Annotated in this window: 58 protein-coding genes (2 of these 58 cut by a window edge); 49 read left to right on the top strand and 9 right to left on the bottom strand. The window is 42.7% G+C overall.

The window, feature by feature from the left end:
- A protein-coding gene (locus J7E52_RS06610) for a phospholipase D family protein (protein WP_214744289.1) crosses the window boundary here: on the bottom strand, positions 1–349 show its beginning. Its footprint begins 1,085 nt before the window's first position; 349 of the gene's 1,434 nt are visible here — the first part of the coding sequence; the start codon lies at positions 347–349; the stop codon falls past the left edge of the window.
- Between the two features lie 152 nt (positions 350–501).
- On the opposite strand from J7E52_RS06610, the gene J7E52_RS06605 reads away from it, so the two are divergent.
- From J7E52_RS06605 to J7E52_RS06595, 3 genes are all read left to right on the top strand, one after another.
- Positions 502–1,182, top strand: coding sequence for a uracil-DNA glycosylase (locus J7E52_RS06605; RefSeq protein WP_214744287.1), 681 nt, complete (start codon positions 502–504; stop codon positions 1,180–1,182).
- 150 nt (positions 1,183–1,332) lie between these two features.
- The gene (locus tag J7E52_RS06600) at positions 1,333–1,710 is read left to right on the top strand and encodes a YwdI family protein (protein ID WP_214744285.1); all 378 of its coding nucleotides are present in this window, start codon (positions 1,333–1,335) and stop codon (positions 1,708–1,710) included.
- A 23-nt stretch (positions 1,711–1,733) separates the two neighbouring features.
- Positions 1,734–2,102, top strand: coding sequence for a DUF423 domain-containing protein (locus J7E52_RS06595; RefSeq protein ID WP_054398573.1), 369 nt, complete (start codon positions 1,734–1,736; stop codon positions 2,100–2,102).
- A 112-nt stretch (positions 2,103–2,214) separates the two neighbouring features.
- Here J7E52_RS06595 and gerQ read toward each other — a convergent pair whose 3' ends face one another.
- Positions 2,215–2,730, bottom strand: coding sequence for a spore coat protein GerQ (gene gerQ, locus J7E52_RS06590; protein WP_286197508.1), 516 nt, complete (start codon positions 2,728–2,730; stop codon positions 2,215–2,217).
- A gap of 413 nt (positions 2,731–3,143) precedes the next feature.
- Entirely contained in the window at positions 3,144–3,893 is a 750-nt protein-coding gene (hemQ, locus tag J7E52_RS06585) for a hydrogen peroxide-dependent heme synthase (protein WP_214744282.1), read from the bottom strand.
- A gap of 257 nt (positions 3,894–4,150) precedes the next feature.
- Between hemQ and pta the strand changes: the two genes are divergently transcribed.
- From pta to J7E52_RS06570, 3 genes are read left to right on the top strand one after another with little or no spacing between them, the layout of a single operon-like run.
- The gene (gene pta, locus J7E52_RS06580) at positions 4,151–5,137 is read left to right on the top strand and encodes a phosphate acetyltransferase (protein WP_214744280.1); all 987 of its coding nucleotides are present in this window, start codon (positions 4,151–4,153) and stop codon (positions 5,135–5,137) included.
- 37 nt (positions 5,138–5,174) lie between these two features.
- Complete coding sequence (gene lipL / locus J7E52_RS06575; RefSeq protein ID WP_214744278.1) at positions 5,175–6,023, top strand: octanoyl-[GcvH]:protein N-octanoyltransferase; 849 nt, start codon at positions 5,175–5,177, stop codon at positions 6,021–6,023.
- A 1-nt stretch (position 6,024) separates the two neighbouring features.
- Positions 6,025–6,198 (top strand): hypothetical protein, encoded by a 174-nt coding sequence (locus J7E52_RS06570; RefSeq protein ID WP_214744276.1) that lies wholly within the window; start codon positions 6,025–6,027, stop codon positions 6,196–6,198.
- Between the two features lie 63 nt (positions 6,199–6,261).
- Here J7E52_RS06570 and J7E52_RS06565 read toward each other — a convergent pair whose 3' ends face one another.
- On the bottom strand, positions 6,262–7,008 hold the full coding sequence (locus tag J7E52_RS06565) for an RsfA family transcriptional regulator (RefSeq protein ID WP_214744274.1): 747 nt from the start codon (positions 7,006–7,008) through the stop codon (positions 6,262–6,264).
- A gap of 292 nt (positions 7,009–7,300) precedes the next feature.
- Here J7E52_RS06565 and J7E52_RS06560 point away from each other — a divergent pair, with 292 nt between their 5' ends.
- From J7E52_RS06560 to J7E52_RS06550, 3 genes are all read left to right on the top strand, one after another.
- On the top strand, positions 7,301–7,522 hold the full coding sequence (locus J7E52_RS06560) for a YuzB family protein (protein ID WP_048683566.1): 222 nt from the start codon (positions 7,301–7,303) through the stop codon (positions 7,520–7,522).
- Positions 7,523–7,758: 236 nt separating this feature from the next.
- Positions 7,759–9,066 (top strand): HD domain-containing protein, encoded by a 1,308-nt coding sequence (locus tag J7E52_RS06555; RefSeq protein WP_214744272.1) that lies wholly within the window; start codon positions 7,759–7,761, stop codon positions 9,064–9,066.
- Positions 9,067–9,098: 32 nt separating this feature from the next.
- Positions 9,099–9,608: a YwgA family protein gene (locus J7E52_RS06550; RefSeq protein WP_098185024.1), complete on the top strand. Its 510-nt coding sequence runs from the start codon at positions 9,099–9,101 to the stop codon at positions 9,606–9,608.
- Between the two features lie 29 nt (positions 9,609–9,637).
- Here the strand turns inward: J7E52_RS06550 and J7E52_RS06545 are convergent, their stop codons facing one another.
- Positions 9,638–9,823: a 2-hydroxymuconate tautomerase gene (locus J7E52_RS06545; protein WP_034315897.1), complete on the bottom strand. Its 186-nt coding sequence runs from the start codon at positions 9,821–9,823 to the stop codon at positions 9,638–9,640.
- 139 nt (positions 9,824–9,962) lie between these two features.
- Here J7E52_RS06545 and J7E52_RS06540 point away from each other — a divergent pair, with 139 nt between their 5' ends.
- Together J7E52_RS06540 and J7E52_RS06535 are read left to right on the top strand one after the other, a co-directional pair.
- Positions 9,963–10,637: a site-2 protease family protein gene (locus tag J7E52_RS06540; protein WP_286197507.1), complete on the top strand. Its 675-nt coding sequence runs from the start codon at positions 9,963–9,965 to the stop codon at positions 10,635–10,637.
- Between the two features lie 41 nt (positions 10,638–10,678).
- Entirely contained in the window at positions 10,679–11,188 is a 510-nt protein-coding gene (locus tag J7E52_RS06535) for a YwhD family protein (protein ID WP_214744270.1), read from the top strand.
- A gap of 150 nt (positions 11,189–11,338) precedes the next feature.
- On the opposite strand, the gene J7E52_RS06530 is transcribed toward J7E52_RS06535, so the two are convergent.
- Complete coding sequence (locus tag J7E52_RS06530; protein WP_214744268.1) at positions 11,339–13,408, bottom strand: transglycosylase domain-containing protein; 2,070 nt, start codon at positions 13,406–13,408, stop codon at positions 11,339–11,341.
- A gap of 207 nt (positions 13,409–13,615) precedes the next feature.
- Here J7E52_RS06530 and speE point away from each other — a divergent pair, with 207 nt between their 5' ends.
- The 4 genes from speE to argS all read left to right on the top strand — a co-directional run bounded on the left by speE (position 13,616) and on the right by argS (position 17,728).
- The gene (gene speE / locus J7E52_RS06525; RefSeq protein ID WP_101223866.1) at positions 13,616–14,443 is read left to right on the top strand and encodes a spermidine synthase; all 828 of its coding nucleotides are present in this window, start codon (positions 13,616–13,618) and stop codon (positions 14,441–14,443) included.
- Positions 14,444–14,458: 15 nt separating this feature from the next.
- A complete protein-coding gene (gene speB / locus J7E52_RS06520) occupies positions 14,459–15,337 on the top strand; it encodes an agmatinase (RefSeq protein ID WP_101223865.1) in 879 nt (292 codons plus the stop codon).
- A 276-nt stretch (positions 15,338–15,613) separates the two neighbouring features.
- Positions 15,614–16,054 carry a YwiB family protein gene (locus J7E52_RS06515; protein WP_214744266.1) on the top strand — a complete coding sequence of 147 codons (441 nt, stop codon included), beginning with the start codon at positions 15,614–15,616 and terminating at the stop codon, positions 16,052–16,054.
- 3 nt (positions 16,055–16,057) lie between these two features.
- Complete coding sequence (argS, locus tag J7E52_RS06510; protein WP_214744264.1) at positions 16,058–17,728, top strand: arginine--tRNA ligase; 1,671 nt, start codon at positions 16,058–16,060, stop codon at positions 17,726–17,728.
- A gap of 48 nt (positions 17,729–17,776) precedes the next feature.
- On the opposite strand, the gene uvsE is transcribed toward argS, so the two are convergent.
- Entirely contained in the window at positions 17,777–18,730 is a 954-nt protein-coding gene (uvsE, locus tag J7E52_RS06505; protein WP_214744262.1) for a UV DNA damage repair endonuclease UvsE, read from the bottom strand.
- Between the two features lie 28 nt (positions 18,731–18,758).
- Positions 18,759–19,961, bottom strand: coding sequence for a cardiolipin synthase (cls, locus tag J7E52_RS06500; RefSeq protein WP_286197504.1), 1,203 nt, complete (start codon positions 19,959–19,961; stop codon positions 18,759–18,761).
- A gap of 293 nt (positions 19,962–20,254) precedes the next feature.
- On the opposite strand from cls, the gene J7E52_RS06495 reads away from it, so the two are divergent.
- The 10 genes from J7E52_RS06495 (at position 20,255) to J7E52_RS06450 (ending at position 34,151) form a co-directional block, all read left to right on the top strand.
- Entirely contained in the window at positions 20,255–22,384 is a 2,130-nt protein-coding gene (locus J7E52_RS06495) for a (Fe-S)-binding protein (protein WP_214744523.1), read from the top strand.
- Between the two features lie 200 nt (positions 22,385–22,584).
- Positions 22,585–23,775 (top strand): acetyl-CoA C-acetyltransferase, encoded by a 1,191-nt coding sequence (locus J7E52_RS06490; protein ID WP_214744521.1) that lies wholly within the window; start codon positions 22,585–22,587, stop codon positions 23,773–23,775.
- A gap of 31 nt (positions 23,776–23,806) precedes the next feature.
- Positions 23,807–24,664 carry a 3-hydroxybutyryl-CoA dehydrogenase gene (locus tag J7E52_RS06485; protein WP_214744260.1) on the top strand — a complete coding sequence of 286 codons (858 nt, stop codon included), beginning with the start codon at positions 23,807–23,809 and terminating at the stop codon, positions 24,662–24,664.
- A gap of 29 nt (positions 24,665–24,693) precedes the next feature.
- Positions 24,694–25,830: an acyl-CoA dehydrogenase gene (locus tag J7E52_RS06480; protein WP_214744258.1), complete on the top strand. Its 1,137-nt coding sequence runs from the start codon at positions 24,694–24,696 to the stop codon at positions 25,828–25,830.
- Positions 25,831–25,857: 27 nt separating this feature from the next.
- The gene (locus tag J7E52_RS06475) at positions 25,858–26,997 is read left to right on the top strand and encodes an acyl-CoA dehydrogenase (RefSeq protein ID WP_214744255.1); all 1,140 of its coding nucleotides are present in this window, start codon (positions 25,858–25,860) and stop codon (positions 26,995–26,997) included.
- Between the two features lie 115 nt (positions 26,998–27,112).
- Positions 27,113–27,763 (top strand): TetR/AcrR family transcriptional regulator, encoded by a 651-nt coding sequence (locus tag J7E52_RS06470; RefSeq protein ID WP_214744253.1) that lies wholly within the window; start codon positions 27,113–27,115, stop codon positions 27,761–27,763.
- A gap of 11 nt (positions 27,764–27,774) precedes the next feature.
- Entirely contained in the window at positions 27,775–31,041 is a 3,267-nt protein-coding gene (gene icmF / locus J7E52_RS06465; protein ID WP_214744251.1) for a fused isobutyryl-CoA mutase/GTPase IcmF, read from the top strand.
- Positions 31,042–31,170: 129 nt separating this feature from the next.
- Positions 31,171–31,332 carry a hypothetical protein gene (locus J7E52_RS06460; RefSeq protein WP_214744250.1) on the top strand — a complete coding sequence of 54 codons (162 nt, stop codon included), beginning with the start codon at positions 31,171–31,173 and terminating at the stop codon, positions 31,330–31,332.
- A gap of 208 nt (positions 31,333–31,540) precedes the next feature.
- Positions 31,541–32,131, top strand: a complete 591-nt coding sequence (gene rpoE / locus J7E52_RS06455) for a DNA-directed RNA polymerase subunit delta (RefSeq protein ID WP_214744248.1) — start codon at positions 31,541–31,543, stop codon at positions 32,129–32,131.
- 412 nt (positions 32,132–32,543) lie between these two features.
- Positions 32,544–34,151, top strand: a complete 1,608-nt coding sequence (locus J7E52_RS06450) for a CTP synthase (protein WP_214744246.1) — start codon at positions 32,544–32,546, stop codon at positions 34,149–34,151.
- Positions 34,152–34,508: 357 nt separating this feature from the next.
- Here J7E52_RS06450 and J7E52_RS06445 read toward each other — a convergent pair whose 3' ends face one another.
- Positions 34,509–35,036: a DUF2529 domain-containing protein gene (locus J7E52_RS06445; RefSeq protein ID WP_214744243.1), complete on the bottom strand. Its 528-nt coding sequence runs from the start codon at positions 35,034–35,036 to the stop codon at positions 34,509–34,511.
- Positions 35,037–35,334: 298 nt separating this feature from the next.
- Between J7E52_RS06445 and J7E52_RS06440 the strand changes: the two genes are divergently transcribed.
- From J7E52_RS06440 to atpB, 24 genes are all read left to right on the top strand, one after another.
- Positions 35,335–35,706 carry a response regulator gene (locus J7E52_RS06440; protein ID WP_034315860.1) on the top strand — a complete coding sequence of 124 codons (372 nt, stop codon included), beginning with the start codon at positions 35,335–35,337 and terminating at the stop codon, positions 35,704–35,706.
- Between the two features lie 247 nt (positions 35,707–35,953).
- On the top strand, positions 35,954–36,811 hold the full coding sequence (locus tag J7E52_RS06435; RefSeq protein WP_214744241.1) for a class II fructose-bisphosphate aldolase: 858 nt from the start codon (positions 35,954–35,956) through the stop codon (positions 36,809–36,811).
- 194 nt (positions 36,812–37,005) lie between these two features.
- Entirely contained in the window at positions 37,006–37,656 is a 651-nt protein-coding gene (fsa, locus tag J7E52_RS06430; RefSeq protein WP_214744239.1) for a fructose-6-phosphate aldolase, read from the top strand.
- Positions 37,657–37,865: 209 nt separating this feature from the next.
- Positions 37,866–39,149, top strand: a complete 1,284-nt coding sequence (locus tag J7E52_RS06425; RefSeq protein WP_214744237.1) for a UDP-N-acetylglucosamine 1-carboxyvinyltransferase — start codon at positions 37,866–37,868, stop codon at positions 39,147–39,149.
- 99 nt (positions 39,150–39,248) lie between these two features.
- A complete protein-coding gene (gene glpX / locus J7E52_RS06420) occupies positions 39,249–40,211 on the top strand; it encodes a class II fructose-bisphosphatase (RefSeq protein ID WP_214744235.1) in 963 nt (320 codons plus the stop codon).
- 318 nt (positions 40,212–40,529) lie between these two features.
- A complete protein-coding gene (gene rho, locus J7E52_RS06415; protein ID WP_034315849.1) occupies positions 40,530–41,819 on the top strand; it encodes a transcription termination factor Rho in 1,290 nt (429 codons plus the stop codon).
- A gap of 149 nt (positions 41,820–41,968) precedes the next feature.
- Positions 41,969–42,169 (top strand): 50S ribosomal protein L31, encoded by a 201-nt coding sequence (rpmE, locus tag J7E52_RS06410; RefSeq protein WP_034315847.1) that lies wholly within the window; start codon positions 41,969–41,971, stop codon positions 42,167–42,169.
- Between the two features lie 138 nt (positions 42,170–42,307).
- Positions 42,308–42,913, top strand: coding sequence for a thymidine kinase (locus tag J7E52_RS06405; protein WP_214744232.1), 606 nt, complete (start codon positions 42,308–42,310; stop codon positions 42,911–42,913).
- Between the two features lie 209 nt (positions 42,914–43,122).
- Positions 43,123–43,578, top strand: a complete 456-nt coding sequence (locus J7E52_RS06400; protein ID WP_214744230.1) for a hypothetical protein — start codon at positions 43,123–43,125, stop codon at positions 43,576–43,578.
- A 159-nt stretch (positions 43,579–43,737) separates the two neighbouring features.
- A complete protein-coding gene (gene prfA, locus J7E52_RS06395) occupies positions 43,738–44,808 on the top strand; it encodes a peptide chain release factor 1 (protein WP_214744228.1) in 1,071 nt (356 codons plus the stop codon).
- Positions 44,801–45,670, top strand: coding sequence for a peptide chain release factor N(5)-glutamine methyltransferase (gene prmC / locus J7E52_RS06390; RefSeq protein WP_286197502.1), 870 nt, complete (start codon positions 44,801–44,803; stop codon positions 45,668–45,670). Before prfA ends, prmC begins: the two co-directional genes overlap by 8 nt.
- A gap of 151 nt (positions 45,671–45,821) precedes the next feature.
- A complete protein-coding gene (gene spoIIR / locus J7E52_RS06385; RefSeq protein WP_214744226.1) occupies positions 45,822–46,745 on the top strand; it encodes a stage II sporulation protein R in 924 nt (307 codons plus the stop codon).
- Positions 46,746–47,035: 290 nt separating this feature from the next.
- The gene (locus J7E52_RS06380) at positions 47,036–48,085 is read left to right on the top strand and encodes an L-threonylcarbamoyladenylate synthase (protein WP_214744224.1); all 1,050 of its coding nucleotides are present in this window, start codon (positions 47,036–47,038) and stop codon (positions 48,083–48,085) included.
- Between the two features lie 75 nt (positions 48,086–48,160).
- Complete coding sequence (locus tag J7E52_RS06375; RefSeq protein WP_214744222.1) at positions 48,161–48,727, top strand: manganese efflux pump MntP; 567 nt, start codon at positions 48,161–48,163, stop codon at positions 48,725–48,727.
- Between the two features lie 145 nt (positions 48,728–48,872).
- Complete coding sequence (locus J7E52_RS06370) at positions 48,873–49,316, top strand: low molecular weight protein arginine phosphatase (protein ID WP_214744220.1); 444 nt, start codon at positions 48,873–48,875, stop codon at positions 49,314–49,316.
- Between the two features lie 14 nt (positions 49,317–49,330).
- Positions 49,331–49,531, top strand: coding sequence for a hypothetical protein (locus J7E52_RS06365; RefSeq protein WP_214744218.1), 201 nt, complete (start codon positions 49,331–49,333; stop codon positions 49,529–49,531).
- Between the two features lie 162 nt (positions 49,532–49,693).
- Entirely contained in the window at positions 49,694–50,140 is a 447-nt protein-coding gene (gene rpiB / locus J7E52_RS06360; protein WP_101223842.1) for a ribose 5-phosphate isomerase B, read from the top strand.
- 69 nt (positions 50,141–50,209) lie between these two features.
- On the top strand, positions 50,210–50,803 hold the full coding sequence (locus tag J7E52_RS06355; protein ID WP_214744216.1) for a TIGR01440 family protein: 594 nt from the start codon (positions 50,210–50,212) through the stop codon (positions 50,801–50,803).
- A gap of 370 nt (positions 50,804–51,173) precedes the next feature.
- Positions 51,174–52,415 (top strand): serine hydroxymethyltransferase, encoded by a 1,242-nt coding sequence (locus J7E52_RS06350; protein WP_053536892.1) that lies wholly within the window; start codon positions 51,174–51,176, stop codon positions 52,413–52,415.
- 243 nt (positions 52,416–52,658) lie between these two features.
- Positions 52,659–53,288 (top strand): uracil phosphoribosyltransferase, encoded by a 630-nt coding sequence (gene upp, locus J7E52_RS06345; RefSeq protein WP_101223839.1) that lies wholly within the window; start codon positions 52,659–52,661, stop codon positions 53,286–53,288.
- Positions 53,289–53,311: 23 nt separating this feature from the next.
- Positions 53,312–54,454 carry a non-hydrolyzing UDP-N-acetylglucosamine 2-epimerase gene (gene wecB, locus J7E52_RS06340; RefSeq protein ID WP_214744214.1) on the top strand — a complete coding sequence of 381 codons (1,143 nt, stop codon included), beginning with the start codon at positions 53,312–53,314 and terminating at the stop codon, positions 54,452–54,454.
- An 83-nt stretch (positions 54,455–54,537) separates the two neighbouring features.
- Positions 54,538–56,766 (top strand): S8 family serine peptidase, encoded by a 2,229-nt coding sequence (locus tag J7E52_RS06335; RefSeq protein ID WP_286197500.1) that lies wholly within the window; start codon positions 54,538–54,540, stop codon positions 56,764–56,766.
- Positions 56,767–57,225: 459 nt separating this feature from the next.
- A complete protein-coding gene (locus tag J7E52_RS06330; protein WP_048685860.1) occupies positions 57,226–57,594 on the top strand; it encodes an ATP synthase subunit I in 369 nt (122 codons plus the stop codon).
- A gap of 22 nt (positions 57,595–57,616) precedes the next feature.
- Positions 57,617–57,671 carry the beginning of a F0F1 ATP synthase subunit A gene (gene atpB, locus J7E52_RS06325; RefSeq protein ID WP_137017338.1) on the top strand. The gene runs 641 nt beyond the window's last position, so the window shows 55 of its 696 coding nt (coding positions 1–55); its start codon is at positions 57,617–57,619; its stop codon lies beyond the right edge, outside the window.

The following is a 57,671-nucleotide window of genomic DNA, read 5'->3' as shown; positions in this document are numbered from 1 at the left end:
TCTTCTGTTCAATCAGATTATCCTTCAGGGTCTCGGTTAACTTCGGGAAGTTTATCCTTTCATCATAAAAAGCATTAAACAAAAACATATCGATTACGATATAAGAATCAGCCTCTTCTATGGCTTGATTTATGGTTTGGAAAATTCGCTGCTCATGTTGCAGATTCCCTTGTTCATCATGATAGGAAAGGTCATAGATGAAATCGATGTCCTCAACATGATGAACCTTTCCTTCATAAGAAGTACCATCGGGGAGAGGCTTGTAGCTGTTATAGACGATTACGGTTGCAATGACGATCAAAATGCTGACAAGCAGATAAAATCGTTTTCTTTTGTACCATTTTTTCATAGGGAATCCTCCAACATGGTTAAATTGCTTGCTAACTTTCTATTTTCCCACTTTTGGGGTATATAGAAACATAAATCGTAATCTATGGAAAAAGGCAAGGCGATTAAGTTTGATATAATATAGTTTCAAAAAGTGGAAAGGGGCTGTGGCACATGGAAAAGCAGTTATTGACAAATGATTGGTGGCCTCTATTGAAAGAGGAATTCAAAAAAGAATATTACCAGGAGCTAAGGGGATTCATAAAGCAAGAGTACAGCCAGCAAGTCATTCATCCTGATCAGGAAGATATTTTCAATGCGCTTCACTATACTCCTTATGAAGACGTAAAGGTTGTCATCCTTGGACAGGACCCTTACCATGGCCCTGGTCAAGCGCATGGCCTTAGTTTTTCAGTTAAGCCGGAAGTTCGCATCCCACCCTCTTTAAGAAATATCTTTAAAGAGTTACACAACGATCTAGGCTATGAGGTTCCGGGTAATGGTTACCTTGTTGAATGGGCAAAACGGGGAGTGCTTTTATTGAATACCGTCTTGACTGTGCGTGAGGGGGAGGCGCACTCACACCGCGGAAAGGGATGGGAAATCTTTACGAATCAAGTTATTCGCCTATTGAATGACCGTCCGAAACCGGTTGTATTCATCCTGTGGGGGAAACCTGCTCAAACCAAAATCCCTTTGATTGATGAAGCCCGCCATAAAATCATTAAGTCCGTACATCCGAGTCCGCTGTCGGCCTCCCGTGGTTTCTTTGGCACCAAACCTTTTTCCAAAACAAATCAATTGCTGATGGAAATGGGGGAATCCCCAATTGATTGGAAAATCTCGAACCGATAATATGAACAAGAAAACGAAACGGGTGAATTGTATGGCGTGCCGTCATTTCTATATAACGTGGGATCCCGGTTTTCCAAAGGGCTGCCGTGCTTTTCGATTCAAAACATCAAACCAGCCTTCTCTTGATGTCTTTCATTCTTCAGGACAGCCATGCTTGAAATTTCAAGCCAAGCCAATGAAAAGGCAGGAAATATGCAAGGTGTTTTCTTCTCTGATTTTTGCTATGCTAGTTATGATAGTTTTGACCTGTATATAGACGAGGTGGTAAAGTTGGATATTTCATCAAGACAAATGTTAGATAAAATCGAAGAGCTTGTGTTGAAAGCGAAACAGGCAAATTCAGAGGATAAGGTGCAGGGGTATGTAATTGCCATTAAATCCCTTTGTGAAGTGATGGTTGATGAAAAAGCTGCGAACATCAGCATGCCGAAGCCAATCACATTGACCCAGCCCGTTATGTCGGCTACACCGAATGTAGAACCGGTTAAAATGGATGAGGCCAATGGGGAGTCCTTGTTCGATTTTTAAATTAGGGAAGGGGAGCGAAATAATTGAAACTGTTCATCATTTTAGGTGCATTGAATGGGTTTATTGCTGTGGCACTTGGTGCATTCGGTGCACACGGACTGGAAGGGAAGATTCCTGATAAATATTTAGAAACCTGGCAAACCGCTGTTCAATATCAAATGTTCCATGCGGTGGGTTTATTGGTTCTCGGTTTATTGGCTGGGAAAATTTCAAGTCCGCTGATCAACTGGTCCGGCTGGCTTATGCTAATAGGAATTATCCTGTTTTCCGGAAGTCTATTCGTTCTAAGCGTTACGCAAATAAAAGTCCTGGGAGCCATCACACCGCTTGGCGGAGTTTCTTTCTTGGTTGCTTGGGTCTTGATGATCATTGCTGCATATAAATACTTGTAATGAAGGTAGCTGATCTTCCATGGATCAGCCTTTTTACCGAAAAAAGTCATTTCAATATAAGAAGAGCCTCAGAATCAAATAGATCCTGAGGCTCTTCTTTATTGGATTTTAATCACCTTGGGGAATAGGTGGTAAGCCCAGCGCCTCCAAATGGATAGTCATATTCGATTTCCTCATCAAACGTTATATAATCTAAGTATACCATCGGGATTAAGTACCGTTTTCCCGTTTGAGGGTCGCTTATGATTAAATGATCGCGTCCTGCAGCCTCGATGAGTCCTTTGAAGACCATGGCATTCCATTCTTTGTTGTTTTCAAACGTTGTATAAACAGTGGCTAATTTCCCTTTATTCAAACGCAATATGTTCTCGATGTACGACGCTTCGACCGGAAGCATGCCAGGTATCTGTGGTCCGGAAGGGGGTTGACCCATCGTCATCGGCACTTGTTGTGGCGTGCCTGCCATAGTGGGCTGTTGTTGCTGGTATGATGGCTGTTGGTATCCTTGCTGCTGGTAACCTTGTTGCTGGTTAGGATTCTGCTGCCGCACGTCAGGCTCATTATTCTCATAGGGATAATAAGGGCTTCCTCCGTACGGGTAATTACCATAAGGATTATTTTGTGACATTGCATTCCCTCCTAAATTCAAGGTTTAGTTGATACTGTGGAATTTGGACAATCCGAGAGTGTGGACTGGGAGAAACAGTGCGATTTATAGCGACCGGTAGTATTGTATATGTTTTCTGGACAATCCCCGGGTGGCTTAAAAAACCACAATGAATGTTAAGCGGTACATAACGGCTGCCGTTCATGATATAAGCCATTTCCTCTTGTCGGCTAATGAATAGAAGTAACGTTCCTTCACCTCGCTGGAGTCAGGAATTACCTTGATCAATTTTCCTGAAGCTGATTGGGACTGTGAAAAAATAAATTCATCACTAATGAAAATGTATGGGATGTGGATTGGATTTATTCCAAAGCCGGGGAAAAATAAAAAGGAGGGGACGCAAAAAAACTTCCGGAAACCGGAAGCTCATCGTCTTATACGTATAGGAATGAAGGTACGTTTTCTTCCGGCAGGATATTGCCAACAAAGAAAGAACCAAATGCAGCGTATCGTGCACTCACTTCATCAAAACGCATTTCATAGATTAATTTTTTAAATTGAAGGACATCATCTGCGAATAGTGTTACGCCCCATTCATAATCGTCAAAACCGACAGAACCTGAAATGATTTGTTTTACTTTGCCGGCATAACTGCGTCCAATCAAGCCGTGGGAACGCATTAAGCCTTTGCGCTCTTCCATGGAAAGCATATACCAGTTATCATCGCCATCACGACGCTTGTCCATTGGATAGAAGCATACATGTTTCGCTTTTGGAAGTATCGGATAAAGTCTGGAACGAACATGAGGGTTCTGGTATGGGTCCTCACCATCTCCACCAGCTAAGTAATTGCTTAATTCCACGACGGAAACGTATGAATAAGCTGGAATGGTATATTCGGCAAGCTTCGTTTTGTTGAATTCGTTTTCAATTGCATTCAATTCTTCCATGGTTGGGCGGGCAAACATAAGCATGAAGTCCGCTTTCTGACCTACGATGGAATATAGGGCATGGCTACCTTCATTGTCGCTTTGTGTCATATTCCATTTATCCAGTAAACCTTGGAATTCTGAGATGGCCAATTGGCGTTCGTCACTTGATAACGTTTTCCAAGAAGACCAGTCGATTAGACGGAAATCATGTAAACAATACCAGCCGTCCAGTGTTTGTGCTGCTTCACTCATTACGATCACTCCTAAGTCTTATTATAACTTTAATATAACATAGTTTCAGTATAAGGAAATTTATATCAACCCGCAAACACCATCACTGTTTTCCGTCGTTTCTGCAAATTTCAGATTTGCGGATTGGCAGGGGACCAAAGTGGCTGGAATTTACCTGGCTGCTAGAGTATTCTTAAAAGAAGACGGCAATGGATTTTCATCGAATGGTTAAATATAAAAAAATTGGGGGAAACGTATCTAAAAAGGAGGAAGAGCCAATGAGTGATTTATTTGAAATATTGGAATCGAAAATAATGGGGCATAATTTAAAGATCGTTTTTCCAGAAGGGTTGGATGAACGGATTTTGGGAGCGGCAGGCAGGCTTGCCAAAGCTAAACTGGTGACACCGGTATTGATCGGGGATATCGGGTTGATTCAGGAGAAGGCAAAAGATTTAAAAATCTCCCTTGATGCAATCGAAATATATGATCCGAAGAATTATATCATGATGGATGAAATGGTCGAAGCGTTCGTGAAGGTCCGTGACGGTAAAGCGACCGATGTACAAGCACGTGAAATCTTAATGGATGAGAACTATTTTGGAACGATGCTCGTCCATATGAAACTGGCACATGGAATGGTGAGTGGCGCAACGCATTCGACTGCCGATACGGTTCGTCCCGCCCTAAAGATCATTAAAACAAAGCCAGGCGTCCAAAAAACATCGGGAGTATTCATCATGGTCCGGGATGAAGAAAAATATGTGTTCGCCGATTGTGCGATCAATATAAACCCCAATTCCCAGGACCTGGCTGAAATTGCAATAGAAAGTGCGAAGACTGCACTAATGTTCGATATCGAACCGCGTGTGGCGCTGCTGAGCTTTTCGACGAAGGGATCCGCAACATCCCCCGAAACCTTAAAAGTGGTTGATGCTGTCGATTTGGCAAAAGAAATGGACCCTGATATCATCCTGGATGGGGAATTTCAGTTTGACGCGGCTTTCGTTCCTTCGGTTGCAAGAAAAAAAGCACCGGATTCCCTTATTCAGGGGGATGCGAATGTTTTTGTTTTCCCAAGTCTCGAAGCAGGGAACATCAGCTATAAGATGGTACAGCGCTTGGGCGGCTTCGAAGCGGTCGGTCCGATCCTTCAGGGGCTGAATCGTCCGGTGAATGACCTTTCGAGGGGATGCAGTGAAGAGGATGTATATAAACTGGCTGTCATTACAGCGGCACAGGGGTTTGTGGCGCAGTATCAATAGGCAGCTTTTTAGGATTAAATGTTAGAGGGAGATTCGTATGGGTGAAACAGATTCATTATTAATGCAGCAAGAGTGGAGGATTATTGATCAATCTTCCGTTGGACCTCAGTTTCCTGCTCTGGAGTCTTTTGCGATGGATGATACATTTTGCGCTTCCGTAGGGTCAGGTAAATCAGCGGCCGTAGCCAGGGCATGGGTACACCATCGAACCATCGTCATGGGTATACAGGATACGAAGTTGCCTTTTCTTAAAAAGGGTTTGGATCATTTAAAAGAACATGGTTTTCAGGCCATCGTGAGGAATTCCGGAGGTCTGGCAGTCGTGCTGGATGAGGGTGTCCTTAATTTGTCGCTCATTCTTCCTGAAAACGAGCGGAAAATTGAAATCAATCGTGGATATGATGCGATGTGGGAGCTTGTCCAATTGATGTTTGCCGATTTCCCAGTCACGATGGATGCAAGGGAGATCGTCGGTTCCTATTGTCCGGGAAGTTATGATTTAAGTATAAATGGGCAAAAATTTGCCGGTATTTCCCAACGCAGGATCCGCAATGGCGTAGCGGTGCAAATCTATTTATGTGTGAATGGAAGCGGGGCTGAACGTGCCAGTCTCGTGAAGGGCTTTTATGATGCAGCTAAAGGAAATGCAGAAACCAAATTCGTTTATCCCGATATCGTCCCTTCGGTAATGGCGTCCCTATCTGAATTGTTGGGCGTGCAATTGAGTGTTCAGGATGTGATGCTCAGATTCCTGCATGTATTGAAGGAACATAGCGAAAGGATATTCTCTGACACTCTTTCCGTACAGGAATGGCCGATGTATGAGGCATACTTGACAAGAGTGGTGGAGCGTAATGATAAAGTATTCGAGGCATTAAGGGATTGAAATGAAAGAAGCCGTTCCAGTAAGTCAGGAACGGCTTCTTTCATTTAATACGACATTATCATTCACTGAAACTGTAAAAGGACTGTATGATGGGCAGCGGCGTCCTGGGAGATATTATTCCATTTTTCTTGAAACAATGAAAAAAAGAGCCTTGTTGGCTCCCTTTTTCGGATAAACATCGGTGAAACGGCCTTTTATCATGTGGTTGAACTATGTAACTGATCCCCACATTATCTTATTACTCGGCCATTTTTTCCAAATTGCCATTCCGGTCCATCTTGAATTTAGTTGCCGGACGTTCCTCTTCCTCTAACAAGACCAGCTTTCTTGCTCGATTCATGATATTCATCAAAGTTTCATAATCTTCCTGCATCAAGCCGCTGTTTTGTTCCAGATGGCTGATTTTATTCTCCAATTCTTCGTTTCGCTTTTTCAGCCCTTTAATTTCAAGCTTCAATCTTTCATTTTCGGTTTTTAATACTTCGGCTTGAAGCATGCGGCCGTTCATAGATTCCAAATAGGCGATGACGGTATCAAGGCTCATGGCCGTTTCCAAAGATACTGGTGTGTGCTGTGTCTTAGGAGCGAGGGCTTCTGCCACAACGAATTCCTCTGCTGCTTCATAATTGGTAGTATCGACTTCGGATTTCAACTCTAGTTCCTCCTCTTGTACATGGGGAACCATTATGTCGGAAATCGTTGGGGACGGCGGTGTATAAAGAAGCCGTTTTTTCCCTCCTTGATCTTTTCCAAGGATCCTTTGCCGCTGCTTACGCTGTTTCTTGGCAAGGGAAAGCGCTTTATCGTAATTATGGCGGACAACTGCATTCCAGCGGAATCCGCATGCTGCAGAGGTGCGATTCAACTTATCTCCTACCTCTTCAAAAGCATTGAGCTGAGTGCTGCCTTCCCGCACATGGCGCAATACCGTTTCAGCCAAAAGCAAATCATCTTCTTCTGTCCAGGCGTCTTGACGAACCTTCATTTCTACATACTCCCTTTCTGGTAACTTTTAAAATAAATAACTATATAAAATATCGTGTGGCAGTGATTTATGGAGCGTTCTACTAGCATTTTGGACAAAATCTGGATTTTTTATACAAAAAAGGTTAAAAGGATACTAGTTTTTTGATTAATTACATCCTTTTCCAGCGGCAGCCCTTTCCTTTTCACATCATCCAGCCCTCTTGATATTCATAAATAGAAACGGTAAAATACCTTTTAGTCGTATAAATGGATGAAAAATAGTTTGTCATGGAAAGGATGGTGACCGGAGGATGTCCAATGAATTCAGAGTGTGCGATGACTGCTTGGCGGTAAACATTAAAACATTGATCCCGCGTCTTGAAAAGCTTGATCCCGACGCGAAAATTGAAGTGGGCTGTCAATCCTATTGCGGTCCTGGCAGAAAGAAGTCTTTTGCCTTTGTCAATAACCGTCCAGTTGCTGCACCGACAGAAGACGAGTTACTAGATAAAATCAATAAAAAACTAAAGTAGGATCCATGATATATAGTTAGAGTGGATTGTTTGCTTATGATAAATGAAACAAGTAATCATCACCCAGATTCGACACACTGCGGTGATTTTTTATTTCCTTATTTTCGAGACAAAATCGGACTGAAACTTCCGTTTTCTTACAAAATTCCCCCTCTTACTGGCAAGGCAGAAGTTAGGGTTTTTTGTCAAAACACGCTATAATGAGTGCATCGAGATTATGAAAAAGAGGGTAGTTCATGGAATATTCCGGCGAAAAATTACAAGAAGAAAAAGTATTCAAGGACCCGGTGCACCGATATATACATGTTCGTGACCGGGTTATATGGGATTTAATAGGGACGAAGGAATTCCAGCGTCTTCGAAGGATCAAACAGCTGGGAACGACTTATTTAACCTTTCATGGTGCGGAACATAGTCGGCTCAGCCATTCGCTTGGAGTATATGAGATTGTTCGGAGAATCGTGGATGATGTTTTCGAGGGCAGACCGGAATGGAAACCTGAGGAACGGTTATTATCCTTGTGCGCAGCACTTCTGCATGATTTGGGTCATGGTCCTTTCTCTCATTCTTTTGAAAAGGTGTTTGACCTGGATCATGAGCAATTCACGCGGCAGATAATCCTCGGCGATACGGAAGTGAATAAGATCCTCCTTAGAGTTGGACGTGATTTCCCTAAAAAAGTGGCAGAAGTCATAGCGAAAACCTATAAAGGCAAATTAGTAGTCAGCCTGATTTCAAGTCAGATCGATGCTGATAGAATGGACTATTTACAGCGTGATGCTTACTTTACTGGCGTGAGTTATGGTCATTTCGATATGGAAAGGCTTTTGCGTGTAATGAGGCCAAGGGAAGAACATGCCGTCATAAAACAAAGCGGGATGCATGCGGTTGAGGATTATATCATGAGTCGCTACCAAATGTATTGGCAGGTTTATTTCCATCCAGTTACGAGAAGTGCGGAGGTCATACTTACCAAGATTCTACATAGAGCGAAACATTTATATGAATCCGGTTATGCGTTTGCTCAAGAACCGCACCATTTTTATTCATTGTTCAGGGGAGAAGTGACTTTAACGGACTACTTGAAAATGGATGAAGCGGTGATGCTCTATTATTTCGAAGCATGGGAAGAGGAAAACGATGCGATATTAAAAGATTTATGCACTCGCTTCGTTAACCGTAAACTATTTAAATATGTGGAATTCCATCCATCGAACAATCAAATGAACAGATTGATGGAATTAAGGACGCTATTCAAGAAGGCAGGCATCGATCCGGATTATTACCTTGTCGTCGATTCTTCATCAGATCTGCCGTATGATTTTTACCGGCCAGGTGAGGAAGAGGAGAGACTGCCGATTCACTTGCTGAAAAATAATGGTGAAATTCGTGAATTATCGCGTGAATCCGAAATTGTCGATGCAATTTCAGGGAAAAGAAGAACGGATCATAAGTTGTATTATCCAGCGGATTTATTGCGTGATGAATCTACGAAGAAAAATATAAAAAAACAGATTCGTGAGCTTTTGGAGCTATCGGATTAAAGTGGTACATTTTTGGTGAGGAGTGACGAGCCTTGTTTAAGGATCATGCAAACATTATCAATGCAATTTCTACTGCCGGTGAAATCTCGGGTCGGAAAAAACTACAAAAAATCGTTTATATCGCGAAAAAGCTGTCCTTCCCATTTCATGAAAAGTTTCAGTTTCACTTTTATGGACCGTATTCGGAGGAGTTGACCTTACGGATTGAAGAGCTCTGCGAAATGGGTTACTTGAATGAAGTAAGGGAAAAAAAAGCAGGCTATTATCAATATTGTTATTCGATAACGGATGCCGGCCGGGATTTCCTATCCATACAGGAAGTGGAGATGCCGGCACTCGAGGCATGCTTACAGGATATGAACGAACAGAATGCCAGGTTTTTGGAGCTGGTTTCAACGGTATTATATTTCGACACGCTTGAAAAAGAGGAAGTCACCGAGAAAATTTTCACGCTGAAAAGCAAACAAAAATATACGCTTGAAGAAATTGATGAGGCATATGAATATATTGAGCAGTTAAAAACAAAAGCTAAGCCGAATTGATGGCTTAGCTTTTCCCCATTATGTAAATCTTATAAATCGCTTTTACGGACACCGGCTACTGCTAAATGATTTTTTGACATTTCTTCAATGAAAATCGTCACGGCTTCAGCTGGTGCTCCAGTTGTTTCAGTAACGGCTGCAGTCACCTTCTCGACTAAAGCCTTTTTCTGTTCGTCTGTACGGCCTTCAAGCATTTTGACTGTTACATATGGCATCTCTTTTCCCCCCTTCCTCTCTTATCTTGTAGTGTTTCACAATGGAAAAAGAATTGCAAGACACGGAAGTCAGAGTTTTTTCACTTCTTGAACTTTTGATGTATACTAACGGTAATAAACAATGGGGGAGAAGCTATCGATGGAATTCTTTGATCAAATAGAACGGTTTTTGGCTTATAGTTTGGAAGAACTTCCATATGTCATTGTGTCACTGTTAATCGCATTTACGGTTCATGAATTTTCCCATGCTTATGTGGCCTATAAGTTCGGTGACCCGACAGCAAAGAATGAAGGAAGAGTCACGTTGAATCCGATTTCTCATTTGGATCCGATCGGAACATTGCTGATATTAATTGCCGGATTCGGTTGGGCTAGACCTGTACCGGTTAATCGTTTTCATTTTAAGAATCCAAAATTGGCAGGAGTGCTCGTCTCTTTTGCCGGTCCGTTCAGTAATTTGATCGTTGCAATTTTGGCGTATTTCATTTTTTACGGGTTGCTTGCGGCAGGCGTTGGACCTGATTTACCTTTTTTTGTCGAGCCCTTCTTAAGTATGCTCATAAATTTAAATGTCCTTCTATTTGTTTTTAATCTGATACCGTTGCCGCCGCTCGATGGTTATAGGATCGTACAGGATCTTGTTTCAGCAGACTTGCGGGCAAAAATGACCCAGTATGAACAATATGGTTCCCTTATTTTTTTGATTCTGATCATTACACCGCTGAGTCAATATACAATTAGACCGATATTGGATACTGGTATTCGATTTGTAGGAGGCACCTTGAATCAATTTTTTTCACTTTTGTTTTTTTAACCAATAATAAGGAATGACAAACGATAAAGGGGGATACAAACATGGAAGAACAACCAAAGAAAAAGGTAGGCTTCAATATTATAAAAAACGACCCTACAGAAGGTCATGGCGGATATGGAGCAGGGGTTTTAACGCTCGATAATATTTCTCCGGTCATCATCGATGTGGATGCAGGTGAAGCAGAGGTCGATATCGGCGCAATGCATGCACGAAGTGCAGTGGAAAAAGGGATCAAGTTTTTAAAGACTAAAGAGGAAGTCCCGAATGCCAAACCTTACTGGCTTGTTTGGGTGACCATTGAAGCCACTCAAAATGGTCCGCACTATGCAGGTGTGACTGCATGTGAAATGATGGTCGACAGGTCGATTAGACGCGGTTACAAATCGCTTCCGGAGCATGTTAACCGGATGGATAAATCGCTGAAACGACATATCATCGTCGAGGACATGGACGATAAATCAAAACGTGTGCTTGCAGACTTCCTGAAAAACCATGATGCAGGAATGTGGGAGCGTTCTTCAGATCTGCTGAAGGAGTCATTGACGGTTTGAATTTCGTTTAATGGATGAAATGTTAAGTTTAGTGAAAAATGCACTTGTAGGAAAGCGATAAAATCAGTAAACTTAAAGACAGCAGTTTAGTCACTGTGGAACTAGGACAGAAAAACCCCCGAAGCCGCTGCCGGCTTCGGGGGTTTTTCGTTATCCCCAAGGTTTTAAGACTTTTTTGTACCACGGGGCCTTTTTATGTTCTTCTTCTTTTGGGCCATGTTTCGGACTCTCACCCTTAAAGTGCTCGGCACAGTATTCGACAGGTTCGGTCCCTTTAACATAATAAGTCAATCTTGAGACAGGACAGTCCTTTGTGGACAATTTTCCGCTAACGGGATTCACTTTTACCCCGATTACGTTTTCGGTTTCCTTGAACGATTTTGCCGGTTTCCCTTGCAGGCCCTTTTCCATATAGGAAGCCCAGATTTTCTTTGCATAGCCTTTTTCAGCAGGGATCTCGATCTTTTTGCCTTGATCATATCCAGTCCATACTCCTGCTACAAGCTCCGGCGTGTAACCAATCATCCAGCTGTCAGTCGGGGTGGAGCCCGATTTGCCGGCATATGGGCGGGACAGCTGGGAAATGATGGTGCTACCGGTCACTTTCGTATAGCCATTTAAGGTTTCATCGAAAACCCCTGTAAGCATCTGGGTCATGACAAATGCCTTATCCTCATCCAAAATCTGTTCATGTTTCTCATTTTCATCAAAAATCACTTCACCTTTTTGATTTTCAACCTTTTTGATAAACACGGGTTCAACCTTCTTGCCGCCGTTAGCCAGAATGCTGTATGCGTTCACCATTTCAATAGCCCTTACACCTGACGTACCGAGTGCCAGGGAAGGAACCGCATCCATCTTTGCCGTGATGCCGAAACGATGCGCCGTATCGACCAATGTCTGTTCCCCAAGGAACAAGTGCGTTTTCACGGCGAAGATATTATCGGAAAGAGCAATGGCCTGAGCCATCGTGATTTCGCCTTCCGCATATTGATGGTTGTAATTATGCGGTGTGTAAGATGAGTGACCATCATCGAAAGAAAATGTAGTTGTCTCGCTTTTTAAGGTGGTGGACGGTGTGAAACCATTCTCCAGTGCTGAATAGTATAGCAAGGGCTTCATGGTTGAACCAGGCTGGCGAACGGCCTGTGTGGCCCGATTGAATGGTGACTCGGAGTAATCTTTCCCTCCGACCAGCGCACGGACCTCCCCGGTATCCGGATCCATTGCCACTATCGAGGCTTGAATGCCTGAAGACTTGGGTATGGTATTGGAAAGGACTTCTTCGGCAGCGTCCTGCTGGGTTTCGTCCAGTGTGGTATAGACCTTAAGCCCGCCAAGCTCGATCGTCCGGTCATCTAAATGAAGCTGGGATTTTAAAGCCTGCTTGACGGCATCCTGGAAATAGGGGGCGGTCTTATTGGTGACCGTTCCGTGTTCGCCCTTTAATGTAAGGGATGTTCGCAACGCTTCCGCGATATTCTTTCCTGAAACGTAGTTTTTGCTTTTCATGGCTTGCAGGACGACTTTCTGCCTTGATTTCGCTTTTTCAAAGTTATCCAATGGAGAATAGTTTGACGGCCCTTTTGGTATTCCGGCCAGCATGCTCGCTTCAGGAAGGGTCAAATCCTTGGCATCCTTGCCAAAGTAATATTGACTTGCAGCTTGGGCTCCATATGCGCCATGGCCGTAGTAAATCGTATTTAAATAGCCTTCTAGAATTTCCTTTTTGGAGTAGTTCATTTCTAAGCGTATCGTATAAAAGGCCTCATTAAGTTTACGCGACCACGTTTTGTCATGACCAAGAAACAGGTTCCTGGCATACTGCTGGGTAATGGTGCTTGCACCCTGGACTTTGGACATTGCCTTAATATCAGCAAGGATGGCACCGCCGATCCGCTTTATATCAAATCCATTATGAGTGTAAAATTGACGGTCCTCAACGGCGACAGTCGCTTTGATGAGCTCTGGTGAAATCGACTCCAGTCCGGCCCAATAACGTTTCTGGCCATTATCGGTTTCACCGATCACATTTCCATTATCACTATAATAGAGAGTGGACTGGGGCACGACCAAAGGGGGCGGACCTAATATTTTTGCATAAATCAGTAAAGAGAGAAGCAATACAAAGAGTATTGTGAGCCCGATTGTGGCAAGGATAATGAAGGCCCGTACATATTTAGTTGTCCTTTTAAATCGTTCGCTTGGAATCAATTCCATTGCTTTCACCTCTCTTATCAGGTAAGAATCTAGTATCTATTACTATTATGGAAAAAAAAGAAAATTTTAAACATAAGAACTGCATTTAAGAAATTTATCTTGCAATTCTGCTAGATTCGTCTATAATTTTTCTAGCTAATGACTATACCGATTTTGGGGAACCTATAAGGTGACTGACAATATGAAATGGAAAAGGAGCGTTAATAAATGAGCATTTGGTTTACTGAAAAACAAACAGAGAATTTTGGTATTACGATGAAAGTGAATCGTACTTTACATACGGAGCAAACTGAGTTTCAAAAGCTGGATATGATTGAAACGGAAGAGTGGGGCAATATGCTGTTGCTGGATGACATGGTAATGACTTCACAGCGCGATGAATTCGTGTACCATGAAATGGTAGCCCATGTTCCTTTATTTACCCATCCTAATCCAGAAAACGTTTTGGTTGTAGGAGGAGGGGACGGAGGAGTTATCCGTGAAATCCTAAAGCACCCAAGCGTAAAAAAAGCTACATTGGTGGATATCGATGGGAAAGTTATCGAATACTCAAAGAAATTCCTGCCTGAAATTGCAGGAATGCTTGAAGATCCGCGTGTAGACGTACAAGTTGGGGATGGCTTCATGCACATCGCCAAAAGTGAAAATGAATATGACGTGATCATGGTTGACTCGACTGAACCTGTCGGCCCTGCTGTCAATTTATTCACTAAAGGTTTTTATGCCGGGATTTCCAAAGCTTTGAAAGAAGACGGGATTTTTGTGGCACAATCCGACAATCCTTGGTTTAAAGCGGACTTAATTCGTGATGTACAACGTGATGTAAAAGAAATATTCCCAATCACCAGCCTGTATTTAGCGAATATCCCGACGTATCCAAGCGGCCTTTGGGCGTTCACGATCGGATCGAAAAAATATAATCCATTAGAAGTGACTGAAGATCGTTTCCATGAACTGGAAACTAAATATTATACAAAAGAACTTCATAAAGCAGCTTTCGTTCTGCCTAAATTCGTTCAAGATTTAGTGAAGTAAGGGAGGGCATGGACCATGAAATTCGATGAAGCCTATTCAGGCAATGTATTCATTAAAAGCCACCCTGTTTTTGAGGAATCGGAAGCTGTGCTATACGGAATGCCGATGGACTGGACGGTTAGCTTCCGTCCGGGTTCCCGCTTCGGCCCTACCCGAATTCGTGAAGTTTCGATAGGTTTGGAAGAGTACAGCCCATATTTAGATCGTGAATTAGAGGAAGTTAAATTCTTTGATGCCGGGGATATTCCATTACCATTCGGCAATCCGCAGCGCAGTATCGATATGATTGAAAAATATGTCGACAGCTTGTTGGATGCAGGCAAGTTCCCAATAGGTATGGGAGGGGAACATCTTGTCACATGGCCTGTCATCAAAGCCATGTTCAAAAAGTATCCCGATATGGCCATCATCCATATGGATGCCCATACAGATTTACGTGAGGATTATGAAGGAGAGCCGCTTTCCCATGCGTCCATCATCCGTAAATCCGCTGAACTTATCGGACCGAAAAATGTATACTCATTCGGCATTCGTTCCGGTTTGAAGGAAGAATTCCAATGGGCAAAAGAAAATGGCATGCACATCTCTAAATTTGAAGTACTTGAACCTCTGAAAGAAGTACTGCCGCAGTTAGCTGGCCGTCCTGTATATGTGACGATCGACATCGATGTTCTTGATCCCGCGCACGCGCCGGGAACAGGCACCGTGGATTGTGGAGGCATCACTTCCAAAGAGCTTTTAGCTTCGATTCATGAGATAGCACGGTCTGAAATTAATGTAGTCGGCTGCGATTTGGTGGAAGTGGCACCGATTTATGATCCATCCGAGCAAACTGCGAACACGGCGAGCAAGCTGATTCGCGAAATGATTTTAGGTTGGGTTCAAAAAGGTTAATGGGTGGAAGACTTGACTGTTCCTGTTTTTTAGCGGGAATGGTCTTTTTTTATTACATTGCGGAAAAGTATTTTACGTCTGATGGACTCCTTTTGAACAATTCCGCCCCGATGAGTTATTATTGCGTTAAATTCAAATGAATTGCAACAACATGATTTCGACAGTTTATCCTCACTTTTTTGGATTTACACTTTATTTTCCGCTCCAAGTTGAAACTTCCTTGAAGAATATTTATACTTATAAAGTTAAGAACGACATGATGAAGGAAGTGTAGCTTTGACTCTTCATGATATAGATAAGCAAGCGATTAAAGTGACTTTACAGACAAAAATCAAGCACGGCTCAGAAACCGAAACGTATGAGCTGGTCACATTTGGTACAAAAATGTATAAAGGTGCCGATTTATATTTGCAATATAAAGAGGAAAATGAAGCCGGTCAAACACAAACGACCATCAAGCACAAACCGGATGAAACGATCCTGCTTAGAAATGGTGCCATTAAAATGAGGCAGCTTTTCCGCCTGCAGGAAGCGACAAATGGACATTATGAAAGTATATATGGCAGGTTAGGATTACGGACGACCGCGAAGAAGATACATCATCAATGGGATGAGCAGGCCAAACAAGGGAAACTCGTCCTTAACTATACGTTACATATGCAGGGAAGCGAACCCGGTCAATATGAGATGACGATTTCCTACAAGGAGGAAGCATAGCGCATGAATATAGTAAAAGAGGTACAGGAAAAACTGAAAGAAGAGATTAAAGCGGCAGTCATTAAAGCTGGTTTAGCAACGGAAGAGCAGATTCCAAATGTTGTATTGGAACTGCCAAGAGATAAGACACACGGAGATTATTCCACGAATATGGCCATGCAATTAACGAAGATTGCAAAGAAAGCACCAAAGATGATAGCAGAGGCAATCATCGAAAACTTTGACAACTCAAAAGCATCCATCGAAAAAATTGAAATTGCAGGGCCTGGTTTCATTAACTTCTACATGAATAATGGCTATTTGACAGAATTGGTTCCTGTCATTTTGAAAGTGGATGAAGCATATGGGGCAAGTGACTTTGGAAAAGGAGAAAAAATCCAAGTGGAGTTCGTTTCCGCGAACCCGACAGGTGACCTCCATCTTGGTCATGCCCGTGGTGCAGCAGTAGGTGATACGTTATGTAATATCCTTTCTAAAGCAGGCTATGATGTTTCACGTGAATACTATATCAATGATGCAGGAAACCAGATTAATAATCTGGCCATTTCCATAGAAGCCCGCTATTTCCAGGCACTTGGCCTCGAAAAGGATATGCCTGAGGGCGGTTATCATGGCGAAGATATCATTGGCATCGGTAAGACGCTCGCAAGTGAATATGGGGATAAATATGTAAATGCCGATGAAAAGGAACGTTTTGAATTTTTCCGTGAGTACGGCTTGAAATATGAAATGGAAAAACTGAAAACGGACTTGGGAAATTTCCGTGTTGGATTTGATGTATGGTACTCCGAAACATCCTTATATCAAGACGGTAAAATTGATGAAGCACTCAAAGTGTTGAGAGAAAGGGGCCATGTTTACGAGGAAGATGGGGCTACATGGTTCCGCTCAACGGAATTAGGCGATGATAAAGACCGGGTGCTTATTAAGCAGGATGGGTCTTACACATATCTGACACCGGATATTGCCTATCACCGTAATAAATTGGAGCGCGGCTTTGAAAAGCTGATCAATATCTGGGGTGCAGATCACCACGGCTATATACCGCGTATGAAAGCGGCGATCGAAGCATTAGGGTACAACCGCGAGCAGCTTGAAGTCGAAATCATCCAGCTTGTTCACCTGTACAAGGATGGCGAGAAAATGAAGATGAGTAAGCGTACCGGTAAAGCAGTTACGATGCGTGATCTTATTGATGAAGTAGGTCTGGATGCAACACGTTATTTCTTTGCGATGAGAAGTGCGGATACTCATATGGACTTCGATTTGGATCTGGCGGTATCGCAATCCAATGAAAATCCGGTTTATTATGCACAGTATGCCCACGCCCGTATTTCCAGCATTTTACGCCAAGGTGTGGAACAAGGGATCAGCTATGAAGGAGTCACTGATTTCTCTGCCCTTTCCACTGAAAAAGAAGTGGAACTTTTGAAGAAATTAGGAGAGTTCCCGCAGGCAATAGCGGAAGCAGCCGAAAAACGGATGCCTCACCGCATGACGAATTATATATTCGACCTGGCTTCTACATTCCACAGTTTCTACAATGCAGATAAGGTTCTGGATGTGGAAGAGATGGAAAGAAGTAAGGCGCGTCTAGGACTGGTCAAATCCGTCCAAATTACTTTAAAGAATGCATTAGCCATCATCGGGGTTTCGGCACCGGAAAAAATGTAATGGCAAAAGCGGCTGTTTCTAGAGAAACAGCCGCTTTTTTTTGGTTAATTAGCACTCGACGGCACCGCCGCTCACCCTTTTTACACCACGAACCTTAGCTATATCTTCAATCAGCTGCAGCATTGCACGGTCCTTCATCTTGGCCTCGATCATGAAGTCCACGTCCTGTCCAAGATCCTTAAGCACTTTAAAAAGGGGCATGATGAACTCCAAATCGATATAATCGGCATGCGAACGAAATTCACCTGCCGATTTTGGTGATGAAATATGAATCTTTGGTACCGCTCCTGCCTGACTCCAAGTGGTGAACACCTCGGTGAGCAGCTCGTTAAGCGGCACATCTGAAAGGTTTGCGAGATGATGGTGGTAATCGAATACAAGTGGGATGCCTTCCCTCTTACATACGCTCAGGGTTTCAGATGCTGTATAGGTTTTATCATCATTCTCGAAAGTCATTCTTTCCTTGACATGCATAGGCAGCGATTTAAGGTTATCATGAACCCTTACAAGGGCGGACTCTTTATCACCATAGGCCCCGCCGACATGGATATTGATGAAAGAGGTGTCCGCTATGCCCATTGCATCAAGCATTTTATAATGGAACTCCATATCTTTTACGGCATTTTGTGTAATCTCGGTTTTAGGGCTTGTAAACAGCGTAAACTGATTCGGATGAAAGCTGGTCCTCATTTTGTGTGCAGTTGCCCAATCGCCAAGCTGTTTCCACTCTTTTTTAAAAGGAGTAACGAAATCCCATTCAATTTCGGGATGTGTGGCTAAAGGTACAATGGAACTGGACATCCGGTATACTTCTATTTGGTGTGCGGTGTTATATTGAAGGACCCTTAAAGTATTTTCAATGTTCTGCCTTGTCACATCCAGGAGTTTTTCCATTCCTTTTTCTCGGCCAAGTGTACTGTATCGCTTGAAAGTAAGTGTCTTAGCCGGAGAAGCTTCCCATAAACAGGTGGCATTGGATACAAACCCAAATCTTATTTTCATTATATTTTTCTCCTTGAGCAACGGGATGTCAAAGAAAAGGAGAAAGGATGGCAGCCAGCGATTCTTTTGCTGAACGGACTACATTCATGCTGGAAAGCGCGTCCCCGTTTAGCGGCTTGGATTCGGCTAGGTCCACTGCCAATTCCTTTTCTACATCTTCTATAAATGTCCGGTCAAATACGATGCAGTTCATTTCACTATTTAAAAAACAACTGCGTTTATCAAAATTAGCCGTACCGATATCACACATTATATCATCAATCAATATCACTTTAGAATGGTAGAACCCTCTTTGAAATTGCATGATTTCAGCCCCTTCTTTTAATAGTACCCGGAAGTAGGGAAAAGAAGCTTCCTTGACAAGGGCATGGTCTGACATTTCAGGTACGATGACCGTAACGGAAACATTGCGTGCAAGGGCTTCCCTTAATTCTTTAAATAAATTTTCACTGGGAATGAAGTATGGAGTCCCGATAATGATTTTTTTATGGGCCTGCCGAATCATGTGTGTCAAGGACTGTTCAAGATCACTGCCGTTCGTGACGATAACCTGATGTGCCTGCGTCCCTGGAGTCAATGTCGGGAAATAGGCAGGTGTTCCCCTATAATCCTCGTTTGTATCATAGAACCAATCCGAGAGGAAGACTTCCTGAAGGTCCTTTACACCCTCACCGGTCATTTTTAAATGGTAATCTCTCCATGGGTTCAGCTTCTCCCCTTGGTTTATATACTCCTTACCGATATTAAAGCCGCCAAGATAGCCGACTTTTCCGTCTATCACCGTGATCTTACGGTGATTTCTTTTTTGTATCGTATAGAAAAGGAAGGGGAGCTTCGGTTTAAAGCTGAAAGAAAAATGAACGCCGCTTTTAGTTAGCTCCTGAATGGTTTGGCGGGACATTTTTTTACTTCCTACCCAATCGACTAAAAGCCGGACTTCCACGCCCTCTTCCGCTTTTGACTGCAGTAACTTCAAAAAGTCCTTGCTGAAATTATCATTTTTTACAATATAAAAAAGGATATGGATAGAATCCTGAGCTTGCTTGATTTCCTTCATAAAATCATCAAACAGTATATTCCCTGATGTGAAAACAGTCATGTCGCTGTTCCGAGGCGGATATTTAATGTTGGTTGTGTGCTTCAAATAACGCTTATGCCCTACCTTAAGATCAACCCAGCACCAAGAGAAGATCAATAAAAATATAGAGGCAATCGTAGTGATTATCTTCAAAAAAAATCCCCCCTAAATGATTATAGTTAGTTTGGCTCTAATCCCCTGCCAGTAACCATTAAAAAGCGGGGAAAGGGGCTCATTTTTTTAGAATGCAGAAGGGTAATTCGCGGAATTGTCGAAGTTTATAATGAAGGTGCAGAAAAATTTTCAAGTTTTTAGTAAGAAAAAAGTTGACTGAATGCTCATTCATTATATAATGGAATTAATCAATTTCAGAAAAATGCCAAATTTCCCAAAATGATTACAGGGCATTTTACAATTTACTAAAGAGGGGGAAAGACTGCATGGAAATGAATGGCTTACTGTGGATCAACTTAGTTGCATTCCTGCTTGTAACCGCTTACGCCGCCGGTTTATTTGTCTATTTGATAAAGACTCGTATAGCTTATATAAAACTTGGCAAAAAAGTGGAATTCGATAACCGTGTGAAAGATCGTCTTGTTAAAATAGGGGTTTATGTATTTGGACAGAAGAAGCTCTTTAAAGATAAAAAGAGCGGGATCATTCATGCCTTGTTATTTTATGGTTTCATCTTAGTGCAATTTGGCGCACTTGACTTTTTCGTTAAAGGCTTAAGACCGGGGTGGCATTTACCGTTTGGCCCTTTTTATCCGGCCTTTACTTTCTTCCAGGAAATTGTGACGCTTACTGTTCTTGTTGCAATCCTATGGGCGGCATACCGCCGTTATGTCGAAAAGCTCGTTCGCTTGAAGAGGGATTTCAAAGCAGGTCTGGTTGTCATCTTCATTACCGGTATCATGATTACCGTATTGCTGGGGAATGGAATGGGAATGATCTGGCATGGACACGATGCAACTTGGTCAGAGCCAGTCGCATCAAGCATCGCTTTCCTATTCGGCTGGATGGGGACAACCGCGGCAACCGTCGTTTTTTATGTAGCTTGGTGGCTGCATTTACTGATCATATTATCTTTCCTTGTTTATATCCCGCAATCTAAGCATGCTCACTTGATTGCCGGTCCGATAAATGTATTCTTGAATCGCCTGGACAATCCCGGGAAATTGAAACCGGTAGATTTGGAAGAAGAGATTCTCGACAAAGAAGGCAATCAATATTACGGTGCCAAATATATCGAAGACTTGACGCAATATCAAATGGTGGACCTCTATGCCTGTGTGGAGTGCGGACGCTGTACGAATATGTGCCCGGCTACAGGTACCGGGAAAATGCTGTCACCGATGGATATCATAATCAAGATGCGTGACCATTTAACAAATACAGGCGCTGCCGTTACAACGAAACAGCCATGGGTGCCATCTTTTGTTTTTGGGAATACGAAAGGAAATAAGATCGCTTTGGCTGGTGCCGCGCAGGGGGCGCAGGAATCAGCTGCTGCAACAGAAGCTTACAGTCCGAGCCTGATTGGCGAAGTCATTACGGAAGAAGAACTTTGGGCTTGTACCACATGCCGGAACTGTGAAGATCAATGCCCGGTAATGAATGAACATGTCGACAAAATCATCGATATGCGCCGTTATCTAGTGTTGACGGAGGGCAGACTTGATCCTGATGCGCAACGTGCCATGACGAATATTGAACGTCAAGGAAACCCGTGGGGACTGAACCGTAAAGAGAGAGAAGATTGGCGAAGCCTTCGGGAAGATGTCAGCGTCCCAACCGTGAAGGAATTAAAAAAGGCAGACGAAGAATTCGAGTATTTATTCTGGGTAGGTTCAATGGGGTCGTACGATAACCGTAGCCAGAAGATTGCCCTTTCCTTTGCTAAATTATTGAATCAAGCAGGCGTCAAATTTGCAATTCTCGGAAATAAGGAGAAAAACTCAGGGGATACTCCCCGTCGATTGGGTAATGAGTTTGTTTTCCAGGAGCTTGCAATGAAAAATATAGAAGAATTCCAGAAGAATGAAATAAAGAAAATCGTTACGATCGATCCGCATGCATACAATATCTTTAAGAATGAGTATCCGGATTTTGGCTTGGAAGCGGAAGTGTATCACCATACTGAATTGCTAGCCAAACTTGTCAGCGAAGGCAGGTTGGTCCCTCAGTATCCGGTGAATGAGACGATTACATTCCACGATTCCTGTTACTTGGGAAGGTACAATGAAGTTTACAGCCCGCCGCGTGAAATCTTACAATCCATTGAAGGTGTGAAACTTATTGAAATGGAGCGTAACCGTGAAAAGGGTATGTGCTGTGGAGCTGGAGGCGGTTTGATGTGGATGGAAGAGGAAACAGGTAACCGCATTAATGTGGCCCGTACCGAACAAGCGCTGGCCGTCAGTCCAACAGTGATCAGTTCCGGATGTCCTTATTGCCTGACCATGCTATCCGATGGGACGAAAGCAAAGGAAGTTGAGGAAAATGTTAAAACGTATGATGTAGCGGAACTACTCGAAAAAGCGGTAATAGGTGAAAATAAACCGATAGCCTCTTAATTTAAAATGGAATTGCCTGCTTCTTTTATAGGGGATGAAATAAATGGAGCAGGCAATTTTTTTAAATGTTTATAAACTAAATATTTTCATTTTTGAGAAAAATGTGTAATATAATATAATATTAAGCGCTTACAACACTATTTTTTTAACTCCAAATTGAGCGAGCGTTCAATCAATGTTACTTATAGGGGGAAATAATGATGGCGAAAACAGTGATTATTAGCGGTGTGAGAACACCTTTTGGTAAATTTGGCGGCGGTCTTAGCAGTTTGACGGCATCACAACTTGGTGGAATAGCAATCAAAGAGGCACTTGTTCGGGCAGGGGTTGAAGGCAGCCAAGTAGATGAGGTCATCATGGGGAATGTGCTTCAAGCGGGCCAAGGCCAAATACCGTCCCGCCAGGCAGCCCGTCATGCCGGATTGCCATGGGAAGTGAAAACGGAAACCATTAATAAAGTATGCGCATCAGGACTTCGCAGTGTGACATTGGCTGATCAGATCATTCGCTTAGGTGAAGAAGAAATCATTGTTGCCGGCGGAATGGAATCGATGAGCAATGCGCCATATATCCTTCCGAAAGCAAGGTGGGGCCTAAGGATGGGTGATGGAGAACTGAAGGATACGATGATTTCGGATGGACTTAGCTGCAGTTTTACGGGCGTTCATATGGGGACTTACGGAAACAGTACTGCCGAGGATCTTGAAATCACCCGTGAGGAACAAGATAGCTGGGCTTACGAGAGTCATCAAAAAGCGATAAAAGCAATCGATGGCGGTATCCTTGCAGAAGAAATCATTTCCGTACAGGTGCCGGTGCGAAAAGGCGAACCAATTACCATCGAACATGATGAAGCCCCAAGAAAAGATACATCTGCCGGGAAGTTAGCTAAATTAGGTCCAGCTTTCAATAATGAGGGGACCATTACGGCAGGTAATGCACCAGGTGTCAATGATGGGGCAGGTGCACTCGTATTGATGAGTGAGGAACGTGCGGAAAAGGAAGGGAAAACGCCTTTTGCCTATATTTTAGCTCATGCAGAAGTGGCAGTGGAAGCAAAGGACTTCCCTAAAACGCCAGGTTTGGTCATAAATGAACTCCTGAAGAAGACAGGTAAATCGATAGAGGAAATTGATTTGTTTGAAGTGAACGAAGCATTTGCAGCGGTTGCACTGGCCAGTGGGAAAATTGCCAACATCGAGCCGGGAAAAGTGAATGTAAACGGAGGGGCTGTAGCATTAGGTCACCCAATCGGGGCGAGTGGTGCCCGCATCATCATTACGTTAATGCATGAACTGAAACGCCGCGGAGGGGGATTGGGCATCGCAGCAATCTGCAGTGGCGGCGGTCAGGGAGATGCCATCTTAATTGAAGTGCCTAAGCAAGGATAATAGTTTCATAGATAAATGAGGAGGAGTTTTCATGAGCATTCAAAAAGTGATGGTCATTGGTGCGGGACAGATGGGATCTGGGATTGCTCAGGTTTGTGCAATGAGCGGTTATGAAGTTCTTTTACACGATTTAAAAGATGAATTTGTAGAAAAGGGGTTAGGGACAATTACCAAGAACCTTTCCCGGCAGGTTGAAAAAGGGAAAATGGAAGCCGAGGAGAAAGATGCAATCCTTTCCCGTTTGACTTCATCGACGGATTTGAAAAATGCGGCTGCGGTGGATTTAGTGATTGAAGCTGCTGTGGAAAACATGGAGATAAAAACAAAAATATTCGCCGAGTTGGATGAAATTACGCCACAACACGTCATTCTTGCATCCAATACTTCTTCGCTTCCGATTACCGAGATAGCCGCAGCCACGAAAAGGCCGGAAAAGGTAATTGGCATGCACTTTATGAACCCAGTTCCAGTCATGAAGCTGGTTGAGATCATCCGTGGCCTTGCTACATCGGATGAGGTTTATAAAGAAGTTGGTGAGATGGCTGAATCCTTGAACAAGGTACCGGTGGAAGTCAATGATTTTCCAGGTTTCGTGGCGAATCGGATTTTGATGCCGATGATCAATGAGGCCATTTATACACTTTATGAGGGCGTCGCCACTAAAGAGGCGATTGATGACGTAATGAAGCTGGGAATGAACCATCCGATGGGCCCGCTTACGCTAGCTGACTTCATTGGGCTAGACACATGCTTGTACATTATGGAAACCCTTCACCAAGGGCTCGGAGACGATAAGTACAGGCCTTGTCCGCTGTTAAGGAAATATGTAAAAGCTGGGTGGCTAGGCAAGAAATCAGGACGGGGTTTTTACGAATATAACTTATCATAGAAAGATGTGCAGCTAGGGAGGGATGAAGGATGGATTTCAAGTTTACCGAAGAACAGGAAATGATGCGGAAAATGGTAAGCGCTTTTGCGGAGAATGAGATCACTCCTCATATCGAGGCAATGGAAACAGGCGTGTTTCCAAAAACGATTCTGCAAAAGATGGGTGAGCTTGGTTTGATGGGAATTCCGATTTCTGAAGAATACGGTGGCGCGGGTATGGACTTCATGTCTTATATCATCGCCATCAATGAGATTTCCAAAGTAAGTCCAACTCTCGGTGTCATACTGTCCGTTCATACTTCTGTTGGAACAAATCCAATCGTTTATTTTGGAACGGAAGAGCAGAAGCGAAAGTATGTGCCTAAGTTAGCCGCTGGTAAATATTTAGGTGCCTTTTGCTTGACTGAGCAAAGCTCAGGTTCCGATGCTGCGAGTTTGAAATCGAAGGCAGTGGCAGTAAAGGAAGGCGGAGAATATCGAATAAATGGGTCCAAGGTTTTTATCACTAATGGTGGGGAAGCGGATGTGTTTATTGTATTTGCTTCAACCGACCCTCAGAAGGGAAGCAAGGGAATCTCTGCTTTTGTCGTAGAAAAAGGAACCCCAGGCTTAATCATCGGTAAAGATGAACGTAAAATGGGTCTTCATGGTTCGAGCACCGTGCAGGTAACGTTCGAGGATATGAAAGTCCCTGCAGCCAATCTCCTTGGCAAGGAAGGTGAAGGCTTTAAGATCGCAATGGCCAACTTGGATGCCGGAAGGATCGGGATTGCCGCTCAAGCATTGGGAATTGCCGAGGGTGCCATGGAACATGCTGTCCAATATGCAAAAGGCAGGGTGCAATTCGGCAAACCTATTGCGGCACAGCAAGGAATTGGTTTCAAGCTGTCCGAAATGGCAACGAACATAGAAGCTTCAAGATTACTCGTTTATCGGGCGGCTTATTTACGCTCGCAGGGATTGAATTGCGGTAAAGAGGCGGCAATGGCTAAGTTATTTGCTTCGAGGACGGCTGTCGAGGTGGCGATCGAAGCGGTCCAAGTGTTCGGAGGCTATGGATATACGACGGAATATCCGGTCGAACGATATTTCAGGGATGCAAAGGTAACTGAAATTTATGAGGGAACCAGCGAAATACAGAGAATGGTCATCAGTAAGAATCTATAATTATTAAAAATTTGGAGGACTATTATCATGCAATTCAAACTAACGGAAGAACATGAAATGATCAGGAAAATGGTGCGGGATTTTGCCCAGAATGAAGTGGCTCCTACTGCTGCCGAGAGGGATGAAGAAGAACGATTTGACCGTGAGATCTTCGACAAAATGGCTGAGCTTGGATTGACCGGGATTCCATGGCCTGAGGAATACGGCGGAATTGGAAGTGATTACTTAGCGTATTGCATAGCGATCGAGGAACTTTCCCGTGTTTGCGCATCTACCGGGGTTACTTTATCAGCCCATACTTCGCTCGCAGGATGGCCTATATATAAATTTGGGTCTGAGGAACAAAAACAAAAATACCTTCGCCCGATGGCACAGGGTGAAAAAATAGGTGCATACGGCCTGACGGAACCTAGCTCAGGCTCGGACGCAGGCGGTATGAGAACGACTGCAAAGCTTGTAGGTGATGAATATATTATCAGCGGTTCAAAAATCTTCATTACGAACGGCGGGATTGCTGATACATATGTCGTCTTCGCATTGACGGATCCTGAATCGAAACAAAAAGGAACGAGTGCTTTTATCATTGAAAAGGACTTCCCGGGCTTCAGTGTTGGTAAAAAGGAGAAGAAGCTGGGAATCCGTTCATCACCGACCACGGAAATCATCTTTGATGAGTGTCGGGTGCCTAAAGAAAATCTCCTTGGAAAAGAAGGAGAAGGCTTTAAAATTGCGATGATGACGCTTGATGGCGGCCGTAATGGAATTGCAGCCCAGGCTGTAGGCATAGCCCAAGGTGCATTGGATGCCGCAGTTGATTATGCAAAAGGGCGCGTCCAATTCGGCAAGCCAATTTCTGCACAGCAAGGAATCGGTTTTAAATTGGCGGATATGGCAACGGGTGTTGAGGCTTCAAGGCTATTAACCTATCAGGCTGCCTGGCTGGAATCAGTGGGCCTTCCTTATGGAAAAGAGTCGGCCATGTCCAAACTTTTTGCTGGAGATACAGCAATGAAAGTGACGACGGAAGCCGTGCAGGTTTTCGGAGGCTATGGATATACAAAAGATTATCCAGTAGAGCGTTATATGCGCGATGCGAAAATAACCCAGATTTACGAAGGCACACAGGAAATTCAAAAGCTTGTCATCTCACGGATGATTACTAAATAGGATTGAAACTGAGGTTTTCCGATGAGGCGCTGCCCTTACCGGAATTCCCTTTTCAATTTATTCAGAAGAATGTTTTTGGCAATTGAATGATGGGCTTTTTAAAAGGAGTTTTAAAATGGAAAAAAGAGAAGTTCTTGCATCTGTAAAGGATGAGCGGCTGGTTGAAAAAAGGCGTACACAAATGATTAAAGGAGCGGTGAACCTTTTTAAGGAAAAGGGATTTCACCGTACGACCACCAGGGAAATTGCTAAAGCGGCCGGCTTTAGTATCGGCACGTTATACGAGTATATCCGAACCAAGGAAGATATATTATATCTCGTTTGTGACTTTATCTATGATGAAGTCCAGGAAAAGCTTCAGAAAGAAATAGAACAGAGTGATGGGACACTTGAAAGTTTGAAGCTGACGATCGCCTATTTTTATAAAGTGATGGATGATATGCAGGACGAAGTGCTGGTCATGTATCAGGAAGTGAAAGCCCTGACGAAAGATGCTTTACCATATGTTCTCAACAAAGAGATTCGAATGGTGGGCATGTTCGAAAAGGTGATAACGAAATGTGTCGAGAATGGGGAGCTATCGTTGACGGAAAAACAAATAAGCCTTGTTTCACATAACATTTTCGTTCAGGGACAGATGTGGAGTTTTAGAAGGTGGGCATTGCATAAACAGTATACGCTTCAAGAGTATGTTGAACTGCAGACACAATTATTGATTCAAAATGCATCGCTTACAACAAGCAATGATATAAATAAGTTTCAATAAGGAGGAGCCAAATGAGTACAGTTGAGGTGTATAAACCGAAGAATCATATTAGATTCGTTACAGCTTCGAGTTTATTTGATGGACATGATGCATCTATCAATATTATGAGGAGAATCCTTCAATCCAGCGGGGCAGAGGTCATTCACCTAGGTCATAATCGTTCGGTAGAAGAGATCGTGAATGCGGCCATCCAGGAAGATGTTCAAGGCATAGCCATGTCATCTTACCAAGGCGGACATGTGGAATATTTTAAATATATGTATGACCTGCTGAAGGAAAAGGGAGCCGGGCACATTCGGATTTTTGCCGGAGGTGGCGGGGTCATCATCCCAAGGGAAATTAAAGAACTCCATGATTATGGGATTGCCCGGATCTTTTCTCCTGATGAAGGGCGGGAATATGGGCTTCAAGGAATGATAAACGTATTGATGGAAGAGTGTGATTTCTCGACGGTCAAACCATCTTTACAGGAACGTTTTGATGAATTGATTGCAGGTGGGACAAATGCCATTGCCCAATTCATTACCTTTGCCGAAAACAGACTCGATGCTTCACAGGAATCAGCGGCTGCGGTGGAGAGTCTTTTTGAGCAGATCAAGACTTCCGAAAAGAAGGTTCCTGTTTTAGGGATTACAGGGACTGGCGGTGCTGGAAAAAGTTCATTGACTGATGAATTGATACGAAGGTTCATTAACGAAATTCCAGACGAGAGAGTCGCCATTCTATCTGTAGACCCGACCAAACAGAAAACGGGCGGTGCCCTGCTTGGTGACAGGATCAGAATGAACTCGATCTTTTCAGAGCGTGTTTATATGCGGAGCCTAGCCACACGCCATTCAAAAAGTGAGTTGTCTTTGGCGATAAAAGATGCCATTTCAGTCGTGAAGGCAGCTGGCTTCGATTTAATCATTGTCGAAACGAGCGGAATTGGTCAAGGTGATGCAGAAATTGCCGAGATATGCGATGTATCCATGTATGTAATGACGAGTGAATTCGGTGCTCCTTCGCAACTTGAAAAAATAGATATGATTGATTATGCGGACTTGATAGTCATTAACAAATACGAGCGCAAAGGCTCGGAGGATGCAAAAAACCAAGTTCAAAAGCAATACCAAAGAAGCCGTACTCTTTTTGATCAAGATCCATCTGAAATGCCAGTATACGGTACAATCGCTTCCCAATTCAATGACCCAGGCACCAATGCTTTATTCGCTGCACTGATCGAAAAGCTTAATGAAAAATCAGGGACGGGTTGGAGTACGGCCTTTTCGAAAGAAGCGGATGTTTACAAGCAAAATGTCATCATCCCTACTGACCGTCGGTATTATTTACGTGAAATCAGTGATACGGTCAGATCGTACCATAAGCGTGCGGCTGAACAAGTACGTATTGCCCGCAGGCTTTTCCAGCTTGAAGGAGCAATTGATGCAATTAAGGAAAATGATAACAACGAAGATATGGTGGCTTCTTTAGAAAAACTGAAAAAGGAAACCGCTTCGAATTTATCACCTGAATCTAAAAAAATCCTTTCTGGATGGATGGAATTAAAAGAAAAGTATGCAGGGGAGCAGTTTGTAACGAAGGTCAGGGATAAAGAAATCGTCACAAAGCTGAAAACTAAAAGTTTATCAGGTTTAATGATTCCGAGAGTATCACTGCCTAAATATGTGGATTATGGAGAGATCTTAGGATGGGTATTCCGTGAGAACGTTCCGGGCTTCTTTCCATACACAGCGGGAGTCTTTCCATTCAAGCGTGAAGGTGAAGACCCGAAGCGGCAATTTGCCGGTGAAGGGTCGCCCGACCGAACCAATAGGCGTTTTCATTATTTGTCAAAGGATGATAATGCTAAACGGCTAAGTACGGCTTTTGATTCGGTAACTTTATATGGCGAGGATCCCGATCATCGGCCTGATATCTATGGAAAGGTAGGGGAAAGCGGAGTCAGCATCTGTACGTTGGATGACATGAAAAAGCTGTATGCAGGCTTTGACCTTTGCCACCCCTCTACCTCTGTATCCATGACCATCAATGGACCGGCACCAATCATTTTGGCCATGTATATGAATACGGCGGTCGATCAGCAGATTCAACGGAAGGAAGAAGAGTTAGGCCGTCCCCTTACGGAGGCAGAAGCTGAAGAAGTGCAGGCTTATACCCTTCAAACGGTACGCGGAACTGTTCAAGCGGATATTCTGAAAGAGGACCAGGGTCAGAATACATGCATCTTCTCTACGGAATTTGCTTTAAGATTAATGGGGGACATTCAAGCATATTTCATCGATCGGAAAGTCAGGAACTACTACTCTGTATCCATTTCTGGCTATCATATTGCGGAAGCGGGTGCCAATCCCATTTCACAGCTGGCTTTTACATTGGCGAATGGCTTTACTTACATCGAATATTATTTAAGTCGCGGAATGAATATTGATGACTTTGCCCCGAATTTGTCGTTCTTCTTCTCGAATGGGCTCGACCCGGAATATACGGTTATCGGGAGGGTGGCAAGAAGGATTTGGGCAACGGTCATGAGGGATAAATATGGTGCGAACGACCGTAGCCAGAAGCTCAAATACCATATCCAGACTTCTGGGCGCTCCCTTCATGCGCAAGAAATTGATTTCAATGATATAAGAACGACACTTCAGGCTTTAATGGCGCTACAGGACAATTGTAACTCCTTGCATACTAATGCGTACGATGAAGCCATCACGACGCCTACTGAAGAATCCGTGCGCCGGGCAATGGCCATACAAATGATCATTACAAAGGAGCATGGGCTCTCAAAAAATGAAAACCCGATGCAAGGTGCCTTCATCGTAGAGGAATTGACGGATCTGGTTGAAGAGGCTGTACTGCAAGAGTTCGATCGCATCAATGATCGAGGCGGCGTTCTGGGTGCGATGGAGACACAGTATCAGCGCGGCAAAATCCAGGATGAATCGATGCATTACGAAATGAAAAAGCATACGGGAGAATTGCCGATCATTGGTGTCAATACGTATTTGAACCCAAATCCACCTTCCGAAGAAGCAGTGAACAGCATGGAAATTGCCCGTGCAACAAAGGAAGAAAAGGAAGGACAAATCAAGAATCTCCGTGCATTCCAGGAAAGAAATAAGGAGTTCACGGATGAGGCGCTAACTAAACTGAAAAAGGCAGCCATGAATGGGGAAAATATCTTTGCTGAACTCATGAAATGTGTCAGAGTGGCCAGTCTGGGTCAGATAACGAGGGCGCTGTATGATGTAGGCGGTCAATATCGAAGAAATATGTAAACTAAGAAGGGGGCTCCGAACGTTAAGGGGCCTCTTTTTTAAATAATTTCCAACAAAATGAAGATTTTACCTTATAATTATTTGGAAAAGGGGCAAAAATGAAGAATCAGCCCTATTGGAGTTGAGAAAATGAACCTGAAAATGATTGGATTGATCATAGGTTACATTCTTGCCATCATTATTTTATTTGAGCTGTATGAGCATCAATTGGGCGCCATCTCTTTTTTTATCCTGACTGTTGTCTTTTTTACGGCAGCCTATCGACAGAAATCGAAAAAGGAAAGTGAATGATTTTTAGCTTTTGGTTTCCTGAATGATAGACAATAAGGTAAATCTGTGAAAGTATCAGATAGAACTAGCATAAACCCATTTAGATTGTTTATAATGGATTATATGTCTAGCAGGAATTGTCGTTATTTTATCGAACTACTGTTTTAGATTATTTTTTTGTGAAAAAACACGGAATTCAGTGTTTGAATAGAGAAGGGAAGTGCGGAATTTGAGTTTAAAACAATACTCAAAAGAGCAATTATTGGAAATGTCCTTAATAGAGATGGCATATGATTTGTTAGTGGAAAGAAATGAACCGATTCCATTTAAAGACTTAATAAGTGAATTAGCTTCGCTGCACCATTTATCCAAAGCGGAAGTGGAAAAGAAAATTGCACAATTTTATACGGATTTAAATGTGGATGGCCGCTTTACTTCACTTGGGGACAACCGCTGGGGATTGAAAACATGGTACCCTGTTGACCAAATCGAAGAAGAAGTCGTACATGTTGTAAAACCTAAAAAGAAAAAGAAAGCCAAAAAGGCTGCCGCCGTTATCGACGATTTCGATGAACTTGAAGATGAAGATCTTGACTTTGAAGAAGACATCGATGAACTGGACGAGGATGAAGATGATGACGATGATGATATTCTAGGTACTCCAGTCATCGACGAAGTGCTTTTGGATGATGACGTGGATGATGACGACGATCTGGAAGAAGAAATAATCGAAGATGATGCATTTGTCCTGGAAGATGACGAGGACGAAGATGAAGATGAAGATGACTTGGATGACGTGGAAGAAGACGATGAGAAATAAATAATCGCCCTTGACTTTTTGAGGCGAAATTTGTAGAATCATTTTTGGGCTCCTTAAAAAAGGACACAATGATTAAATTATATCGCTCCCTTACTTTTATTGTAAGCGGAGCGTTTTTGTTTTTAATGATGGAATGAATAAATGACATCATTTTTTTATTTTTAAAAATGATTTCTCGTAGAATTGTAAAAACTATAGAGAATGTATTTATGTTTACTGTCATTTAAGGAAATTTATTCTTGTTCATGTATCCTGCATGACTCTCACTAAAGACCTTTAAGTGATTAATGGTTTGTACTGGTTTACGGTTTTTAGCTTTTAACCGCTCATGTGGCGGAAGATTTGATTTTAGTTCCGATTTAATGATGTAAAGAACAGAATTGGAAGAAAATATTCTATAGGAGGATATAAGATGACAAAATATATTTTTGTGACAGGTGGAGTAGTTTCTTCCTTGGGAAAAGGGATAACGGCCGCTTCTTTAGGTAGATTATTAAAAAATAGGGGATTGAATGTTACGATCCAGAAGTTTGACCCTTATATCAACTTGGATCCAGGTACTATGAGTCCATACCAACACGGTGAAGTGTTTGTAACGGATGACGGTGCTGAAACGGATTTGGATTTGGGGCACTATGAGCGTTTCATTGATATCAACCTTGGCAAACACAGCAATGTGACAACAGGCAGAATTTATTCAACCGTCCTGAGAAAAGAACGCCGTGGCGATTATCTAGGTGGAACAGTTCAAGTCATTCCACATATTACGAATGAAATTAAAGAACGGGTTTTCCGTTCAGGCAATGAAACGAATGCCGATATAGTCATCACTGAAATCGGCGGTACTGTAGGGGATATAGAGTCTCTTCCATTCCTTGAGGCGATTCGCCAAATCAAGAGTGATATCGGCATCAATAATGTTATGTATATCCACTGTACACTGGTTCCTTACATCAAAGCTGCTGGTGAAATGAAAACAAAACCGACACAGCATAGTGTAAAAGAATTACGCAGTCTAGGCATTCAGCCGAATATCATCGTTGCACGTACGGAAAGTCCAATTTCACAAGATATGAAGGATAAAATCGCCTTATTCTGCGATATCGATAAAAATTCCGTCATCGAATGTCTTGATGCGGATACTCTTTACTCCATCCCTCTTGCGCTTCAAGCACAAAATATGGACCAAATCGTTTGTGATCACTTGCAATTGGACTGTGGCGAAGCGGATATGGAAGATTGGAAGGAACTAGTCAAGAAGGTTACTTCTTTATCAAAGAAAACGAAAATCGCTTTAGTCGGAAAATATGTTGAATTGCAAGATGCTTATCTTTCTGTAGTGGAAGCACTTAAGCATGCAGGTTACGCATTTGATGCAGATGTTGAAATCGACTGGGTGAATTCCGAAGATGTAACTAAAGAAAATGTTGCTGAACTTCTTCAAGATGCAGATGGAATCCTTGTCCCTGGAGGTTTTGGAGATCGTGGAATCGAAGGGAAAATTGCAGCGACCGAATTTGCCCGTACGACAAAAAAACCATTCTTCGGAATTTGCTTAGGCATGCAGTTGGCGTCCATTGAGTATGCACGCAACGTTCTGGGATTGCCAGAAGCACACTCAGCTGAAATTAAGGAGGATACTCCAGATCCAATCATCGATCTTCTTCCTGAGCAGAAGGATGTGGAAGATTTAGGCGGTACACTGCGTCTTGGTCTGTATCCATGTAAGCTTATCGAAGGAACTAAAGCATACGAAGCGTATAATGACGAGGTTGTTTATGAACGTCACCGTCACCGTTATGAATTCAATAACCACTACCGTCAGGCTATGGAAGAGGCAGGATTCGTCTTCTCCGGTACAAGTCCAGATGGCCGTCTAGTTGAAATCGTTGAATTGAAGGATCATCCTTGGTTTGTGGCTTCTCAATTCCATCCGGAATTCACGTCACGTCCTAACCGTCCGCAGCCGTTGTTCCGTGACTTTGTCGGTATGTCTTTAAAGCGCAGCGAAAAACTTTAATAAACAAAAAAATCAGCACGTGTGGCTGATACAGTTTGTAGACAAAAAGGTTTTGGAATGGTTTCATTCCGAAACCTTTTTGATTTTTTAGTTTAAACCAAAAAAGCCTGTAGGCAATATGCGTTCTAAATGTTAAAACAAAGATGATTGGAGCGGGTGTGCGAGACTCCTGCCGGAAAAACGCGTTCAAGGGAAATCCCCACAGGCGCAAAGGCGCCGAGGGCGGATCGCCCGTGGAAAGCGCGTGCCTTAGTTCCAATCGACAAACTCTCAAAAAAACTGTAGGCAAACTCGATTTTCGTCGAGTTTGCCTACAGTCTGAAACAGCCCATGTGGCTGTTTTTTTTAGATGGATAATCATTCTTCTTCATACTCTTTTATGATTTCTTCAAGAGTGAATTTAATCCCATAATAAGCGAAAAGAGCGGTAATGAGGGTAGGGTACCCATATCGGTTTCCGGTTTCATCGGGAATCAATCCACGTTGGATGCGTAAATCAATATGAACGTCAGCCAACTCCGAAAGAGAATCTTCTTCAGAAGGGACGGATGTGGAAACCGCAACAAATGGGATATCTTTTTCCTTGAGTTGTTTTGCCAGCAACAATGCTTCTGTATCATCCGAATGGCGGCTGAATATGAGAAATCGATCTTCCCTGGAAATAGTTTCTCCTAATTCATATCTTTTTGCCTTAGGGAAGGGTTCTGCCCCATCCAAAGCCTCTGCAGTGACGCCCTGCATTTCACCAAAACCGTGAATGAACACAGAACCGTCCCCAACCGCAGCCTGAGCCAGCAAGCGTCCGGCATCCTCCATTTCAAAGGCTTCATTTTCAATCATTTTCTTAAATAAACCGCTTATCTGTGTCGAGAAAATTTTTAACATGGTCAGGGACTCCTTTAAAAAATAATATATTTATTATAATGGACTTTCCTTTGCAATGACAGGTTTCAGGGCTTTTGACCGGAAGGGCTGAATTTACTAAATCGGTCGAAAAAACAAAAAAATTAAAATTCCCTTTAGCCATACAGCAGGAATTTTGTTACAATTATCGAATATGAACAATAAATGCGTTGGACATAAAAGTCATTTGACGCAATCTATGTAACTACCCTTTTTCGGGTAATATGGCCGAATAGGCTAAATAGTTAATGGATGAATCGGGAAGGGGAGAGGTGATAAAATGCCAGGGAAAATATTGATTGTTGATGATCAATTCGGGATTCGTATTTTATTGAACGAGGTTTTACATAAAGAAGGGTATGAAACATTTCAAGCCGCTAATGGCATTCAAGCCTTGGAAGTGCTAAATAATCATTCGCCTGATCTTGTATTGCTGGATATGAAGATTCCGGGAATGGACGGCATTGAGATCTTGAAAAGGATGAAAGTCGTCGATCCGGACATCCGGGTCATAATCATGACGGCATATGGTGAACTTGATATGATTCAAGAAGCAAAGGATTTAGGTGCAATGACACACTTTGCAAAACCGTTTGATATTGATGATATTAGAAAAGCCGTTCGTGAATACTTACCAATTCAATCAAGTTAACGGTCTTGAAAATTTAATGTTATTGATGGAGTAATTGCTGCGGCTATCTTTTTTTAGATGGGCCGTGTTTTTTTGGAATAAAATTTGAGGCTCGGTATAGTGTATTTGTTGCTGTTTTTTTGATGTATTGATATGCTAAAAGAGGAGAGATATTCTGATTTATAAGCGTATGCTACTTTCGTTTTAGGGAATATCTAGAAAGAATTAACTTTAAAAATAATAACATCCACTAGTAGGAGGAAATCAAATGCCTTTAGTTTCTATGAAAGATATGCTCAATAAAGCCCTTGATGAAAAATATGCAGTAGGTCAATTCAATATCAACAACCTTGAATGGACTCAAGCTATTCTAGCTGCTGCAGAACAAGAAAAATCTCCGGTCATCCTTGGTGTTTCCGAAGGAGCTGCCCGTCATATGGGTGGTTTTAAAACGACTGTGATGATGGTTCAAGGATTGTTGGAAGACATGAAAATCACTGTTCCTGTGGCCATTCACCTTGACCATGGTTCAAGTTTTGATAAATGTAAAGAGGCTATCGAAGCTGGATTCACTTCAGTAATGATCGATGCTTCACATCACCCGATCGAAGAAAATATCGAAACAACCAAGAAGGTTGTCGAATTCGCTCACGCACGAAATGTTTCGGTTGAAGCGGAAGTGGGCACGGTTGGCGGACAAGAAGATGATGTAATTGCTGATGGAGTCGTATATGCAGATCCTCAAGAATGTGAACAGTTAGTTAAAGAAACGAATGTCGACTGTTTTGCACCAGCATTGGGATCCGTTCACGGACCGTACAAAGGTGAACCTGACCTAGGCTATAAAGAAATGGAAGAAGTACGGGACTTAACGAACAAACCTCTTGTTCTTCATGGCGGTACAGGCATTCCTACGAAAGATATCCAAAAAGCGATTTCTCTTGGAACATCAAAAATCAATGTGAATACGGAAAATCAAATTGTGTTCACAAAAGCTGTTCGTGAAGTTCTGAATAACGATGCTGAAGTATACGATCCTCGTAAATTCATGGTTCCTGGCCGTGAAGCTATTAAAGAAACTGTTATCGGTAAAATACGTGAATTTGGTTCAAACGGCAAAGCATAATTTTTCAACTGCAACATAAGGGTTCCATCCCTTTGCATGTAAGATGCCATAGGTAATGTTTCCATTGGGGGGGGGGGCACCCCCCTAATGGTTTCTTTTAGATGCAGGGCTGAATCCGAGCTCCATTTTTTGAAGAATTAGAATTCAGATGCATATAGAGAAAGAAAAAATCGATTACATACGGAGGCTATTTTATGAAATTCTTTATAGATACAGCAAACATGGAAGAAATCAAACAAGCGCACGAACTGGGCGTTTTAGCTGGAGTTACGACTAACCCGTCCCTTGTTGCAAGAGAAAAGGGAGTTTCTTTCCATGACCGGCTAAAAGAAATCACAAGCCTTGTTAAGGAATCCGTTTCTGCAGAAGTCATTGCGCTTGATTTTGAAGGAATGATGGCTGAAGCCAAAGAACTTGTTGCGATTGCACCTAATATCACGATTAAAGTACCAATGACTCCAGACGGTTTGAAGGCTGTTACAGCACTTACAAAACAAGGTGTCAAAACAAATGTCACCCTTATTTTCAGTGCAAACCAAGCATTATTGGCAGCTAGGGCAGGAGCAACTTATGTATCACCATTTTTAGGACGCTTGGATGACATCGGCCAAAATGGTTTGGATTTAATTTCGGATATTGCTGACATATTCGCGATCCATGATATCAATGCCGAGATCATTGCAGCTTCCATCCGCCATCCGATGCATATTACTGAGGCGGCTCTTAAAGGGGCACATATTGCAACGATCCCTTATAAAGTTTTAATGCAATTATTCCACCACCCATTAACGGATAAAGGAATTGAAGCTTTCTTGAACGATTGGAATTCACGTACTGAAGCATAATGCCTTGCCGCTAAGTCGCTATAGATTGCACTGTTTTAAATAAAATTAACATAAATTAGAAATTTTTATCTTTTTTTACATGATTTTTCTACTTTTGTGTAAACTAAAGAACTAGATAGTAAATGTTGTCGGATTATGCAATTTTCTTGTGGTAAAATATTACTTTTTGGAAGTAGCTTCTAAGTGCTTAGCGTGGAAGGGAGTTTATTATGGAAAAACTTAAAATTGCCGGTGGCTATCCTCTAAAGGGAAGCATTCGTGTCAGTGGAGCAAAAAATAGTGCGGTCGCCCTTATTCCTGCAACGATTTTAGCGGACTCTCCCGTAACGATTGAAGGCCTGCCTGATATCTCGGATGTACAGATGCTGAAAGCGTTAATGGAGGAAATTGGCGGTGAGGTATCCTTTGATGAAGGCGAAATGACAGTCAACCCCAGCAGGATGATTTCAATGCCTCTTCCCAATGGTAGGGTCAAGAAGTTACGTGCCTCTTATTATTTAATGGGGGCAATGCTTGGTAAATTCAAAAAGGCAGTGATCGGCTTGCCTGGAGGCTGCCATTTAGGACCTCGCCCGATAGATCAGCATATTAAGGGGTTCGAAGCACTGGGCGCACAAGTGACGAATGAACAAGGAGCCATTTACCTTAGGGCGGACGAGCTAAGGGGAGCACGCATATATTTGGATGTCGTTAGTGTAGGGGCAACGATCAATATCATGCTTGCCGCCGTTTTGGCCAAAGGCCGCACTGTAATTGAAAATGCTGCGAAAGAACCGGAAATCATCGATGTCGCCACATTGTTGACCAATATGGGAGCGAAAATAAAGGGTGCAGGAACGGATATCATTCGTATTGATGGTGTGGAAAGTTTGCATGGGTGCAAGCATACGATCATACCGGATCGGATTGAAGCCGGCACTTTCATGATTTTAGCCGCTGCTGTCGGAGAAGGAATCTTGATTGATAATGTCATTCCCCAGCATTTGGAGTCATTGACCGCCAAATTGAGGGAAATGGGGATTAATATTGAAGCGGGTGATGACCAGATATTTGTCTCACCGGGAGAACAATATAAATCCGTTGATATCAAGACATTGGTTTACCCTGGGTTCCCAACGGATCTTCAGCAACCTTTCACTTCCCTCTTAACAAAAGCAACCGGTTCTAGCATGGTGACCGATACGATATACGGGGCACGATTTAAGCATATTGATGAACTGCGACGCATGAATGCGAAGATAAAAGTCGAGGGCAGAGCGGGCATCGTCGATGGTCCTGTCCAACTTCATGGGGCAAAAGTGAAAGCAAGTGATTTACGTGCCGGAGCGGCCCTTGTAATTGCCGGTTTAATGGCTGAAGGGATTACAGAAGTGACTGGGCTTGAACATATCGATCGCGGATATAGCCATCTTGTTGAAAAACTTTCAGGTTTGGGAGCAACGATTTGGCGTGAAGAAATGACCCAAGAAGAAGTGGAGCAGCTCAAAAGCTGATCCCTTTTCTTGTTACCTCATTGTGTTACTATATATGATATAATGTGTTATACTAATATATAAATAAATCATGCTAGTGTACATGAGGGGGAACCGGAAATGGAAAGAAGTTTATCGATGGAGCTTGTCCGCGTAACAGAGGCGGCGGCACTAAATTCAGCTCGTTGGATGGGAAGAGGAAAGAAAGACGAAGCAGATGATGCAGCAACGACTGCAATGCGGGATGTTTTCAATACTATTCCCATGCAAGGAACGGTTGTAATCGGTGAAGGGGAAATGGATGAAGCGCCAATGCTTTATATTGGCGAAAAACTTGGTACTGGTCTTGGACCACTAGTGGATGTTGCGGTTGATCCATTAGAAGGAACGAACATCGTTGCATCCGGCGGCTGGAATGCATTGGCTGTATTGGCGATAGCCGATAAAGGGAATTTGCTTCATGCCCCGGATATGTATATGGATAAAATAGCTGTCGGACCAGAGGCTGTTGGTCAGATTGATATCAATGCTTCCGTATTGGACAACCTGAAAGCGGTAGCCAAGGCAAAGAATAAAGATATCCAAGACGTGGTTGCAACAGTATTGAACCGCGATCGTCATTCGAAGATCATTCATGAACTTCGTGAGGCAGGGGCACGTATCAAGTTGATCAACGATGGAGATGTAGCGGGAGCCATAAATACGGCCTTCGATCTTACTGGTGTTGACATCTTATTCGGATCTGGCGGAGCTCCAGAAGGAGTTATTGCAGCCGTTGCCTTGAAATGCCTTGGAGGGGAAATTCAAGGTAAGCTCGTTCCTCAAAGTGATGAAGAAGTGGAACGCTGTGGAAAAATGGGCCTTGATTTAGGAAGAGTCCTCAGAATGGAAGACCTTGTTCGCGGAGATGATGCAATTTTTGCTGCAACAGGTGTAACTGATGGAGAACTTTTACGAGGTGTACAATTTAAAGGGCATTACGGCGAAACACAATCCGTAGTCATGCGTGCTAAATCTGGTACCGTTCGTTTCATTGATGGTCGTCACAGTCTTAAGATTAAACCGAATGGTTTGATTGACTGATAGCGTTTTTTAGAAAAATCACTTTTAAAAAGCGAGCGGTTTCATCGCTCGCTTTCTCTTTTAAAAAATTTAAGTTGAATAATTAAAATAAAAAAAGTAAAATAAAGCTTGGTCTACTATTAATAATTTAAAATCTGCCCTTTCACTCCAAACTTCAAGAAGCCTTCAATTAATTTTCTTCTTTACATGTAAAAATGTATCATCCTTTCTAAGAAAACTCTGGTCGGGTACATGGATTGCGGTTTTTCTTCCATCTAACAAACCATTTCTTTTTCAGTATGGGTGAAAACGTTTAATTAATAAAAGTGTGGTGTCATAATGAATTTAACTATTTCTAATTTAGAAAACATGAAACTAAAGGATCTCTATGAGCATGCGCGTGAATATAAAGTTTCCTATTACAGCAAACTTTCAAAAAAGGAACTTATTTTCGCTATCCTGAAAGCACAAGCTGAGCAGGATGGCCTTCTATTCATGGAGGGCGTTTTAGAGATCATCCCTTCAGAGGGCTTCGGTTTCCTGCGTCCAATTAATTATTCTCCAAGCTCGGAGGATATTTATATTTCTGCTTCACAGATCCGCAGATTCGATTTGCGAAATGGAGATAAGGTGTCCGGTAAGGTAAGGCCTCCAAAGGAAAACGAGCGCTATTATGGATTGCTTCATGTTGAAGCAGTCAATGGCGATAACCCGGAATCAGCTAAAGAGCGTGTCCACTTTCCAGGTTTGACACCGCTGTATCCAAACAGGCAAATTAAACTGGAAACGACACCGAAGAACTTATCAACCAGGATTATGGATGTCCTGGCACCGGTCGGTTTTGGACAGCGTGGGCTGATTGTCGCACCCCCAAAAGCCGGTAAAACGATGCTCATCAAGGAAATTGCCAATGCGATAACCACAAACCATCCCGAATCGGAATTGATTGTGCTGTTGATCGATGAACGCCCGGAAGAAGTGACTGACATTGAACGTTCCGTTGCTGGAGACGTGGTAAGTTCAACGTTCGATGAGGTGCCGGAAAACCATATCAAGGTGGCTGAGCTAGTATTAGAACGAGCCATGCGCCTTGTGGAGCATAAACGTGATGTCATCATTTTAATGGACAGCATCACTCGACTTGCCCGTGCTTACAACCTTGTCATTCCGCCGAGCGGACGTACACTATCAGGGGGGATTGACCCTGCTGCATTCCACCGTCCAAAACGCTTTTTCGGTGCGGCGAGGAATATCGAGGAAGGCGGCAGCCTGACGATCCTTGCTACAGCATTGGTGGATACGGGTTCAAGAATGGACGATGTCATTTATGAAGAATTTAAAGGTACGGGCAATATGGAGCTGCATTTAGATCGTGCCCTTGCCGAAAGACGCATCTTCCCGGCAATCGATATTCGCCGCTCAGGCACACGTAAAGAAGAATTGCTAATTCCGAAAGATCGCCTGGATAAACTATGGGCCATTAGGAAAACGATGTCAGACTCGCCTGATTTCTCGGAGAAATTCCTTCGCCGTCTAAAACAGACAAAGGGTAATGAAGAATTTTTCAGTAAGCTGGATGAAGAGATGTCAGAAATGAAAAAGGGGCCAGCGAGCGTAAAACGTTCTTAAACCCTGTAAGAAACAAACAGTTGCACAACTAGTCTTAAGTTGTTATAATGAGTTCATGTGTTTTTACAATAAATGTGAGGGTGTTTTTCCCTCAACTTGAAGTATATAACTCTGTTTCGAATGATTCAGGGCATAAGGAGCTGAAAAGAATGAAAACTGGAATTCATCCAAATTATAAGCTTTCAAAAGTAATTTGCTCTTGCGGAAACACTTTTGAAACTGGTTCAGTTAAAGAAGAGATCAAAGTTGAGACTTGTTCAGAGTGCCACCCATTCTACACTGGTCGTCAAAAATTCGCTGAAGCTGGCGGACGTGTTGATCGTTTCAACAAAAAATACGGTATTAAATAAGCCGGACTTTTTAAAAAACAGGCAAGTATTTTTCTTGCCTGTTTTTTCTTTTCCATAAACAAGTAAGAATTTATATAAAGCCGGGTCGACTTCAATTATGGCCAAGGGATCGACAGGTGGAAGGGAGTAGCTGTTTCCATGTATGTAATGAAACAAACAGGCTGGATCGAGCTTATTTGCGGAAGCATGTTTTCAGGTAAATCTGAGGAATTGATTAAACGAGTCAGCCGTGCTCAATTTGCTAAAGAGCAAATAGCTGTATTTAAACCAGCTATTGATAATCGCTATGCGGAAGAGGCTGTCGTATCACACAATGGATCTTCTGTGATGGCAAAACCGATTGCCCATTCAACGGATATCTTTAAGTATTTGGACAAGCCCCTGGATATCATTGCAATAGATGAAGTGCAATTTTTTGATCATGAAATTATCGGGGTTGCCCAGCATCTTGCGGACAGCGGTTATCGAGTGATTATGGCTGGACTCGATCAAGATTTCCGAGGTGAACCATTCGGTCCTATGCCTGTTCTATTATCGCTGGCAGAATCGGTGACTAAGCTGCAGGCTGTGTGTGAAGTGTGCGGATCACCAGCGAGCAGGACACAGCGCTTGATAGATGGGGAGCCGGCCTCCTATGATGAGCCGATCATCCTTGTGGGTGCATCGGAATCATACGAGCCCCGCTGCCGCCATCATCACGAAGTTCCGGGTAAGCAGTCTGTAGGGATTAAAGAACATATTTAATTAGGGTGCCCTATGATCCATGAGATCGTAGGGTGCTTTTTTTATGAAGAAATGGTTGGGAATAATAATAAGGGGTGGAAAAACTTCTGGAGTTATTCAGGTGTGTTATGACCAATACATGGTAGGAAATAAAAGATAAATATTGCCCCGTTTTGGGAAGGCTAACGAGGAAATGTTCTTCTTAACCAATCAAAATGGAGGGTGAAAATATGAAATCAAAACTGTTTATTATGACGGCTTTTCTGCTTGCTGCACTAACGGCATGCGGTCAAAATGACAATGCAATAAATAATGATTCGGAATATGGTGATCAATCCCGGAATGGCAGGGATTTTGTTGGCAATGGTTTAAATCAGGTATCCAATAATGATTGGGACAATGAAGCGGAACGGCCATCGGATCAAGTCCTCAACACACCGCATCATACATCCAATAATTCTCCATCCATGGGGCAGCAAATTGATGAAATCCGCGGAGTCATTGAATCGGAAACCAATTATGAGGCGGGCTCCGTTTGGTTTAATGGAAATACCATACATGTTACGGTCCATGATAAAGGCAAAATCAAGACGGAAAAGGAAAGAAATAAGGAAATGCAGCGAATACAAGGCATGATAAACAGGGTTGTGCCTCAATATAATGTAGATGTAAAATTAAACAAATAACGACATTTTTGAATCTCTTTGACGTTGATTATTCACCTATACTATAATTAACCTAGAAGTGAACTGAGCTGGGGCACTGAGCTACTTATTTATAGTTAGAAAAGATGGATTACTTCCAATTCGTTTCAGATGTTTTGGAAAATTTATGAGGTGAATAATTTGTTTGATCGATTGCAAGCAGTAGAAGATAGATATGAAAGATTGAATGAACTATTAAGTGACCCGGAGATCATTAACGACTCTAAGAAGCTAAGGGAATATTCTAAGGAGCAATCCAGCATACAAGAGACCGCATCGACTTACAAAGAATATAAAGCGGTTCGTGAGCAACTCCAGGAAGCGAAGGCGATGCTGGAGGATAAACTCGATGCTGAGATGCGTGAAATGGTAAAAGAAGAGATCAATGAACTTGATGATACCATACAAGGCCTCGAGGATAAACTGAAAATATTGCTTATTCCGAAAGACCCTAACGATGATAAAAACGTAATCATGGAGATCCGCGGAGCGGCAGGCGGAGATGAGGCGGCCTTATTTGCTGGTAGTCTATACCGAATGTATAGCCGTTTTGCCGAGGTGCAGGGTTGGCGGACTGAAGTCATTGAAGCAAGTCCTACAGGGCTTGGTGGCTACAAGGAAATCATATTCATGATTAATGGCAATGGCGCTTATTCAAAATTGAAGTTCGAAAATGGAGCACATCGAGTACAGCGAGTACCTGAAACTGAATCAGGCGGACGGATTCATACATCCACAGCCACGGTTGCCGTTTTACCCGAGGCTGAGGAAGTGGAAGTTGAAATCCATGATAAGGATATTCGTGTCGATACCTTTGCATCAAGCGGTCCTGGAGGGCAAAGTGTCAATACGACAATGTCAGCGGTGCGCTTGACTCATATTCCGACTAATACGGTTGTATCCTGTCAAGATGAAAAATCACAAATCAAGAATAAAGAAAAAGCAATGAAGGTTTTGCGTGCAAGGGTGTACGATAAAATCCAACGCGAAGTACAGGCTGAATATGATCAAAATAGGAAGCTTGCTGTTGGAACGGGTGATCGATCTGAAAGGATTCGCACTTATAACTTCCCGCAAAACCGCGTTACCGACCACCGTATTGGTTTAACGATTCAAAAGTTGGATCAAATCATGGAAGGTAAACTGGATGAAGTAGTTGATGCATTAATCATGGAAGACCAATCTTCAAGGCTGGAAAATGCAGATGAGTAATTCTGCGGTGAAAGTGTTTGAAGCCCTTAAATGGGCTTCTTCTTTTTTAAAGGAAAATGATCGTGATGCCAATGCTGGGGAAATCCTGTTACAGCACTTTTTAAAACAAACACGCTCCCAAATGCTGGCCAACCTTCATGAGGAGCTTAGTGAAGCGGATTTTGGGCAATTCAAGGCGGCTATTGAGCTGCATGCTGAGGGAACGCCCATCCAATATATAATCGGCAGTGAAGAATTTTATGGACGTACCTTCTTTGTGAATGAAGAAGTGCTCATACCGAGACCCGAAACAGAAGAATTGATTTATTATACATTACGTAAACTCCCGTCCATTTTTATGGAGGGACAAAAGCTCCGTTTAGCTGATATCGGGACTGGCAGCGGTGCAATCGCCATAACGATGAAACTCGAAAAATCAAACCTGTTGGTGACGGCCACGGACATAGCGGAACCATCGCTTGAGGTCGCGAGGAAAAATGCAGAATCACTTGGTGCCGAAGTGCAGTTCATGCAAGGTGATTTGCTTTTGCCTTTCATTAACATAAACCAGAAGGTGGACATCCTTTTATCGAATCCGCCATATATACCAGATGATGACCATAAATCCATGTCAGTAGTCGTGACAGGATATGAACCACATCGTGCATTATTTGCCGGTATCGATGGGCTGGATTTTTACCGCCGCTTTATGGAGCAGTTACCTTTGATCATGAAGGTGCCTGGCCTGATCGGTTTTGAAGTTGGCACTGGACAGGGTAAGGCGGTTGCCGATTTATTGAAGCGAACCTTTCCTGCTGCAGAAGTATCCATTGTAAATGACATTAATGAAAAAGATCGAATGGTCTTTGCTGCATTAAAGTGATCCGTCTCCCTTATGTGAGACGGATTTTTTAATGGACACCACCCTCATTATCCTTTCGAATCTATATTTCCAACTATCAACTTTTTTTATTTTTACTAGTTTAAGATAGCTGGAAAATGGTGAGACTAATTCATGTGAGGGGGCGAAGGCGATGAAAACTAAACATTTAGCCATTATTTATCTATTAATCTTAACTATAGGAACGATCGTAAGTATATATATGCCTAAAGCGGAGATGGTCGGTGCAGAAGATACGAAGGTAATCCCGGATGAGGCGATTCGTCTGCGGATACTTGCTAATAGTGATGCAGAAGAGGATCAAGCGGTTAAACGGCTGATTAGGGATGAGGTAAATGAAGATATCACAAAGTGGGTCGAGGAGCTTACTTCTTTGGATGAAGCGAGGGATGTGATTATCTCGCATCTACCGGATATCCAAGCGACGGCTGAGGCAGTTATAAAGGAACAGGGTTTAGAGCAGTCGGTAAAAGTCGATTTTGGACAAGCGGAATTTCCGACAAAACTCTACGGGCAGTATTTATATCCGGCAGGGGATTATGAAGCAGTGATTATCACACTTGGTGATGGGGAAGGCGCTAATTGGTGGTGTGTTCTATTTCCGCCATTATGTTTCTTGGATTTTTCAAATGGGACGGCTGTAAGTCAAAGTCCGATTGTCGAGGATGAAGGTGAAGGGTCACTGACTTCGGAAGGGAAGGCGTATGCTGCAACGAGTGAAGAGAGTGAACCTGCTGCTGCAGAGGGAGAAGTTGAAGAAGAAGTGCTGGTTGAAAAAGAAAAAGGGCCCGAAGTTGAAGAAGAGGTAATGGAGGAGAGCGTTAAAGGGGAAGAAACGGTAAAGGAAGAGGTTGTAGAGCCAGAGGTAAAAGAAGAAGTGACGGAAGTGAAAGATAAGGAACAAGTGACGGAGGAAGTCCTTGATGGGAATGTTGAAGAAAACAAGGTTGAACTTGCGGCATCCAATGAACAAGGTCAACAATTATATGAAGGGGAAAAGGAGCCTGAGGTGGAAGTGAAGTCATTGTTTGCAGAAATCTTCAATGATTTATTTTAAGAAGGGGGTGGCGGCCCTCTTTTTTTAAATTCAGATAATTTTAAAAACATATCCACAGGGTTATTAACAAAAAATCAAAAAAGTCTGTCATTAATTCTTAATATCCACAAACTTATCCACGGATTCGATATAGTTATCCCCAATTTGTGGATAACACTTGAATTATGTGTATACTTCTTTTATACTTTCAAAGTATCTTTTAAGTGAAATTAGTACGTTAAATTGAAAAAATCGTTCATATTAAAGCGATTATATAAAATAAGAAATGTTAAAAGGCGATGATGTTCAAGATGAAAACGAAAATTTGGTCAGTGGATAAAAATGTGGATAATTTACAAAGTTATCCCCAGATTACACAATCAGCTGAATTATTAAAGGCTAACCAAGTGGTTGCTTTTCCTACAGAGACCGTTTATGGACTAGGTGCAAATGCCAAAAATGATGAGGCGGTCAAAAAAGTGTTCGAAGCAAAGGGGCGTCCGAGTGATAATCCTTTAATCGTTCATATAGCCTCCGAAGAGCAGTTGTCAGGTATTGTAGAAGAGATTCCGGAACAGGCCCGGAAGCTAATGGCAGAATTTTGGCCGGGTCCTTTGACTTTGATCATGAAACGAAAACCGGGCCAGCTATCAAATCTTGTGACAGCTGGATTGGACACGGTGGCTGTCAGGATGCCGGATCACCAGGTTGCCCTCGGTATTATTCGTGCGAGTGATTTGCCCATTGCGGCTCCAAGTGCAAATACTTCTGGGAAACCAAGTCCCACTTCAGCTAAACATGTTGAAGATGACTTGATGGGCCGGATTGCAGGCATAGTCGATGGCGGGACTACGGGTGTGGGCTTAGAATCCACAGTACTTGATTGCACTGTTGAAGTCCCTGTTATTTTAAGGCCCGGCGGAGTGACCCTGGAACAGCTGGAAGCTGTGATAGGGGAAGTCCGGCAAGATGTCGCTTTGAAGAATCAGGAAGCGGCGCCAAAAGCCCCGGGCATGAAATATACCCACTATGCTCCGAAGGCCCCTTTATATTTAGTCGAGGGTAATCAAGCTTTCCTTCAGAAGCTTGTGGATGAAAAAAGAAGTGACGGGTTAAAGGTGGGCATCATAACGGCTTATGAACATCAACAGGATTATAAGGCGGATTATGTGGTAGTCCCAGGTTCATTAGCTGATTTACATACTGTTGCGACAGGGTTATATGATGCTTTAAGACATTTTGATGAGCTGGAGGTCGATGTCATTTTTAGTGAAATGTTTCCTGACCGTGGAATAGGAGCTGCGGTCATGAACCGGCTTGAGAAGGCTGCAGGTCATCAGATCATCAAGGAACATGTGTAATAAGGACTGATTTATTCTTCTATTTCTTTTCGGACATGCATAACATGTAGTAGGCACGTCCGAGGGAGGATTGGAATGAATACATTTGCTGGAGAAATCATCACCTTATTGCTAATGGCATTCGCGTTGGGAATGGATGCCTTTTCAGTCGGCCTTGGAATGGGAATGTTTAAGCTAAGGTTGAGGCAAATACTTTTTATAGGGCTGACAGTAGGCTTTTTTCATATTTGGATGCCCTTGCTTGGAATGGGCGCAGGCCGTTTCATTTCGGAAAAATTCGGGACCTTTGCTACATACGCCGGCGGTCTATTGTTGATTATTCTTGGTATACAGATGTTTATCCCTGGTAAAAAGGATGGAGCTGGTGCCAGGGAAAATAAGTTGCTGGCTCCTGTCGGGAAAGGTCTATTCATTTTTGCTTTAGGGGTAAGCCTGGATAGCTTCTCGGTAGGATTAACCCTGGGGATTTACGGTGCAAAAACGGTTTTAACCATTCTTTGTTTTGGGTTTGCTGCCACCCTATTAACGTGGGCAGGGCTTTTGCTGGGTAGAAAAATGCAGGGTTTGCTTGGCGTGTATAGTGAGATTCTTGGCGGAAGCATCCTATGTGCGTTTGGATTGAAATTATTGTTCTCTTTTTGAGCTGCTTGACTTCATATCTTTCCTTCCTCAACTGTTCCGATTACCGGGGCGGTTTTTATTTTTTCCTATGACATGATGAGAGTGATTTTTTTGACTATAATAAACGGGCGATAGCTTATAATGAATAAAAAAGGAGGTGTTATAAATGATCCGAGTATTATTTGTATGTACAGGCAACACATGCAGAAGCCCGATGGCAGAAGCGATATTGAAAAATAAGAATATTGCGGGCGTTGAAGTGAAGTCCGCTGGCGTGTATGCTACATCAGGCCAGGATGCTTCGACGCATGCTAAAAATGTATTGGTTGAAAATAGCATAGTGCATAATCATCATTCAACGCCTTTATCCGAGAAGGAAATGGAGTGGGCGACTCATATTTTCACCATGACGGAAGGGCATAAATCGGTCATTACCCGTGAATACCCCCAGATGATCGATAAGACTTTTACTTTAAAAGAATTCATATTAGACGATAAATATGATAGAGACATCATAGATCCGTTTGGCGGTTCTGAAGGCATTTATCGGGAAACGTTCAGGGAGCTGCAGGAATTAATTGAAGAATTAGTCTTGAGGCTTAAAGAGTAAACAGGGTACATAATGTGGTCGCTGCAGTAAAAGATAGTACTAAGCTTGTTGACCGTCAAATGGAAAGTATAGGATCAAGGCAGTCCCAAAAAGTGGCTGCTATTGCAGAAGAAACATCTGCTGGAGCGGAAGAAGTGACGGCTGACAAGCGAACAAGAGGCAGTCATGGAAAAAATGTCGAAAAATCGGTAATGGGATTTAAAGTGCAGGCGTAAAAGTTGAACAGGACCATTACCCGCTTTCACACTTGACATTTTACAGCAGGAAACCCAAAGTGGTTTCCTGCTTCTTTGCGGGGGAAAAGAATGGACATCCTTTATCTTTTCATAATTTTGTGACACAATAAAATCAAATGAAAAAGCTAGAGGAGGATTATGATGAAAGTTGCGATTGCTTCGGATCATGGTGGTATACATATCCGTGAAGAAATAAAGAATTTAATGAATGAGTTACAGATTCCGTTTGAGGACTTTGGCTGTGAATGCACTACTTCGGTGGATTATCCCGATTATGCTTTGCCGGTTGCTGAAAAAGTGGCGCGGGGTGAGTTTGATCGGGGCATTTTAATCTGTGGAACTGGAATCGGAATGAGCATTGCTGCTAATAAGGTCAAAGGAATACGATGTGCTTTGGTTCATGATGTTTATAGTGCGAAGTTGACCCGCCAACATAATGATACGAATATGTTAGCGATGGGGGAACGTGTCATTGGCCCGGGTCTTGCCAGGGAAATTGCACAAACATGGCTGACTTCGGAATTTGAAGGCGGGCGTCATCAAAACAGGATCGGTAAGATCGCGGAGTATGAAGGTAAACAAAGCTAATTCTTATGGTTTTTGGAGAGACCCCTTTTCTTTTGATAGCAAGTTTTCTTATTGAAAGGATGCGTTTTCATGACAAGTGATGCTACATTTTCAAATGAGCTTGAGATATGGGAAAACCAGTTTCGGGAGCTTTTACATGAGTTTCAAGAACAGGCAGCTTTAAAAGAGAAACAGCTATTGGTAATCGGCTGCAGTACAAGTGAAGTGATCGGGAAAAGGATAGGGACTGAAGGGACGCTCGATGTTGCGGGGATGATTTTTTCCGTAGTGAGGGATTTTCAAGAAAAAACGGGTGTTCAGGTTGCATATCAATGTTGTGAGCATCTAAACAGGGCCTTGGTTTTGCAAAGGGAAACCACGGTCCGATATGATTATGAAGAAGTTTCGGTGGTACCTGTAAGAACAGCTGGCGGATCGATGGCGACATACGCCTATCAGCAATGGAAAGATGCTGTCGTCGTTGAACATATTAAAGCGGATGCGGGGATAGACATTGGGGACACCTTCATTGGTATGCATCTGAAGCATGTGGCGGTTCCAATTCGCTCTGCCATTAAAGAAATAGGACATGCACATGTGACCATGGCAAAAACCCGCCCGAAACTGATTGGCGGGGAGCGGGCCGTTTATCAGGACATCTCTGAAAACATGAGTTGCACTTAAGATAAGTTAGACAGCATTTCTCGGAAGGGGAATGCTGTTTTTTAATTGAATGTGAGTAAAATCGTAAAGCTGAAGATAAGGTCCACAAGAAAAATCTTTACTTTGGAGGGCTGATAGAATGGTGATTTCGCTCATGAAATATAGGGTGAAAGGGCCATTTACCATGATTTTGATGTTAAATACGAACGATTTTAAATGAAAAAACATTTAATGTTCGATAAAATTAGACTATCACTTCTAATTTAGACATGTTAAAATGGAGTAGAATTTTCTAATAATTATTGGTAAGGCTTTTTCATGCTTTTTTGAAGGCATGTTGCACATAAATACTAAAAAGCGAATCACGCACAATTTGAGGAGGAATTACGGAATGAATCGTTTAGCAAAGCAAGATGAGCAAGTGTTTAACGCAATTCAACTGGAATTAGGGCGTCAAAGAAGTAAAATTGAGCTTATTGCTTCTGAAAACTTCGTGAGTGAAGCTGTCATGGAAGCGCAAGGGTCGGTCTTAACTAATAAGTATGCAGAAGGATACCCTGGAAAACGTTACTATGGCGGATGTGAGTATGTAGACATCGTTGAAGATCTAGCACGTGAGCGTGCGAAAGAAATTTTCGGCGGGGAGTATGTGAACGTACAGCCTCACTCTGGAGCACAAGCCAATATGGCCGTTTACTTTACAGTGCTTCAAACAGGCGACACCGTGCTTGGAATGAACCTTTCGCATGGAGGTCACTTAACACATGGAAGTCCAGTTAACTTCAGTGGTGTTAACTACAATTTTGTCGAATATGGTGTAGACGAAAAAGATCACCGTATCGATTACAATGATGTTTTGGAAAAAGCGCGTCAGCACAAACCGAAATTGATCGTAGCGGGTGCAAGTGCATATCCACGGGAAATTGATTTCAAGCGATTCCGTGAAATTGCAGATGAAGTCGGAGCTTATTTAATGGTAGATATGGCGCATATCGCAGGTTTAGTTGCGGCCGGATTACATCAAAGTCCAATTCCTTATGCTGACTTTGTAACGACAACTACTCATAAAACACTTCGCGGACCACGCGGGGGGATGATCATCTGTAAAGAAGAGTTCGGTAAGAAGATCGATAAATCCATCTTCCCTGGTATTCAAGGCGGTCCATTGATGCATGTTATATCCGCAAAGGCTGTTGCATTCGGCGAAGCGCTTCAAGATGATTTTAAAGTGTATGCACAACAAATCATCGACAATGCTAAACGTTTGGGCGAAGGTTTGAAGAAAGAAGGGTTCACACTTGTTTCTGATGGAACGGACAATCACTTGATTCTTCTTGATGTGCGCTCTACAGGATTAACGGGAAAAATCGCTGAGCATGTTTTGGATGAAATCGGCATTACAGTGAACAAGAATGCGATTCCTTATGATCCGGAAAAACCATTCGTTACAAGTGGTATTCGTATTGGGACTGCGGCAGTGACATCACGTGGCTTCGGATTGGAAGACATGGATGAAATAGCTGCAATCATCGGACTTGTTTTGAAAAATAATGAGGACGCAGCTAAACTTGAAGAAGCAAAACAGCGTGTTGAATCATTAGCGAACAAATTTGAATTATATCCTTCATTGTAATATCTAATCTAAGCCGCTCCCTTTTAAAGGGAGCGGTTTTTTTGTTTACCTTATGGAAGGTCAGTATGTGAGAAGAATCCGAATAGTGAAAATAGGTCTGACATCTAAACCTTTATTGAAGATTGAAACATTTTTCTGTAAAATAGGTTGAAGTGAATTTAAAAAGACACGAAAATTTTTCTATTCGATTAGGGAAATCATAAAAAAGCGCAAAACTAAGCAATGGAATTGGAGAGATGCTAAATGGGAAAAGTTTATGTTTTCGATCACCCGTTAATTCAACACAAATTAGCCTATATACGTGATATAAATACAGGAACAAAAGAATTCCGTGAACTAGTGGATGAAGTTGCATCATTGATGGCATTTGAAATCACGAGGGATATGCCGCTGGAAGAGGTGGAAATCCAAACACCTGTAAGCACGGCGAAAGTGAAAATGCTTTCTGGTAAAAAAGTGGGAATCGTCCCGATTTTACGTGCAGGCATAGGAATGGTGGACGGAATCATTAAGCTGATTCCTGCAGCAAAGGTCGGACATGTTGGTCTTTACCGTGATCCTGAAACATTGAAACCTGTTGAATATTATGCGAAAATGCCAAGTGATTTGGCAGAAAGGGAATGTATTGTCGTTGACCCGATGTTAGCCACTGGCGGATCAGCCATCGAAGCGATCCATTCCATTAAAAAGCGCGGTGCAGTCAATATTAAATTCATGTGTTTGATTGCAGCTCCAGAGGGTGTGGACGCATTAAAAGAGGCCCATCCTGATGTTGATATTTATATTGCCGGCCTTGACGAAAAACTGAATGAACATGGTTATATCGTTCCAGGTCTTGGAGACGCAGGAGATCGTTTATTCGGCACAAAATAAGGAAAGAAACTGAGGTGTCACGAATGAACATACCGATAAAAGTCATGACCATTTTCGGGACGAGACCAGAAGCTGTCAAAATGGCTCCCTTAGTGCTCGAATTTCAAAAACACCCAGAACATTTCAAGCCGATTGTTGCTGTTACGGCTCAGCATCGCCAAATGTTAGATCAAGTTCTCGAACTATTTTCCATTCAGCCGGATTATGACTTGGACATAATGAAGGAAAGGCAAACGCTTGCTGACATTACAACAAGAGCATTAAATGGTCTTGATTCCGTAATGAAGGAAGCTAAGCCTGATATTGTTCTTGTACATGGAGATACAACAACAACGTTCGTTGCAAGTCTGGCAGCTTTTTATAATCAGATTGTCATTGGGCATGTAGAAGCGGGGCTGCGCACATGGAATAAGTATTCCCCCTATCCGGAAGAGATGAATCGACAACTTACCGGTACGATGGCGGATTTGCATTTTGCCCCGACTTCGAAAGCGGAGGAGAATCTGCTGAACGAAAACAAGAAGGGCAATATCTTCGTGACGGGAAATACGGCAACCGATGCTTTAAAAACGACTGTACGGTCCACGTATTCCCATCCGGTTTTAGATGGACTTGGAGAAGACAGGCTCATTTTGCTTACCGCCCATCGCAGGGAAAATCTAGGGGAACCCATGAGGAACATCTTCAGGGCCGTGAAGAGAATCATCGCGGAGCATGATGATGTTCAAGTGGTATATCCTGTCCACTTAAATCCGCTTGTTCAGGAGTTGGCAAATGATATTCTCGGGGACGATCCGCGGGTTCATTTGATCGAGCCGCTGGATGTTTTGGATTTCCATAACTTCGCTTCAAGGGCCTATCTGATTTTGACTGATTCTGGAGGAATCCAGGAAGAGGCACCGTCACTTGGTGTACCTGTCCTAGTTTTAAGGGATACGACCGAACGTCCTGAGGGGATTGCGGCTGGAACCTTAAGATTGGCGGGTACTGATGAACAAACCATATATAATTTGGCACATGAGTTGCTCACCGATCAAGAGGTGCACGAAAAAATGTCCAAAGCCTCGAATCCATATGGGGACGGAAACGCTTCGGTCCGAATAGCTGAAGCCATCCGTTATTATTTTAAGCAAGTAAGTTTGCCACCAACTAGATTTGACTCATAAAAAAAGGAAAAGCCATGTGCTTTTCCTTTTTTATTTGCATACTCCAAGGTTGTTGAGAAAAGATAACTGCTAAGGGGATGATTATGTTGGGAAAAAAAATGTTCATAGTGTTTGTTTTCCTATTTGTATTTATTTATCAAAATGATAAGGGGTTGGCATCCGTCCTTCTGCCGCCTTTACCAAAACTATCTGAATCTAAGGAAGTAACGGTTGTTGTCACGATGGATAAGGCGTTTCAACGAAAAAAGATCGAAAAACTTCTTGAAAAGTATCCATCCCTTCAATTACGGAATGTTTATTCGGTTGCCCTGAATGGATTTTCCCTTCATGGGAAAATGAATGAGATAGAAGAACTTAAAAAGGAGGACGAAATTCAGGCTGTAACGGAAGTATCCGTTTATCAAGCCGTGCTGGATAAAAGTGTCCCATACATAGGAGGAGGCAGGGTCAGGGGTTTCTTTGATAAGGAGAATCACCGGATCACCGGGAAAGGCGTAAAAGTAGGGATAATCGATACTGGCATTGATTATACACATCCAGATTTGCAACGAGCTTATAAAGGTGGCAAGGATTTGGTTGATGGTGATGAAGACCCGATGGAAACAAAAAATCAAGGCGACCTGAATACATTACACGGTACTCATGTGGCAGGCATCATTGCAGCAAATGGAAAAATGAAAGGTGTCGCACCAGAAGCGGAGATATATGCTTATCGAGCTTTGGGACCAGGTGGTGCAGGAGATACGGATCAAGTCTTGACGGCTATTGAGTCAGCCATGAAGGATAAGGTGGATGTATTGAACCTCTCTCTTGGCAATAACGTCAATGGCCCTGATTTACCTATTTCCCTTGCATTGAATAAGGCTGTGGAAAGCGGCATCGTTGCCGTGACATCAAACGGGAATTCCGGTCCGGCTGTATGGACCGTCGGCTCACCCGGAACAGCGGAAAAAGCGATTTCCGTTGGGGCATCGACTCCTCCATTAAGGGTTCCGTATATGATTTACGGACTTGGATCGAAAAAGCATCAATCGCATTTAACCTTGTTTCAAGGCTCTAAAAAATGGAATTTGACGTTTTCCGAGGATGTCATATTTGGGGGACTGGGTAATGAAAAAGACCTGAAACATGTTCGGGATAAGATTGTTTTAATGGAACGTGGGACACTTACCTTTCAGCAGAAAGTATCCAATGCAGAAAAGGCAGGTGCAAAGGGGGTAATTGTTTATAATAATACGAGCGGGACCTTTACTGGAAGCTTGGAAAAGGAAATGAACATCCCCGCCGCTTCTATTAATAGAAGAGATGGATTGCGGCTTAAGCAAATCATGGAGCAAGGGCAGAGCAAAACCGTTCAATTTGTTTATAAGAACGAGCAGGATAGGCTCGCGGATTTTAGCTCCAGGGGCCCGGTAACCGTATCATGGGGAATAAAGCCTGACGTATTGGCACCGGGAGTGGAAATTGAAAGCACCGTCCCTAAAGGATATATGTCCCTGGATGGAACAAGTATGTCCGCACCGCATGTTGCAGGAGCGGTCGCTTTAATCCTGCAAAAACACCCGGATTGGACTCCTGATCAAGTGAAATCTGCATTGATGAGCACTTCCAAGCCATTGAGGAAATCTGCGAATCAATTTTATCACACATATGAACAGGGGGCAGGACGCATTCAGGTCGACGAAGCACTAAAAGCGGACACGCTCTTGAATCCCAGCTCATTGTCCTTTGGAATGTATACAAAGAAAGAAGGAATTGAAGAGCATCATGAAACGATAGTCATAGAAAATACCGGAACGAAAATGAGGAAATACTCTTTTATGGTCCCATTAAAAGAGACGGGACTCACATGGGAATTGCCGAAATCCCTTACTTTGAATCCGAAGGAAAAGAAACAGATTAAAGTGGGGCTGCAGGTCAACCCAGCCGAACTTAAAAAGGGAGTCTTTGATGGATACCTCATTATAATGGAAGGAACCAAAAGAATATCCCTTCCTTATTTATATGTAAAAGAAGAGCCTGATTATCCAAGGGTAATGGGATTTGATTTTGGCCAAGGGGACCAGGCAGGCACATATCGATACGAAATGTACCTTCCGCGGGGGGCCGAAGAATTCGGTATTGCCCTTTATGAGGAAGATACCTTGAAATTCGCTGGATATTTGGATTGGTCGAGATCGGCACCTTCCGGTTTGATCAAAAAAGATGTATTGAAAAAGGACTTGCCGCCTAAAGGAGTTTATAAAGCGATAATCTTTGCGAGAAGGGGCGGAAGGGAAGATCGGATAGAAAAGACGTTACTTATTGAGTGAACAGAGGACAATAAGTAAAATAAAACGGATGTCAATAGTAGAAAAAAGATAATTTGTGAACAATTCGTTAATAATCACAAACCTGTGACAAATTTCACTAACCACTCATTGACAATGATTCTAGCCTATTGTATGCTAACAAAGGATGTAAAATGAGAGGGTTTTCAGTAGCCCGGCATGCAGATTTTTACAGCATGAAATGTTTTCTATCCTCCACCAAATTCAACCGCGAGGATGCAACTTGCGTCAAATGATTTGCCGTCTAAAATGGCTATGACTTTGATGTCAGCGATTCTTTCTCAAATAGTCGGATCAGTTTTGTTCGGTATCTTCATTTACTTGTCAGAACCTAAGATTCGAACCGCTGCTATTAGTAATTGGCCTTCTTTGTGGACTTGCTAGGTTTACAAGCAATGCTTCATTCAGTACGAAAATATTTCTCAGGAGATTAAATGAAAAATGCCAGAAATGAAAATCATGTTCAACAGGCAGAGTAAATATATAATTTTTCTTCTGGCGGTTTATGTTGTTGGATGGGGACTTACGAGTTATCAAGCCGTTTTTGCTGGGCTTATACTGGGTACGAGTTTGAGTTTATACAATTTATGGCTGATCAATCAGAAAATGAAAAAGTTCAGTCAGGCGCTCGATGAAGGAAAGAAAACTAAATCTCTTGGGACGATGACTCGAATGGCATCCGCAGGTCTAGCGGTACTCATTGCATTGGAATTTCCGGAGCATTTTCATCTGATAAGTGTTGTATGGGGATTAATGACAGCTTATATTGTCATTTTTATAGATTTTTTCATCCAATTAATACGTCGATAGCGGGGAAGAGAGGTGAATATAGTTGAATCATGAAGCACCCTTACAAGAATTTATGGGTCTTACCTTTAACTTGAGTA

This window comes from Bacillus sp. ISL-34, from assembly GCF_018613325.1.
GTDB lineage: Bacteria > Bacillota > Bacilli > Bacillales > DSM-1321 > Peribacillus.
This window is presented reverse-complemented; position numbering and strand designations above follow the sequence as displayed.

Bases quoted from the DNA above. Each gene is read 5' to 3' on its own strand.
- J7E52_RS06605 (WP_214744287.1), top strand. From the start codon at position 502: ATGGAAAAGCAGTTATTGACAAATGATTGGTGGCCTCTATTGAAAGAG.
- J7E52_RS06600 (WP_214744285.1), top strand. From the start codon at position 1,333: ATGCTTGAAATTTCAAGCCAAGCCAATGAAAAGGCAGGAAATATGCAA.
- gerQ (WP_286197508.1), bottom strand. From the start codon at position 2,730: ATGTCACAAAATAATCCTTATGGTAATTACCCGTACGGAGGAAGCCCT.
- hemQ (WP_214744282.1), bottom strand. From the start codon at position 3,893: ATGAGTGAAGCAGCACAAACACTGGACGGCTGGTATTGTTTACATGAT.
- pta (WP_214744280.1), top strand. From the start codon at position 4,151: ATGAGTGATTTATTTGAAATATTGGAATCGAAAATAATGGGGCATAAT.
- lipL (WP_214744278.1), top strand. From the start codon at position 5,175: ATGGGTGAAACAGATTCATTATTAATGCAGCAAGAGTGGAGGATTATT.
- J7E52_RS06570 (WP_214744276.1), top strand. From the start codon at position 6,025: ATGAAAGAAGCCGTTCCAGTAAGTCAGGAACGGCTTCTTTCATTTAAT.
- J7E52_RS06565 (WP_214744274.1), bottom strand. From the start codon at position 7,008: ATGAAGGTTCGTCAAGACGCCTGGACAGAAGAAGATGATTTGCTTTTG.
- J7E52_RS06560 (WP_048683566.1), top strand. From the start codon at position 7,301: ATGTCCAATGAATTCAGAGTGTGCGATGACTGCTTGGCGGTAAACATT.
- J7E52_RS06555 (WP_214744272.1), top strand. From the start codon at position 7,759: ATGGAATATTCCGGCGAAAAATTACAAGAAGAAAAAGTATTCAAGGAC.
- J7E52_RS06545 (WP_034315897.1), bottom strand. From the start codon at position 9,823: ATGCCATATGTAACAGTCAAAATGCTTGAAGGCCGTACAGACGAACAG.
- J7E52_RS06540 (WP_286197507.1), top strand. From the start codon at position 9,963: ATGGAATTCTTTGATCAAATAGAACGGTTTTTGGCTTATAGTTTGGAA.
- J7E52_RS06535 (WP_214744270.1), top strand. From the start codon at position 10,679: ATGGAAGAACAACCAAAGAAAAAGGTAGGCTTCAATATTATAAAAAAC.
- J7E52_RS06530 (WP_214744268.1), bottom strand. From the start codon at position 13,408: ATGGAATTGATTCCAAGCGAACGATTTAAAAGGACAACTAAATATGTA.
- speE (WP_101223866.1), top strand. From the start codon at position 13,616: ATGAGCATTTGGTTTACTGAAAAACAAACAGAGAATTTTGGTATTACG.
- speB (WP_101223865.1), top strand. From the start codon at position 14,459: ATGAAATTCGATGAAGCCTATTCAGGCAATGTATTCATTAAAAGCCAC.
- argS (WP_214744264.1), top strand. From the start codon at position 16,058: ATGAATATAGTAAAAGAGGTACAGGAAAAACTGAAAGAAGAGATTAAA.
- uvsE (WP_214744262.1), bottom strand. From the start codon at position 18,730: ATGAAAATAAGATTTGGGTTTGTATCCAATGCCACCTGTTTATGGGAA.
- J7E52_RS06495 (WP_214744523.1), top strand. From the start codon at position 20,255: ATGAATGGCTTACTGTGGATCAACTTAGTTGCATTCCTGCTTGTAACC.
- J7E52_RS06490 (WP_214744521.1), top strand. From the start codon at position 22,585: ATGGCGAAAACAGTGATTATTAGCGGTGTGAGAACACCTTTTGGTAAA.
- J7E52_RS06485 (WP_214744260.1), top strand. From the start codon at position 23,807: ATGAGCATTCAAAAAGTGATGGTCATTGGTGCGGGACAGATGGGATCT.
- J7E52_RS06480 (WP_214744258.1), top strand. From the start codon at position 24,694: ATGGATTTCAAGTTTACCGAAGAACAGGAAATGATGCGGAAAATGGTA.
- J7E52_RS06475 (WP_214744255.1), top strand. From the start codon at position 25,858: ATGCAATTCAAACTAACGGAAGAACATGAAATGATCAGGAAAATGGTG.
- J7E52_RS06470 (WP_214744253.1), top strand. From the start codon at position 27,113: ATGGAAAAAAGAGAAGTTCTTGCATCTGTAAAGGATGAGCGGCTGGTT.
- icmF (WP_214744251.1), top strand. From the start codon at position 27,775: ATGAGTACAGTTGAGGTGTATAAACCGAAGAATCATATTAGATTCGTT.
- J7E52_RS06460 (WP_214744250.1), top strand. From the start codon at position 31,171: ATGAACCTGAAAATGATTGGATTGATCATAGGTTACATTCTTGCCATC.
- J7E52_RS06450 (WP_214744246.1), top strand. From the start codon at position 32,544: ATGACAAAATATATTTTTGTGACAGGTGGAGTAGTTTCTTCCTTGGGA.
- J7E52_RS06445 (WP_214744243.1), bottom strand. From the start codon at position 35,036: ATGTTAAAAATTTTCTCGACACAGATAAGCGGTTTATTTAAGAAAATG.
- J7E52_RS06440 (WP_034315860.1), top strand. From the start codon at position 35,335: ATGCCAGGGAAAATATTGATTGTTGATGATCAATTCGGGATTCGTATT.
- J7E52_RS06435 (WP_214744241.1), top strand. From the start codon at position 35,954: ATGCCTTTAGTTTCTATGAAAGATATGCTCAATAAAGCCCTTGATGAA.
- fsa (WP_214744239.1), top strand. From the start codon at position 37,006: ATGAAATTCTTTATAGATACAGCAAACATGGAAGAAATCAAACAAGCG.
- J7E52_RS06425 (WP_214744237.1), top strand. From the start codon at position 37,866: ATGGAAAAACTTAAAATTGCCGGTGGCTATCCTCTAAAGGGAAGCATT.
- glpX (WP_214744235.1), top strand. From the start codon at position 39,249: ATGGAAAGAAGTTTATCGATGGAGCTTGTCCGCGTAACAGAGGCGGCG.
- rho (WP_034315849.1), top strand. From the start codon at position 40,530: ATGAATTTAACTATTTCTAATTTAGAAAACATGAAACTAAAGGATCTC.
- rpmE (WP_034315847.1), top strand. From the start codon at position 41,969: ATGAAAACTGGAATTCATCCAAATTATAAGCTTTCAAAAGTAATTTGC.
- J7E52_RS06405 (WP_214744232.1), top strand. From the start codon at position 42,308: ATGTATGTAATGAAACAAACAGGCTGGATCGAGCTTATTTGCGGAAGC.
- J7E52_RS06400 (WP_214744230.1), top strand. From the start codon at position 43,123: ATGAAATCAAAACTGTTTATTATGACGGCTTTTCTGCTTGCTGCACTA.
- prmC (WP_286197502.1), top strand. From the start codon at position 44,801: ATGAGTAATTCTGCGGTGAAAGTGTTTGAAGCCCTTAAATGGGCTTCT.
- spoIIR (WP_214744226.1), top strand. From the start codon at position 45,822: ATGAAAACTAAACATTTAGCCATTATTTATCTATTAATCTTAACTATA.
- J7E52_RS06380 (WP_214744224.1), top strand. From the start codon at position 47,036: ATGAAAACGAAAATTTGGTCAGTGGATAAAAATGTGGATAATTTACAA.
- J7E52_RS06375 (WP_214744222.1), top strand. From the start codon at position 48,161: ATGAATACATTTGCTGGAGAAATCATCACCTTATTGCTAATGGCATTC.
- J7E52_RS06370 (WP_214744220.1), top strand. From the start codon at position 48,873: ATGATCCGAGTATTATTTGTATGTACAGGCAACACATGCAGAAGCCCG.
- rpiB (WP_101223842.1), top strand. From the start codon at position 49,694: ATGAAAGTTGCGATTGCTTCGGATCATGGTGGTATACATATCCGTGAA.
- J7E52_RS06355 (WP_214744216.1), top strand. From the start codon at position 50,210: ATGACAAGTGATGCTACATTTTCAAATGAGCTTGAGATATGGGAAAAC.
- J7E52_RS06350 (WP_053536892.1), top strand. From the start codon at position 51,174: ATGAATCGTTTAGCAAAGCAAGATGAGCAAGTGTTTAACGCAATTCAA.
- upp (WP_101223839.1), top strand. From the start codon at position 52,659: ATGGGAAAAGTTTATGTTTTCGATCACCCGTTAATTCAACACAAATTA.
- wecB (WP_214744214.1), top strand. From the start codon at position 53,312: ATGAACATACCGATAAAAGTCATGACCATTTTCGGGACGAGACCAGAA.
- J7E52_RS06335 (WP_286197500.1), top strand. From the start codon at position 54,538: ATGTTGGGAAAAAAAATGTTCATAGTGTTTGTTTTCCTATTTGTATTT.
- J7E52_RS06330 (WP_048685860.1), top strand. From the start codon at position 57,226: ATGCCAGAAATGAAAATCATGTTCAACAGGCAGAGTAAATATATAATT.